The sequence below is a fragment of the Streptomyces sp. NPDC002602 genome (genome assembly GCF_042889445.1).
Classification (GTDB): Bacteria; Actinomycetota; Actinomycetes; order Streptomycetales; family Streptomycetaceae; genus Streptomyces.
The window spans coordinates 854,494-912,164 of the sequence record NZ_JBIAQX010000002.1 but is presented as its reverse complement, the minus strand read 5'-3'; the positions used below and the strand labels follow the sequence as shown (position 1 = coordinate 912,164).

Sequence of the window (57,671 nt, the reverse complement as noted above, 5' to 3'; positions counted from 1 at the left end):
GATGCCCCGGCGCGGCGGGATCGAGGCGTGCACGTCGATCAAGGAGGTCGCCCCTTCCGCGAAGATCATCATGCTGACGATCAGCGACGAGGAGGCCGACCTCTATGACGCGATCAAGGCGGGCGCCACGGGATACCTCCTCAAGGAGATCTCCACGGACGAAGTGGCCACGGCCATCCGGGCCGTGGCGGACGGCCAGTCGCAGATCAGCCCTTCGATGGCGTCGAAGCTGCTGACCGAGTTCAAGTCGATGATCCAGCGGACGGACGAGCGGCGGCTCGTGCCGGCGCCGAGGCTGACGGACCGGGAGCTGGAGGTCCTGAAGCTGGTCGCCACCGGGATGAACAACCGCGACATCGCGAAGGAACTGTTCATCTCGGAGAACACCGTGAAGAACCACGTGAGGAACATCCTGGAGAAGCTGCAACTGCACTCCAGGATGGAGGCCGTGGTGTACGCGATGCGAGAGAAGATCCTGGAGATTCGCTAGTGCTGTGGCCGGGCCCTCCGCGGGCGCGGCCTACAGGGCTGCCAGTTCCGCCGTGACGGCCGCCGCCTCGGCCGCGGTGCCCGCGCGCTCGACGCGCACCGAGTCGCAGCCGACCCAGGAGGCCGCCTCGCGCAGCGCCTCGGCCATGGGGCGGGCGGAGCCGAGGTCGGTCAGGGAGAGTTGCCGGGCCACCAGGGTGCCGCCCTCCCGGGCGGGGTCCACCCGGCCGCGGAGCTGCCCGCCGGTCAGCAGCGGCATGGCGAAGTACCCGTGTATCCGCTTGGGTTTGGGCACGTACGCCTCCAGGCGGTGCGTGAACCCGAAGATCCGCTCGGTGCGCGGCCGGTCCCAGACCAGGGAGTCGAACGGCGAGAGCAGCGTCGTGCGGTGCCGGCCCCGGGGCGGCGCCGCCAGCGCGGCCGGGTCGGCCCAGGCCGGCTTGGACCAGCCCGCCACCTCCACCGGGACCAGACCCGACTCCTCGACCACCGCGTCGAACTGGGCTCCCCCGAGCCGGTGGTAGTCCGCGATGTCCGCGCGGGTCCCGACGCCCAGCGACCGACCGGCCAGGGCCACCAGCCGGCGCAGGCACTCGTGGTCGTCCAGATCGTCGTGGAGCAGGGCGTCCGGGACGGCCCGCTCGGGCAGGTCGTACACGCGTTTCCAGCCACGACGCTCGGCGCAGACCACCTCGCCCGTGTCGAGCAGCCACTCCACCGCGATCTTGGTCTCGGACCACTCGAACCACTCGCCGCCGCTCTTGGCGCCGCCCAACTCGGTGGAGGTCAGCGGGCCCTCGGCCCGGAGCCGGTCCAAGACCGCCTTGGTCGAGCGCTCCTTGTCCTGCAGGACGTGCCAGCGGTGGCCGCGCGCCCGCCGGGCGCGACGGCGGAACGCGAAGTGCGGCCACTCCTCGATCGGCAGGATGCAGGCGGCGTGCGACCAGTACTCGAAGGCGTGCCGGTCCGACCAGTACGCCGCCTCGACGGCGGGCCGGCCGACCGCGCCCAGGCGCGCGTACGGAATCAGTTCGTGCGAGCGCGCCAGGACGGAGATCGTGTCCAGTTGCACCGCGCCCAGGTGGCGCAGGACGCCCCGGACACCGCCCCGGCGGTCGGGCGCGCCCAGGAAACCCTGCGCGCGCAGCGCGATCCGGCGGGCCTCGTCGGCGGAAAGGGACACGGTCGGCGGCGGCACGGTCGTCATGCCCGCACCCTAGGGGGTGCCTCTGACATCACGGCCCCGCGGCCCCGCCGCCCCCGCACCACGGGGCCCCCGCACCGCGGGTCGTCACGCCGAGGGCGACGGGAGGTAGGCGAGCGGCGACGGCAGGCCGAGGTCCCCGGGGAGCAGGGCGCCGATCCAGCAGTCCCGTGCGGTGCCGCCCTTGACCAGGCCGGCGCGCAGGAGGCCCTCGAAGCGGAAGCCGGCCTTCTCGGCGACGGCGCGCGATCCCGCGTTGCCGACCTCGGCCCGCCATTCCAGGCGGGGCGCACCCAGATCGGTGAAGGCCCAGCGGGCGACGGCGCCCAGGGCCTCGGTCATGTAGCCGTTGCCGCGGTGCTCCTTGGTCGCCCAGAAACCGATCTCATAGCCGTTCTCGCCGTCCACCACGCGCACGTGGACGCCGATGGCCGCGACGAGCGGGCCGTCCGCGCCGAGGCGCACGGCGAAGCTGTACCCGCTGCCCTCGCGCCAGCCCGTCGGGGAGATCTCGCCCACGAAGGTGTGGGCGTGCACCCGCTCGTAGGGCGAGGGGACGAGGGTCCACCGCTGGACGTCGGGGTCCTGGGCGGCCGCGAAGACCTCGTCGGCGTCGGCGGGGACGAAGGGGCGCAGGTGCAGACGCGCGGTGGTCAGTGTCGTGGGCTCCATGAACGGATTCTGGTACGGGCGCGGTCACCCGGCCAACAGTTTTCGTCGACACCGGCACCTTCGGTGCCCCCCGTACGTTCTCATTCCGGGCACCCGTGCCCCACGGATAGTGCGGACCTCCCGACGCGACCGTGTCCTCGCTTACGATGGCCGTTGCGGTGGGGCCCACCCTCCGTGCCCGCGCACGAACCAGTGCCAGGCCCGACCGGCAAGGAGACAAACCTCGGTGTCCGTCTTCAACAAGCTCATGCGTGCAGGCGAAGGCAAGATCCTGCGCAAACTGCACCGCATCGCGGACCAGGTCAACTCCATCGAAGAGGACTTCGTCAACCTCTCCGACGCCGAGTTGCGGGCCCTCACGGACGAGTACAAGCAGCGGTACCAGGACGGCGAGAGCCTGGACGACCTGCTGCCCGAGGCCTTCGCGACCACGCGCGAGGCCGCCAAGCGCGTCCTCGGTCAGCGGCACTACGACGTCCAGATCATGGGCGGCGCGGCGCTGCACCTCGGCTACGTCGCCGAGATGAAGACCGGTGAGGGCAAGACCCTGGTCGGCACCCTCCCCGCGTACCTGAACGCGCTGTCCGGCAAGGGCGTCCACCTGATCACGGTGAACGACTACCTCGCCGAGCGCGACTCGGAGCTCATGGGCCGGGTGCACAAGTTCCTCGGCCTCGACGTCGGCTGCATCCTGGCGAACATGTCGCCGGCCCAGCGCCGCGAGCAGTACAACTGCGACATCACCTACGGCACGAACAACGAGTTCGGCTTCGACTACCTGCGCGACAACATGGCGTGGTCGCAGGACGAGCTGGTCCAGCGCGGCCACAACTTCGCCGTGGTCGACGAGGTCGACTCGATCCTGGTCGACGAGGCTCGTACGCCGCTGATCATCTCCGGCCCGGCCGACCAGGCGACGAAGTGGTACGCCGACTTCGCGAAGCTCGTCACCCGCCTCACCAAGGGCGAGGCCGGTCAGCCCCTCAAGGGCATCGAGGAGACCGGCGACTACGAGGTCGACGAGAAGAAGCGCACCGTCGCCATCCACGAGGCCGGTGTCGCGAAGGTCGAGGACTGGCTCGGCATCGAGAACCTCTACGAGTCGGTGAACACCCCGCTCGTCGGCTACCTGAACAACGCCATCAAGGCCAAGGAACTCTTCAAGAACGACAAGGACTACGTCGTCATCGACGGCGAAGTCATGATCGTCGACGAGCACACCGGCCGCATCCTCGCCGGTCGCCGCTACAACGAGGGCATGCACCAGGCGATCGAGGCGAAGGAAGGGGTGGACATCAAGGACGAGAACCAGACCCTCGCCACGATCACCCTGCAGAACTTCTTCCGCCTCTACTCGAAGCTGTCGGGCATGACCGGTACGGCCATGACCGAGGCCGCCGAGTTCCACCAGATCTACAAGCTCGGTGTCGTCCCGATCCCGACCAACCGCGACATGGTCCGCAAGGACCAGGCGGACCTGATCTACCGCACCGAGGTCGCGAAGTTCGCCGCCGTCGTCGACGACATCGCGGAGAAGCACGAGAAGGGCCAGCCGATCCTCGTCGGCACGACGTCGGTCGAGAAGTCCGAGTACCTCTCGCAGCAGCTCTCCAAGCGCGGCATCCCGCACGAGGTGCTCAACGCCAAGCAGCACGAGCGCGAGGCCTCGATCGTCGCGCAGGCCGGTCGCCGCGGCGCCGTCACCGTCGCCACGAACATGGCCGGTCGCGGTACCGACATCAAGCTCGGCGGCAACCCGGACGACCTCGCCGAGGCCGAGCTGCGCCAGCGCGGGCTCGACCCGGAGGAGCACATCGAGGAGTGGGCGCACGCCCTGCCCGAGGCGCTGACCCGCGCGGAGGCGGCCGTGAAGGCCGAGTTCGAGGAGGTCAAGGACCTCGGCGGGCTGTACGTGCTGGGCACCGAGCGGCACGAGTCGCGCCGCATCGACAACCAGTTGCGCGGTCGTTCCGGTCGTCAGGGCGACCCGGGCGAGTCCCGTTTCTACCTGTCGCTGGGCGACGACCTGATGCGCCTGTTCAAGGCGCAGATGGTCGAGCGGGTCATGGCGATGGCCAACGTGCCGGACGACGTCCCGATCGAGAACAAGATGGTGACGCGCGCCATCGCGTCGGCCCAGTCGCAGGTCGAGACCCAGAACTTCGAGACGCGCAAGAACGTCCTGAAGTACGACGAGGTCCTCAACAGCCAGCGCGAGGTCATCTACAGCGAGCGCCGCCGCGTCCTCGAGGGCGAGGACCTGCAGGAGCAGGTGCGCTTCATGATGGACGACACCATCGACGCGTACATCGCGGCCGAGACGGTCGAGGGCTTCGCCGAGGAATGGGACCTGGACCGTCTGTGGGGCGCCTTCCGGCAGCTCTACCCGGTGAAGGTCACCGTCGAGGAGCTGGAGGAGGCCGCCGGCGACCGCGCCGGCATCACCGCCGAGTTCATCGCCGAGTCCGTCAAGGACGACATCCACGAGCAGTACGAGACGCGCGAGAAGACGCTCGGCTCCGACATCATGCGCGAGCTGGAGCGGCGCGTGGTGCTGTCCGTCCTGGACCGCAAGTGGCGTGAGCACCTGTACGAGATGGACTACCTGCAGGAGGGCATCGGCCTGCGCGCGATGGCCCAGAAGGACCCGCTGGTCGAGTACCAGCGCGAGGGCTTCGACATGTTCAACGCCATGCAGGAAGGCATCAAGGAAGAGTCCGTCGGCTACCTGTTCAACCTGGAGGTCCAGGTCGAGCAGCAGGTCGAGGAGCTTCCCGTGCAGGACGCCGGCCCGTCCCTGGCCAAGCCGGAGATCCGGGCCAAGGGCCTGGACGCGCCGCAGCGGCCGGACCGGCTGCACTTCTCCGCCCCGTCGGTGGACGGGGAGGGCGGGGTCGTCGAGGGCGACTTCGAGAGCGAGGGCGGCGGTGACGGTGACGGCATGACGCGGGCGGAGCGGCGCAAGGCGCAGAAGGCCGCCGGCGGTCGGCGGCGCAAGAAGTAGCCCCGCCGGGGCCGTGGCCGCCGGTTGGCCCGGCGGCCCGTCGGGATGAGTGACCTTGCCGGGGTCGGACACCGTTGTACGGGTGTCCGGCCCCGGCGGTGTTGTGTCGGGGCCAGGGCCGGGGCCAGGGCCGGGGCCGGGCGTCGTGCGGGGCCGTGCGGGGCCGTTGCGCGGGGCGGCCCCGGCTGCGCCGGGCTTTCGGGGCTCCGCCCCGGACCCCGCGCCTCAAACGCCGGCGAGGCTGGGATTGGCCGGGGTGTGGTGTCCGGGGCGGGACCCCGCGCCTCGAACGCCGGCGGGGCTGGGGTTGGCCGGGTCCGGGGCTGGGATTGGTCGGGTGTCCGGGGTCAGGGGCGGGGGCCCTGGATTTCGATCGCCGCGCAGCGCCAGCGGAGGTCCGGGCCCTGCTCCAGGCGGAAGGCCATGGCCGAGACGCGGTCGCCCGTGGCGATGCGGGCGAAGGCCTCGATGACCCCCGGGCCGGGGTGGAAGCGGCCGCAGTGGCGCAGGACCGGGAGGAGCCGGTCGCGGAGGGGGCCCGCGGGGGCCAGGGTGACGAGCTGCTCGTACGCGGGGCCGACGGTGTGGCCCAGCAGCGAGTGGACGGGGCGACGGCCGCTGAGGACCGCCAGGAGGCGTTCGGCGAACCAGTCGTGCGGGCCCCGCGCGGTGCGGGGGCGCCCGGGGTGGCGCTGGTCGTGGCGGCCGGGAGGGCGGGTGGTGGTCCTCGTCCTGGTCATGGTGGTCGTCCCCGGGGAGTGTGGGCCCGGCACCTGCGGTACCGGGCGGTAACTTGGTCGGGTCACTTGTACGGGCCGCCGAACACGCTCCGCAACGGGTCCGGGCGCTCGCCCCGGACCCCGGCCGGCTTCACCTATCCGGGTGGGGGACCCGGGGCCGCCGCCCCGCCTCCGGGCCTTCCGCGGGCACCGGGTGGACGCGTCGCGCGCCGCCCCCGCCACCCCGAAGGGGGACCGCCGCCGTCACCGGAGGTGGTGGCGCGACCGCCGGGAACACCCGTTGTGAGGGGGCATCGGTGAACGGGCGGTCCGGTCGTATCCTGAGGGCGTTCCCGACTACCGAAAGCAGCCGGCCATGCGCGTGTACGTCCCCCTGACCGTCCCCGGGCTCGCCGAGGTGCACAAGGCGGGCGAGCTGGGTCCCGCTCCGCTGCGCGCCTACGCGGTCACCCCCGGCCTGCGCGAGTGGTACGTGTCCGACGACATCGAGGAGCTGGAGTACGCGGCCCTCGGCCGCGCCGCCCTCGCCTCCCTGCGGATGATCGCCGCCGACGCGGACGCGCCGCGCAGGCGGGTCGTCGTGGCGTTCGACGTCGACGACCGGGCCGCCACCGTCGCGCCCGGGAACGACGAGGCCGCCCTCGGGCAGGTGTCGCTGGGGAGCTCCGTACGGCTCTCCGTGGCCGCGGCCGTGCACGTGGACGCCGATGACGCGTTGGAGGACGTCACGGCCGCCGTCGGGGCCGTCGAGGCGGCCGACGCGGGCGACGACGCCGCGCTGTCCCTGGTGGACGGCGCCGAGGACCACGAGCTGCTGTGGTTCGGGGTGCAGGAGATCCCGGGGTTGCTGAAGTGACGGACGCCATAGAACTGACGGAAGCCATCGAAGTGACGGATGCGAGCGCGGTGACCGACGTGACCGATGTGAGTCCGGCGGCGCGCCGTGGCCCGCACATCGTGTGGGACTGGAACGGGACGCTGCTCCACGACATCGACGCCGTCATCCTCGCGACCAACGCCTCCTTCGCGGAGTTCGGCTTCGCGCCGATCACCCTGGAGACGTACCGCGAGCTGTACGTGGTACCGGTTCCGAAGTTCTACGAGCGAATGATGGGCAGGATGCCCACCGAGGCGGAGTGGCTCGTCATGGACGAGACCTTCCACCGACACTACTGGTCCTCCGCCGAGACCGCCGGGCTCGCCGAGGGCGCCCTGGAACTGCTCCGGGGCTGGCAGGGTGACGGGTCTACGCAGTCCCTGCTGTCCCTCGCGCCCCACGACAAGCTGGTGCCGCTGGTCCGGACGCACGGCATCGACACGCACTTCCTCCGCGTCGACGGGCGCACGGGCCCCTCGCACACCACCAAGGCGAGCCATCTCGTACGTCATATGGCCGCCATGGAGGCGGCGGGTGTGACGGCCGACCGTACGGTCCTCATCGGAGACGCCGTGGACGACGCCCTCGCGGCCGCACACGTGGGTGCGCGGGCCGTGCTGTACACCGGGGGCTCGCACAGTCGCGGCAGCCTCGAATCAGCCGGCGTGCCCGTCGTGGACACGCTGGCCGAGGCCGTCGCCACAGCTCGCGAAATGGCCGAATAGGCACGTGACACGGGTATCGGGCGGCGGCGTGCACGTCTGGCCGGGCACGTCGCTGTCCAGAGTGTCAAAGTTCCACCCCCGGATTTGTACACATGCGGCTCATGACGAGCACGGGGTGGGTGGGGATAGCCTGGTACCCGTGATCAGCGCGATAGTCCTCGGGGGCACTGAAGCCCCCGGCACGCGCCCGGCGCACGAACGTGCCCGGGCCTTCGCCGATCCCCGCTGCCGGAACCACGTGCCGATCTTGGCCGATTCGCTTCCGGTGGCCTCTCTCGACGACATGGCGTCGATCCCGAACGGACATCCCGCCTCGCGGCCCGCGTCGCGCCGCCGCCATGTCATTCCTTCCTTCACCTACGTCACGCAATGGCGCGCGACAGGAGCCAGAGGACATGCAGACCAAGCTGGACGAAGCAAAGGCCGAGCTGCTTTCACGGGCGGCCCGGGTAGCTGAGAACAGCCCGGCCGGGGGGCTACTTCCGTCTGGGTCCGAGCAAGGGGAGCGGCCCGACCGGGGCACCACGCTGTCCTACCTCCAGCGCTACTACCTGCACACCGCGCCGGAGGACCTCGCCGACCGGGACCCGGTCGACGTGTTCGGCGCGGCGCTCTCGCACTACCGGCTCGCGGAGAAGCGCCCCCAGGGCACCGCGAACGTCCGCGTGCACACCCCCACGGTCGAGGAGAACGGCTGGACCTCCAGCCACTCGGTCGTCGAGGTGGTCACCGACGACATGCCGTTCCTCGTGGACAGCGTCACCAACGAGCTGTCCCGCCAGGGACGCGGCATCCACGTCGTGATCCACCCGCAGGTCGTCGTGCGGCGTGACGTCACCGGCAAGCTGATCGAGATCCTCGGCCCCGACTGCGACGCGCACGGGCCCAAGACCGACCGCCCCCACGACTCCCTCGTCGAGTCCTGGATCCACGTCGAGATCGACCGCGAGACCGACCGGGCCGACCTCAAGCAGATCACCGCCGACCTGCTGCGCGTCCTGTCCGACGTCCGCGAGTCCGTCGAGGACTGGGAGAAGATGCGCGACGCGGCCATGCGCATCGCCGAGGAACTCCCGAACGAGCCCACCGCGCCCGACCTGCGCGAATACGAGCTCGAAGAGGCCCGCGAGCTGCTGCGCTGGCTCGCCGACGACCACTTCACCTTCCTCGGCTACCGCGAGTACAACCTGGTCGACGGGGACTCCCTCTCCGCCGTGCCCGGCACCGGCCTCGGCATCCTGCGCTCCGACCCGCTGCACAGCGGCAAGGAGGACGGCCACCCCGTCTCGCCGTCCTTCAACCGGCTGCCGGCCGACGCGCGCGCCAAGGCCCGCGAGCACCGCCTGCTCGTCCTCACCAAGGCCAACAGCCGCTCCACCGTGCACCGCCCCTCGTACCTCGACTACGTCGGCGTGAAGAAGTTCGACGCCGACGGCAACGTCGTCGGCGAGCGCCGCTTCCTCGGCCTGTTCTCCTCCGCCGCGTACACCGAGTCGGTGCGCCGGGTCCCCGTCATCCGCCGCAAGGTCGTCGAGGTCCTCGACGCCGCCGGCTTCGCGCCGTCCAGCCACGACGGACGCGACCTGCTCCAGATCCTGGAGACCTACCCGCGCGACGAGCTGTTCCAGACGCCCGTCGACCAGCTCCGGGCCATCGTCACCTCCGTCCTGTACCTCCAGGAGCGCCGCCGGCTGCGGCTGTACCTGCGCCAGGACGAGTACGGGCGCTACTACTCCGCGCTCGTCTACCTGCCGCGCGACCGGTACACCACCGGCGTCCGGCTGCGCCTGATCGACATCCTCAAGGAGGAGCTCGACGGCACCAGCGTCGACTTCACCGCCTGGAACACCGAGTCGATCCTCTCCCGCATCCACTTCGTCGTCCGCGTCCCGCAGGGCAAGGAACTGCCCGTCCTGACCGACGCCGACGTGGACCGCATCGAGGCCCGCCTGGTCGAGGCGGCCCGCTCCTGGGCCGACGGCTTCGGCGAGGCGCTCATCGCGGAGACCGGCGAGGAGCGCGCCGCCGAACTGCTGCGCCGCTACGGGGGCTCCTTCCCCGAGGGCTACAAGGCCGACCACTCGCCGCGCTCCGCCGTCGCCGACCTGGTCCGGCTGGAGCGCCTGTCCGCCGGGGACAGCGACTTCGACCTCTCGCTGTACGAGCCCGTCGGCGCGGGCCCCGGCGAACGCCGCTTCAAGATCTACCGCCAGGGCGAGCAGGTCTCCCTGTCCGCGGTGCTGCCGGTCCTCCAGCGCCTCGGCGTCGAGGTCACCGACGAGCGGCCGTACGAGCTGCGGTGCAGCGACCGGACGAACGCGTGGATCTACGACTTCGGCCTGCGGATGCCCGTCGGCTCCGGGAACGGCGACGCCCACCTCGGCGACGACGCCCGCGAGCGCTTCCAGGACGCCTTCGCGGCGGTCTGGCAGGGCGAGGCGGAGAACGACAACTTCAACACCCTGGTGCTGAGCGCCGGGCTGACCTGGCGGCAGGCCGTGGTGCTGCGCGCGTACGCGAAGTACCTGCGTCAGGCCGTCTCGCCCTTCAGCCAGGACTACATGGAGGACACCCTCCGCAACAACGTCCACACCACCCGGCTGCTGGTCTCGCTGTTCGAGGCCCGGATGTCGCCCGGTCGACAGGCCGCGGGCACCGAGCTGATCGACGCGATGCTGGAGGAACTCGACGGGGCCCTGGACCAGGTCGCCTCCCTCGACGAGGACCGCATCCTGCGGTCGTTCCTCACCCTCATCAAGGCGACGCTGCGCACGAACTTCTTCCAGTTGAACGACGCGGGCGAGCAGCACGCCTACGTGTCGATGAAGTTCGACCCGCAGGCCATCCCGGACCTGCCGGCGCCCCGCCCGGCGTTCGAGATCTGGGTCTACTCCCCGCGCGTCGAGGGCGTCCACCTGCGCTTCGGCAAGGTCGCCCGAGGCGGCCTGCGCTGGTCCGACCGGCGTGAGGACTTCCGTACGGAGATCCTCGGCCTGGTCAAGGCGCAGATGGTCAAGAACACCGTGATCGTGCCGGTCGGCGCCAAGGGCGGCTTCGTCGCCAAGAACCTGCCCGACCCGTCGGTGGACCGCGACGCGTGGCTCGCCGAGGGCATCGCCTCGTACAAGATCTTCATCTCGGCGCTGCTCGACATCACCGACAACATGGTCGCCGGCGAGGTCGTGCCTCCGAAGGGCGTGGTCCGCCACGACGAGGACGACACCTACCTCGTCGTCGCCGCCGACAAGGGCACCGCGACCTTCTCCGACATCGCCAACGGGGTCGCCGAGGCCTACGGCTTCTGGCTGGGCGACGCCTTCGCCTCGGGCGGCTCGGCCGGCTACGACCACAAGGGCATGGGCATCACCGCCCGCGGCGCCTGGGAGTCCGTGAAGCGGCACTTCCGCGAGCTCGGGCACGACACCCAGACCCAGGACTTCACGGTCGTCGGCGTCGGTGACATGTCCGGCGACGTGTTCGGCAACGGGATGCTGCTCTCCGAGCACATCCGCCTGGTCGCCGCCTTCGACCACCGGCACATCTTCATCGACCCGAACCCGGACGCGGCCGTCTCCTACGCCGAGCGCCGGCGCCTGTTCGACCTGCCGCGCTCCTCGTGGGCCGACTACAAGACCGAGCTGCTGTCCGCGGGCGGTGGCATCCACCCCCGCACCGCCAAGGCCATCCCGGTCAACGCGCAGGTCCGCGCGGCCCTCGGCATCGAGGCGGGCATCACCAAGATGACCCCGGCCGACCTGATGCAGGCCATCCTCCAGGCCCCCGTGGACCTGCTGTGGAACGGCGGCATCGGCACGTACGTCAAGGCGACCGCCGAGACGCACGCCGACGTCGGCGACAAGGCCAACGACGCGATCCGCGTCAACGGTTCGGACGTCCGCGCCCAGGTCATCGGCGAGGGCGGCAACCTGGGTCTGACCCAGCTCGGCCGCATCGAGTTCGCCCGTACCGGCGCCGGCGGCGAGGGCGGCAGGATCAACACCGACGCCATCGACAACAGCGCCGGCGTGGACACCTCCGACCACGAGGTGAACATCAAGATCCTGCTGAACGCGGTCGTCGCGGACGGCGACATGACCGTCAAGCAGCGCAACAAGCTGCTGGCCGAGATGACCGACGAGGTCGGCCGCCTGGTGCTGCGCAACAACTACGCGCAGAACACCGCCCTGGCCAACGGCGCCGCCCAGGCGCCCAGCCTGCTCCACGCCCAGCAGCGCTTCATGCGCCGCCTGGAGCGGGACGGACTGCTCAACCGCGGGCTGGAGTTCCTGCCCACGGACCGGCAGATCCGCGAGCTGCTGAGCAACGGCAAGGGGCTGACCCAGCCGGAGCTGGCCGTCCTGTTCGCCTACACGAAGATCACGGTGGCGGACGAGCTGATCGCCACCGGGCTGCCGGACGACCCGTACCTGCGCCGTCTGCTCCACGCGTACTTCCCGGGCGCCCTGCTCGCGAAGTTCCCGGAGCAGATCGACGCGCACGCGCTGCGCCGGGAGATCATCACCACGCTCCTGGTCAACGACACCGTCAACACCGGTGGTACGACCTTCCTGCACCGTCTGCGGGAGGAGACCGGCGCGTCCACGGAGGAGATCGTCCGGGCGCAGTTGTCGGCCCGCGAGATCTTCGGCATGGCCGGGGTGTGGGACGACGTCGAGGCCCTCGACAACAAGGTCGCCGCAGACGTCCAGACCCGGGTGCGGCTGCACTCGCGGCGCCTGGTCGAGCGCGGTACCCGTTGGCTGCTGAACAACCGGCCGCAGCCGCTGGAGATCACCGAGACCATCGAGCTGTTCCGCGAGCGGGTGGCGCGGGTCTGGGGCGAGCTGCCGAAGCTGGTGCGCGGCGCGGACCTGGAGTGGTACCGGTCGATCATGGACGAGCTGGTCGGCGAGGGTGTGCCGGAGGAGCTGGCGGCGAAGGTGGCCGGCTTCTCGTCCGCCTTCCCGACGCTCGACATCGTCGCGATCGCGGACCGTACGGGCGTCGACCCGCTGGACGTCGCGGAGGTCTACTACGACCTCGCGGACCGGCTGGACATCACCCAGCTCATGGACCGGATCATCGAACTGCCGAGGTCGGACCGCTGGCAGTCGATGGCCCGCGCCTCCATCCGCGAGGACCTGTTCGCGGCGCACGCGGCCCTGACGGCCGACGTGTTGGCGGTGGGCAACGGCGAGTCGACTCCCGAGGAGCGCTTCAAGGCGTGGGAGGAGAAGAACGCGGCGATCATCGGGCGTGCGCGCACGACCCTGGAGGAGATCCGGGGTTCGGACGACTTCGACCTGGCGAACCTGTCCGTCGCGATGCGGACCATGCGCTCCCTGCTGCGGGCGCACGTCTAGACGAATGCGCGAGAGGGGCGCCCGGGCCGGTTCTCACCGGCCCGGGCGCCCCTTCGGCGTCGGTGGGCTCACTTCGTCCGGGTGAAGGCCTCGTACGCGTCGCAGACCTCGCCGGACGGGCCGTCCATGCGCAGCACGCCCGACTCCAACCAGATGGCCCGGTCGCAGGTGGCGCGGATCGTGCCGATGCCGTGACTGACGAGGAAGACGGTGCCCGCCCGCTCGCGCAGTTCCTCGATGCGGGCCTGGCTGCGGCGCTGGAACCCGGCGTCCCCGGTGGCCAGGGCCTCGTCGATCATCAGCACGTCGTGGTCCTTGGCGGCGGCGATGGAGAACCGCAGCCTGGCGCCCATGCCGGAGGAGTAGGTGCGCATCGGCAGGGAGATGAAGTCCTGCCGTTCGTTGATCCCGGAGAAGTCGACGATGTCCTGGTAGCGCTCGCGGATCCGCCGGCGGGTCATGCCCATCGCGAGGCCGCCGAGGACCACGTTCCGCTCGCCGGTCAGGTCGTTCATCATGGCGGCGTTCACCCCGAGCAGGGAGGGCTGCCCGTGCGAGTAGACGGCGCCGCTCGTCACCGGCTGGAGGCCGGCGATCGCCTTGAGCAGGGTGGACTTTCCCGAGCCGTTGGTGCCGATCAGACCGATGGCCTCGCCCCGGTACGCGGTGAGGCTGACGCCCCGGACGGCGTGCACCTCTCGGACGGCGGGGACGGCCCGGCGGGAGAGGATCCGGCCGAGGGCGGCGACCGCGCCGCCCTTGGGGCCGGCGGCGCCGTGGACCTTGTAGACCACGTGGACCTCGTCCGCGATGACGGTCGGGACGCGGGTGTCGGGAGCCGGGGCCCCCGGGGTGGGCGTGGTGCGGGTCGGGATCGAGAGGTCAGCCACGGCCGTACTCCTCCTCTGCCTTCCAGAAGTAGACGAACCCGCCGACGCCGGCGAGCAGGGCCCAGCCGATCGCGAGCGGCCAGACGTGGTGCGGGAGCGATGCCGCCTTGAAGCCGTCGATCAGGGCGAAGCGCACGAGGTCGATGTAGAGGGCGGCGGGGTTGAGTTTCAGGGCCGTCTCGACCCAGTGCGGCAGGTGGTCCTTGCCGAGCATCTGGTCGATGGACCACATCACGCCCGAGGAGTACATCCACGTGCGCAGGACGAACGGCATGAGCTGGCTGACGTCCGGATTCTTGGCGCCGACGCGGGCCATGACCAGGGCGCAGCCGGTGCAGAAGACGGCCATCAGGACCAGGGCGGGCACGGCCAGGAGCCAGGCCGGGCCGGGGGTCTGCCCGAAGGCCAGGAGCAGCACGACCAGCGCGCCCATGGTGACGAGGAGTTGCTGGAAGAGCTGGACGACGGTCGAGACGGGCAGGCTCGCGCGCGGGAAGTGCAGGGCGCGGACCAGGCCGAGGTTGCCGTGTACGGCGCGGGTGCCGGCGTTGACGGAGCTGCCGATGAAGTCCCAGACGAAGACGCCGGTGAGCAGGAACGGCACATAGTCGGGCACGCCGTGGCGGGCCTTCATCACGATGCCGAAGACGAGGTAGTAGACGGCCGCGTTCAGCAGGGGGGTCACGAGGTGCCAGACCTGCCCGAGCCGGGCCGTGCTGTACGTGGCGTGCATCCGGGCGGTGGCGAGGGCCGTCACGAAGTGGCGCCGACCCCAGAGCTCCGCGACGTAGCGGGGGAGGGAGGGCCGGGCGCCGCTCACGGTCAGGCCGTGGGCCGCCGCCGACTCCGCCGGCGAGGGGGCGTGGTGGATCACGGGGGTCGCGGTCACGGGGGTCGCTTTCGACGGGGCGCGCTGTTCACGGGGCGCGCTTTCGAAGGGTTCGGACTCGGGCGACGACGGAACGGGACCGTATCGTCGCTACGGCGAGGCTAGAGCGCGGGACGTCGGAACGCAACCGTATCGTCGTGACGTGCGGGTGGCGGCGTGCGCGGCTATGCTCTGGGCATGACCACCGAGCCCGCCCCCGCCCCCGCCCGCCGGGCCCCCGCCGGGGCCGCCGTACTGCGCGAGGACGTCACCGAGGCGATCCGGGCGGCCGTGCTGGAGGAACTCGCGGCGGTCGGCTTCGCCCGGATGTCCATCGAGGCCGTCGCCCGCCGGGCCGGCGTCGGCAAGACCGCCGTCTACCGGCGGTGGAAGTCCAAACTGCACCTGGTCCTGGACCTCGTGGCCGCCTTCGCCGTGGACGGGCTGCCCGCGCCCGCGACGGGCTCCCTGTACGGCGACGTACGAGCCCTGCTGGAGGTCATGTCCCACCTGCTGAGCCATCAGGTCGCCTCCGCCGTGATCCCCGACCTGCTCGTCGAGGCGGCGCGGAACCCGGAGCTCGCGGACGCCGTGCGCGGAGCCCTCCTGGAAGGGGAGCGGCGGATGGCGGAGGGGATCGTCTCCGAGGCCGTCGCGCGGGGCGAACTGGCCGCCGGGACCGACCCGTCGAGGGCCCTCGACCTGGCGATCGGGCCGCTGTACTGGCGGCAGGTCGTGGTACGCGAACCCGTGGCGGGGCCCTACCTCGACGAGCTGGCCCGCTCGGTCGTCGCGGGCCTCACGGCCTAGTGCTGTGACCGGAAAGGTCCGGCAAACCTTTCCGGCCACAGCACTGGCCCCCGTCGCCCCTGCGGCCACAGGCCCGCCCCGACGCCCTGCCGCCCCGACCACTCACGCCGGCCGGTGCTCGTGGACCGGCCCCGTGATCACGGTCCGGCCCGGTGGTCACGGGCCGGCCCCGTGATCACGGTCCGGTCATTTGATCGCCCCGGCCATCACCCCCGAGACGAACTGCCGTTGGAAGGCGAAGAAGACCACCAGCGGTACCAGCATCGACAGGAACGCGCCGGGCGCCAGCACGTCGATGTTGTTCCCGAACTGGCGCACCTGCTGCTGGAGCGCCACCGTGATCGGCGGGTTCGCCGAGTCCGCGAAGACCAGCGCCACCAGCATGTCGTTCCACACCCACAGGAACTGGAAGATGCCGAGCGAGGCGATCGCCGGACCGCCGAGCGGCAGCACCACCCGCGCGAACAGGCGCAGTTCACCCGCCCCGTCGAGACGGGCCGCCTCCAACAGCTCGCGCGGGATCTCCGCGAAGAAGTTCCGCAACAGGAACACCGCGAACGGCAGCCCGAAGGCCGTGTGGAACAGCACCACCCCGGCCGTGGTCTCGAACAGGCCGATGGCGCCGAAGAGTTCCGACACCGGGATCAGGGCCACCTGGACGGGGACCACCAGCAGCCCCACCACGATCAGGAACAGCCAGTCCCGGCCCGGGAACTCCAACCAGGCGAAGGCGTACCCGGCGAACGCCCCCAACACCAGGACGAGCAGGGTCGCCGGAACGGCGATCGCGACGGTGCTCAGCAGCGAGCCGGTGATCGTGTCGTCGGCCAGCAGACGTGCGTAGTTGTCGGCCGTCAGCCGTGACGGCGCGCTCAGCGCCTGCCACCAGCCGCCCTCGTTGAGGCCGGTCGGGGAGAGGAAGGAGGAGATCAACAGCCCGAGGGTGGGCACCAGCCAGAACAGGCCGGCGAGGATCAGGAAGACCCGCAGCACCCCGCCGGCCGCCCGGGAGGCGAGGGACCGTGCGTTCATCGGCGGGCCTCCCGGCGCATCCGGCGAATGTTGTAGAGCATCACGGGCACCACCAGCACCAACAGCAGCACGGCGATGGCGCTGCCCAGCCCCGGGTCGGCGTTCGTGCCGAAGGACGTGCGGTACAGCTGGAACGCGAGCACGTTCGCGTCGTCCTGGACCGCGCCCGGCGCGATCACGAAGACCAGGTCGAAGACCTTCATCACGTTGATGACCAGCGTGACCAGGACCACCGCCAGGACGGGCGCCAACAGCGGGACGGTGATCCGCCGGAACACCTGCCACTCGCTCGCCCCGTCCACCCGCGCCGCCTCCAACAGCTCACGCGGTACGGCCGCCAACCCGGCCCCGATCAACACCATCGCGAAACCGGCCCACATCCACACGTACGCGCCGATGATCGCCGGGGTCACCAGCGTCGGACCCAGCCACTGGACCCCCGCGTAGGCCTCCCGGAAGTTCGAGGCGGGCAGCCGCAGCAGCGCCCCGTCGGCCCGCTCGGACAGGGTGAACGTGCCGTCGGCGCGGGCCGACGCCGAGTCGACCACCGCGCCGTCCCTCACCGCCTCGATCCGCATCCCGGCGAACGCCGACTCGGTCGGGTCCACGGTGTTCGTCCGACCGCCCCCGCCCCGGGTGAAGTCCTGCCAGGCGGTCCCGGTGACCTTGCCGGGCTCGGCGGCGGCGGGCCGCGCGGTGCGGGTTCCCTCGGGCAGTGCCTCCGGGGCCACCCCGACCAGCGGGAGCAGCGCAGGCACGCCCGCCCGTACGGGATCGCGCGTCACGTACCCGCCCCCCTCGGCCGGCGCCAGCGGCGAGTCCCGGCCCGGGCGGGCCTTCGGGAACGCCGAGGCCTCCGCGAAGGTGTCGTGCACCCCCACCCACACCGCGTTGGCCACGCCCCGGTCGGGGTCGTGGTCGTACACGAGCCGGAAGATGATGCCCGCCGCCAGCATGGAGATCGCCATCGGCATGAACACGAGCAGCTTGAACGCCGTCCCCCAACGGACCCGCTCGGTGAGCACCGCGAAGATCAACCCGAGGGCGGTGGCCGTCGTGGGGGCCAGCACCACCCAGATCGCGGTGTTCCTCAGCGCGGTGCGGATCGTGTCGTCGGCCAGGATCTCCCGGTAGTTGCCGCCGCCCACGAAGCTGTCGCCGGAGCGGTCGAAGAAGCTGCGGTAGACCGAGTAGCCGATCGGGTGAACGACGAGCGCGCCGAGCAGCAGCAGGGCCGGCAGGAGGAACGCCGCCGCGATCAGCCGGCGGCGCCGGGCCTCCGCGGAACCCCCGCGCCCGGCGCCGCCCGTCGCACCGACGACCTCGGCCCCCGTGGCGACTTTGGTGGCCACCGGTCAGTTCCCGTACGCCTTGGCCGCGTCACTCTCCAGTTTCGCCTGGGTGCCCGCCACGTCCGACGGGTTCGCCAGGAAGTCCTGGAGGTGCTTCCACTCGCCCGCGCCCGGGGTCCCACCGAAGGCCGCCGGAGCCTGGTCCGACAGGTCGAAGCGGAAGTCGTCGCCGGCCGCGATCAAGGCCTTCGCGATGTCGCGCTGGATGGCGTTCGGGTAGGCCGCCGGGTTCACCGACTTGTTCGGGGAGACGAAACCGCCCTCGCGGGCCTGGATCTCCGCGGCGTCCGCCGACGCCAGGAACGTCAGCAGCGCCTGCGCGCCCTTCGAGGGCTTCAGCGCGACCGCCACGTCACCGCCCGAGACCACCGGGGCCTTGTCGCCGACCGCCGGGAAGGGGAACACCAGGGCCTCCTCGCCGACCTTCGCCCCGGTCTGCGCGATGTTCACCGCCACGAAGTCGCCCTCGAAGACCATCGCCGCCGCCGGCCGGTCGCCACCGGTGAAGGTCTGCGTCACCGACTTCGGGAACTCCGTGGACAGGGCCCCGCTCGGCCCGCCCGCCAGGAAGTCCTTGCGGCCGAACAGCTCGCCCAGGGTCGTCAGCGCCCGCTTGACGCTGTCGTCCGTCCACTTGATCTCGTGCTTCGCCAGCTTGTCGTACAGCTCCGGGCCGGCCTGGGAGAGGTAGACGTTCTCGAACCAGTCCGTCAACGTCCAGCCGTCCGCGCCGGCCACCGACACCGCCGGGGTGCCGGAGGCGGACAGCGTGTCGGCCGCCGTCAACAGGTCCTTCCACGTCTTCGGGGGCTGCACGCCCGCCGCCTCGAAGGCCTTGGCGTTGTACCAGATCAGCGACTTGTTGGCCGCCTTGTAGTACACGCCGTACTGGGCGCCGTCGACCGCTCCGAGCTTCTTCCACCCGTCCGAGTAGTTCTTGTCGAGCTGGGCCTTGGCCTCCGGCCCCACCGGCTGCGCCCACTTCTTCTCCACCGCGGACACCAGCGCCCCGACCTGGGGGAGCAGGGCCACGTCCGGCGGGGCGCCACCCGCGATCTTCGTACCGAGGAAGGTGACGATCGGATCCTGCGCCGGGACGAACGTCACGGTGGCGCCGGTCCGCTTCTCGAACTCCTTCAACACCTTCGTGAAATTGGCTTGTTCCGGACCCGTCCAGACCGCCGCGACCTCGAGCTTCTCCCCGGCCAGACGGGGTAATTCCACCCGGGGCCCGGTCGGCGCCTCGCCGGAGGACGGGGTCCCGTCCTTCTTGTCCCCGCCGCCGCACCCGGTGAGCGCGAGCGCGCCCGCCGCGATCAACGCGGCCCACGCGCGGCTCCTCGTACGGCTTCTGAGGTGCTTCCTGCGGCTCTTCGTACGGCTGGTTCCCCGCTGACTGCGCATGGTTGTGCCCCCGATGCCCGTCCGGCCTTGATGGTGTGTCCCGTGCCACAAGGTCTACGCCGACCCGCGCACCCCCGCAATACCGCGTCGGGGCGTGCGGGAGCGGGGAAACGGCGTGCGCGGGCGGCCCGGGGGACCCGCCGCGCGCGGTGCCGGCGGGGCGGGCGGGTGTCTACGGGGCGGCCGGGAACCGTACCGGCGTCGCCGAGACCAGGCGCGACGCCCGTTCCAGGGCGCTGGCCAACAGCGCCAGGTCGGTGGGCCCGTTGCCCAGCTCACGGACCGGGCGGCGGGCCGGAGGATCACCCATCCGCTCCCACTCCACCGGGACCACGGTCGGCCTCGACGTCGCCGTCCGCGGGATCCGACCGGTGACCCGGCCGCCCTGGAACGGAACCGCCCGACCGTCCGCGTACCGGAGCGCACCGCGTCCGGGTCCGGGCTGGTCAGGGGCGTCCAGCTCGACCCGCAGCCGGGCGAGGCGGGACAGTTCGGTGTCGGCCGTGCGGTCCGGGCGGGCGGTGGTGGCGACCAGGTGCACCCCGAGCCGGGCACCCTCGCGGGCCGCCCCCTCCAGGATCCGGACCACCGAACCGGCGGCGGGACGGCCCGTGCTGCCGAGGCCCGGCGCGACCAGCGCGTCGAAGTCGTCCACCAGCAGCACCAGTCGGGGCAGCGGACCCGGACCGGGCGCGGGATCGGTGCGGGCGGCGGCGGAACGCAGCCGCAGGGTCCCCGAACGCTGCGGGTCGAGATCGCCGCTCAGCTCGCCGGGAGCGGGCCGGCGGGGCGCGACCATCCGGTCGGACACCTCCCGCCGGGCGTGCCACTCGCTGAACGGCACCCCGTCCAACAGCTCGTGCCGGCGCTTGAGTTCGGTGCCCAGCGCCTGCGCGAACTCCCGCATCCGCACCGGGTCCGAGGCCACGAGGTGTGCCGAGACGTGCGGCAACTCGGTACAGGGCAGCAACCCGTCGCCCCGCTCGCCGCCGGCGCCGTCGAGCAGCAGGAGCCCCAGCCTGTCGGGGCGGGCCGCGGCGGCCAGCGAGGCGGCCACCGAGCGCAGCAGCTCGGTCCGGCCGCTGCCGGCGGGCCCCTCGATCAACAGGTGGGGGCCGTCGTGGACCAGCTCGGCCCCGACAGCCCCGCGCCGGCCGGTACCCAGCACCACCTCGGCGAGCCCGCCGACACCCTGGCCCTGTTCCGTGCCCGCCGCCCAACGGGCCATCAGCGACGCCGGGGTGGCCCGCGCCAGACCCAACTCGTCCAGGAGCCGCGCCGTCTGCGGCAGCGAGGCGGTCGCCGGCCGCTGGGCCTCGGCGCCGGTGGACTCCGCGCGCAGCGGGGCGAGGGCGCGGGCGAACCGCTCCGCCCACGCCGCGGACACGGCGTCGGCCACGGCGGTCGTCCCGGGCGGGACGGGTCTGCCGCCGACGACCGCGAAGGTCCGTACGGCGGTGGCGACGTCACCGCTGAGCAGGGCGACCGTCCCGCAGTCCCGGAACGCGGGGGAGCCCGAGCAGGCCGTCTCGTACGTGTCGGAGACCGGGCTCGCCGGCGTCGCGGCCGGCGCCTCCGCGAGGGCCAGGACATGGATGCCGGCGGCGGGCCCGTGCGAGGCCAACCGTCCGGTGACATCGCGCAGCTGCCCCGTGCCCGGGTCACCGTCGAGGACGAGGAGCGTGTACGGGCCCTCGTACGCGCTCGCGGCCCGTCGCACCGCCTCCGGCCCGGCGGACGCCCAACCGGCGCCGAGCGGGCCCTCGTCGAGCCGGCGGGTCAGCTCACCGGTGCGGGCGGCGGCCTGGTCGCGGTCGAACGCGAGGAGCAGCCGGCAGTCCTGGCCGTGCGCGGGCCGCACGTGCGGCAGCCAGCCGAGCCAGCCCCAGTCGGCGCGCCGCTCCTGGAGGCCACGACCGCGACCTGCGCAGACCAGCACGATCTCCAGCCGGCCCGGCGCGTGCAGTCCGGCGAGTTGGGCGATCACGGACCGGGCCACGCCGGTGAGGCGGGCCCGCGGACCGGCGATTCCCAGTGCCCCGGCCTCGCGGAGCTCGACCCGGCTGCCGGCGCCGAGCCCGACGTCGAGGGCGCCCGGGGGACGGGACCAGAGCCGCCCGGTGGGCCCGAGGGCGGCGAGGAGCAGGGTGGCGGGGTCGTCGGCGGCGGGGCGCGCGGTCGGGGCGGGCTCGTCCTCGGCGGCCGGCTCGGCGATGTCCTCGCCCCGTACCCACTTGCGCGCCCACGCCCCGATGCCGCGCCGTCGGGGTTCGAACGCGGGGGCCGCGCCCTGCCCGCCGCCGGTCGCGTCGGAGCCGGAGCCGGAGTCGGGGAGATCGTGTGCGAGGCCGGCGCCGGGGGACGGGGCGGGGTGGTGGGCCGGCTGGTGGGTGGGCGTCCGCGCCCCCGCGTGGGGCGCGTTCGCACCGTCCGGGCCCGCGCCGTCGGTGCCGGAGTCGACGCCGGCGCCGGCGCCGGCGCCGGGAGCGCCCGGGACGGCGGCGGTGCCCGGCAGGGACAGGTGTCCCTCCAGGTCCGGCACCACGGGCAGCGTCGGCGCCGCGCCCCGGGCCGCCAGCCGCAGGGTCGATTCGCCGATCCGCAGCAGTGCCCCCGGTGTCAGCGGCACCGTCCGCGCTCCGACGGGGACGCCGTCCAGGGTCGTGCCGTTCGTGGAGCCGAGGTCGGCCACCGCCACCCGCCCGTCCGACATCACCGTCACCGCGCAGTGCAGCCGTGACACGTCGGGGTCGTCCAGCGGCACGTCCGCGTCGGCCGAGCGTCCGATCCGTACCGCCCCGGGGTGCAGCAGGTGCACCCCGCCCGCGTCCGGACCGGCGACCACGTGGAGCTGGGGCGCGGCCGGCCCGTCCTCGGGCAGCGCGGGCAGTCCGTCCGGGGCGGGCGCGTGCAGGGCCAGGACGGCCCCGTCCACCAGGGGCGGCTCGCCCAGGATCCGCCGCTGGAGGTCGAGCCGTTCCGTACCGGCGTACAGCACGACGGTGCCCCCGGTGTCGGGTCCGCCCACGGTCGCCGCGAGCCCGGACGCGACGGCGGCGAGCGCGGTCCCGACGGGCGCGGTGACGAGCACGTCGCAGCCGACGGGCGCGCCGGAGGTCTGGTGGCCGCTGCGCGACCCGAGGACGGTCAGCCGGATCTGCATCGCCGTCAGCGGTCCCTTCTGCGCGGTGCGCAGTGCACGTGCGTGCGCCGGGCAGGGGAACGGCGGGACGTGCCGGCCCGATGACCCCCCACCCGGCACGGACGCGTCGTCCGGTCAGGTCTGCCGGAAGGAGGGGCTCCCGTCCCCGCCGTTCCGTACGGGTGCATCCTCGCACCTGTCGCGGACAACACGCCCGGCACCCGGCAACAAATGATCTTGATCGATCGTGACCCGAACCACTCGTCGCTCACATACGGACAACCGGGTCGACGAAAGCCAAGGAAAATCGCCTCCGGCATACCCGGTAAAACTCACTCTTCGTACATATGTACGGCAACCAACCTTCGATGCCCGGCGTCTTCATCCGGGACACCCCCTAGAGTGGGCCGGAAAACCCACGGCGGAAACAGCCGAAACCAGACGACAGTCAGACGACAGCAGGGGAGCGCGAGACGTGCGGCCAGTCGGCAGCAAATACCTGCTCGAGGAGCCGCTCGGGCGCGGCGCCACGGGCACCGTCTGGCGTGCCCGCCAGCGGGAGACCGCCGGTGCGGAGGCCGCCGTCGCCGGCCAGCCCGGCGAGACCGTGGCCATCAAGGTCCTCAAGGAGGAACTGGCCCAGGACCCGGACATCGTGATGCGCTTCCTTCGGGAACGCTCCGTCCTGCTGCGCCTGACCCACCCCAACATCGTCCGCACGCGCGACCTCGTCGTCGAGGGCGACCTGCTGGCCCTGGTCATGGACCTGATCGACGGCCCGGACCTGCACCGCTACATCCGCGAGAACGGTCCCTTCAGCCCCGTCGCCGCGAGCCTGCTGACCGCCCAGATCGCGGACGCGCTCGCCGCCAGCCACGCCGACGGCGTGGTCCACCGGGATCTGAAGCCCGCCAACGTCCTGCTGGACGAACGCGGCGGCCAGATGAAGCCGATGCTCACCGACTTCGGCATCGCGCGCCTCGCCGACTCCCCGGGCCTGACCCGCACCCACGAGTTCGTCGGCACCCCCTCCTACGTGGCCCCCGAGTCCGCCGAGGGCCGCCCCCAGACCTCCGCCGTCGACATCTACGGCGCCGGCATCCTGCTCTACGAGCTGGTCACCGGCCGCCCGCCGTTCGCCGGCGGCACCGCGCTCGAAGTGCTCCACCGCCACCTCAGCGAGGACCCGCAGCGCCCCGCGAACCTGCCCGAGCCGCTCTGGACGGTCATAGAGCGCTGCCTGCGCAAGGAGCCCGGCGAGCGCCCGAGCGCCCAGAGCCTGGCGCGCGGCCTGCGCGTGGTCGCCTCCGGCATCGGAGTGCACTCCTCGCCCGCCGAGGTGGAGGCCGCGCTCGGCGTCGCCGCGCTGCTCGCCCCCGACCCCTCGCCCGCCCCGGTCCCCGCGACCCCCGGCGTCGCGGACGCGGGCCAGGCGCTCCCCGGCGGCGCCGGCTCCCCGATGGGCGCCTACGACCCGAACGGCATGACCAGCGTCCTGCCGCCGGTCGGCGCGGCCGACGCCACCTCCGTGCTGCCCGCCACCGGGGCGGGCGGTGCGGACCCGACGTCCGTCATGCCGCCCGTACAGGACGGGGTGCACCCCTGGCAGTCGCAGATGCGGGCCGCCCGCGACCGCAACGAGCAGACGCAGATGCAGTACCTCGACCCGAGCGAGGACCCGCTGCGCCGCCGCCCGCAGCGCCAGGCGCCCCCGCCGCCCCAGCAGCGACCCCAGCAGCAGCCGTACCGCCAGGGTCCGCCGCCGCAGCAGTACCAGCAGCCGCCCGCGCATCAGCCCCAGTACCAGCAGCCGCCGCAGCAGCCGTACCGCCAGGGCCCGCCGCCCCAGCAGTACCAGCAGCCGCAGCAGCACCAGCCGGTCCACCAGCCGCAGTACCAGCAGCCGCCTCAGCAGCAGCCGCAGTACCAGCAGCCCACCCGGCCCCAGGGTCCGCCGCCCCGACAGCAGGCCCCGCGCGAGCAGCGCGAGCCGCGCGAACCGCGTCGCCGCAGTGCCAACCCGGTCCGGATCCCCGGCCTGGGCTGCCTCAAGGGCTGTGTGGTCATGATCCTGCTGTTCTTCGTGGCGGGCTGGCTGGTCTGGGAGCTCACCCCGCTCCAGGAGTGGGTCGGCACCGGACGCGGCTGGTGGGACCAGGTGTGGACGTGGGGCTCGGACGCGGTCGACTGGGTCACCGCCATCGGCGACTCCGCAGGCGGCTCCGGCGGGGGATCCACCCCCTGACGGCCGGCTGACGGTCCACCAGGAGACGCTCGGGACACCCCCGTGGCGCCGACTTCGTGGATTTGTCGACTTCTGGGACGTGATTTCGCCCGCAGAAGTGAAGGTCGCCGCGATGCGGGGCGTTCAACCCCCACCCGGCCGCGTAGCTTTGGTGCGTACGCCAGCCGCTGAGGGAGCAGTCGTGGCACGGAAGATCGGCAGCCGGTACACCGCGCACCAGATCCTTGGGCGCGGCAGCGCGGGCACGGTGTGGCTGGGCGAGGGGCCGGAAGGCCCCGTCGCCGTCAAACTGCTGCGCGAGGACCTCGCGTCCGACCAGGAGCTGGTCGGACGGTTCGTCCAGGAACGCAGCGCGCTGCTCGGCCTGGAACACCCCCACGTCGTGTCCGTCCGCGACCTCGTCGTCGACGGCAACGACCTCGCCCTCGTCATGGACCTCGTCCGCGGCACGGACCTGCGGACGCGGCTCGACCGCGAACGACGGCTCGCCCCCGAGGCGGCCGTGGCCATCGTCGCCGACGTCGCCGACGCGCTGGCCGCCGCGCACGCGGCGGGCGTCGTGCACCGCGACGTCAAGCCGGAGAACGTCCTGCTCGACATGCAGGGCCCGCTCGGCCCCGGCGGCGCCCACCCGGCCCTGCTGACCGACTTCGGCGTCGCGAAGCTGATCGACTCGCCGCGCCGCAGCACCGGAGGCCGGACCTCGGCGCCCACCACCCGGATCATCGGCACGCCCGACTACCTGGCCCCCGAGATCGTGGAGGGCCTGCCGCCGCGCGCGGCCGTCGACATCTACGCGCTGGCCACGGTGCTGTACGAGCTGCTCGCGGGATTCACGCCGTTCGGCGGCGGGCACCCCGGGGCGGTGCTGCGCCGGCACGTGACCGAGACCGTCGTACCGCTGCCGGGCATCCCCGAGGAGCTGTGGCAGCTCATGGTGCAGTGCCTCGCCAAGGCGCCGGCGTCGCGGTTGCGGGCCTCGGAACTGTCGACCCGACTGCGGGACCTGCTGCCGATGCTGGCCGGGATCCCGCCCCTGGACGTGGACGAGCCGGACGAGACCGACGCGGAACCGGAACAGGCCGAGGAGAAGTCCGCGGATCCGGTACGGCGGCGCGGCGTGGTGCCGCTGGTGCCCGGCTCGGCGACGGACTCCAACCGGGACACGCACACCTCGATGCGGGTACCCGGCCCGGACGAACTGGCCGGGGGCGCGCTGGGCACCGCCCGGGTACCGCGCCCCGCGGGCGGTCACCGGCCCGGCTCGGCCCGACACCGGGCCGAGACGGTCCGCAAGCGCCGCCTCGTGCTGTCCGCGTCGGCGGTGGCGCTGGTGGCGGCGGTCGGGGTGGGCACCTGGTTCGCGGTGTCCGACGGGGACGCCGCCCCCGCCCCGCAGGACAGCAAGCAGTCGGGCACGGCCGTCCCGTAGCCGGGCGCCGGCCGCGGGTCGCGCCCCGGACGCGGGCGGGCCGGGTCGGCGTACGCCCGCCCCGGCCGCACCGCGGCCCGCGCACGGCCTACGCCGAGACCAGCTCCGGGTGCCAGCGCCGGGCCACGGTCGGGTGGGCCCGTACCCACCCCTTCAGCTCGTTGCGGCCGTACTCGGCGTGCAGCGGGTTCGACGCGTCGTGAGCCACGCCCGGCGCCTCGCTCAGGTACGCGCCGGGGACGGTCTCCACCACCGCGTCCAGCCGCGGGTTGTAGAAGAACGGCACCGAGAAGCGCTCCTGCGCCCCCGGCGGGCTCACCACCCGGTGGTCGGTGGCCCGCAGGTAGCCCTCCGTCGCTATCTCCAGCAGCTCGCCCAGGTTGACCACGAAGGCCCCCGGGAGCGGCGGGATGTCGACGTAGCGCCCGTCCCGCACGACCTGGAGCCCGCCCACCGAGTCCTGGAGCAGCAGCGTCAGGAAGCCGTAGTCCTTGTGCGCGCCCACGCCCTGGTCCGCTCCGGTCGGGGCGGACCCGGGGTAGCGGATCAGCTTCGTGTGCAGGTGGGGGCGGTCCGCGAAGGCCTCGTCGAAGAAGTCCGCGGGGGCGCCGATCGAGGTCAGCAGCTCCCGCAGCAGGCGGTGCGCCACCGCGGCGAGGCGGGACTGCCACTCCAGGACGACCGTGCGGAGCTCCGGCAGGGCCGCCGGCCACAGGTTGGGGCCCTCCAGCCACAGGAACGCCGGGTCGTCCGGGCCGACCACCGGCGCCGGCCGCTCGGCGCCCACGTCCAACTGGTCCCGCCAGTCGGAGGCGCCGCCGGTCAGCTCGTGCCCGATCCGGGTGTAGCCGCGGAAGTGAGGGGAGTTGAGGTTGCTCACGGCCAGCCGATCGGCCTCCGGGAGCGCGAAGAAGGCTCTGGTCAGGTCGAGGATGCGGGCGGTTTCCGACGCGCTGATCCCGTGCCCGGTCAGATACAGGAAACCGGTGTCCCGGGCGGCCGCGTGCAACTGCCGCAGGAAGTCCTCGCGCTCGGCGGGGTCGTCGGCCCGGGAGAGGTCGATGACGGCGAGGGAGGTCGCGAGGGAGGTGGTGCCAGAGTCGGCACGGGAGGAGGAGGAAGGGTGCGCGGACGGCATGACGGCTCCGTTTCGGATGTCACGGGGTCCTGTTCCCCAGAGATGGCGGGGCAGCGGGTGAGGACAGGCCGTCGGCAGGGATGGTGCCGGGGCCGCGTGTCCGCGTACAGGACCGAAGTCGGATCGGGGTGGATCAGGCTCGTGCGAGGTCCGGCGGCAGACAGCTCGTGGTGGTGACACGCATGTGGTCCACATGGCGGCGCTTCACGAGGAGGACAGTCATATGCTGAGCGTACGCCCGTGCGAGCGCATGTCCGTACGGGCCCGGCCGGCCTGGCCGGAGAGTGCCGTCCCGCGACCGGCTACGCTGGACCCGTGGCAGTCGTCGATGTTTCCGAAGAGCTGAAGTCCCTCTCCTCGACCATGGGGTCGATCGAGGCCGTCCTGGACCTCGACAAGCTGAGGGCAGATATCGCCGTGCTCGAGGAGCAGGCCGCCGCGCCGTCCCTGTGGGACGACCCGGAGGCCGCCCAGAAGATCACGAGCAAGCTTTCGCACCTCCAGGCCGAGGTCCGCAAGACCGAGACCCTCCGGGGTCGCATCGACGACCTCTCCGTGCTCTTCGAGCTCGCCCAGGAGATGGACGACGCGGACACCCTCGCGGAGGCGGAGACCGAGCTGGTCTCCGTGCGCAAGGCGCTGGACGAGATGGAGGTCCGGACCCTGCTCTCCGGCGAGTACGCCGAGCGCGAGGCCCTGGTCAACATCCGCGCCGAGGCCGGCGGCGTCGACGCCTCCGACTTCGCCGAGCGCCTCCAGCGCATGTACCTGCGCTGGGCCGAGCGCCACGGCTACCCGACCGAGATCTACGAGACCTCCTACGCGGAGGAGGCCGGCATCAAGTCGACCACCTTCGTCGTCAAGGCCCCGTACGCCTACGGCACCCTCTCCGTCGAGCAGGGCACCCACCGCCTCGTCCGGATCTCGCCCTTCGACAACCAGGGCCGCCGCCAGACCTCCTTCGCGGGCGTCGAGGTGCTGCCGGTCGTCGAGACCAGCGACCACGTCGAGATCGACGAGGCCGAGCTGCGCGTCGACGTGTACCGCGCCTCCGGCCCCGGCGGCCAGGGCGTCAACACGACCGACTCGGCCGTGCGCATCACGCACCTCCCGACCGGCATCGTCGTCTCCTGCCAGAACGAGCGCTCGCAGATCCAGAACAAGGCCAGCGCGATGAACGTGCTCCAGGCCAAGCTGCTGGAGCGGCGCCGCCAGGAGGAGAAGGACAAGATGGACGCCCTCAAGGACGGCGGAAGCTCCTGGGGCAACCAGATGCGCTCCTACGTCCTGCACCCGTACCAGATGGTCAAGGACCTGCGGACGGAGTTCGAGGTCGGCAACCCGCAGGCGGTGCTCGACGGCGAGATCGACGGCTTCCTGGAGGCCGGGATCCGCTGGCGCAAGCAGCAGGAGCAGACCGCTTAAGAGCGCGCCCGAGAGCGCCGGACCGCTCGACGGCGGGTGGGCGTGAACGTGGAAGGGCCCGGGCACCCCAGGTGTCCGGGCCCTTCCGCGTGCGTGCGATCGGGACGCGGCGGAAGAACTACGCGGTCTGGGCCACCAGCGCCAGAGCTGCCACCAGCACCACCAGAAGCGCGATGAGCGCCATGGGGTTCAGGCCGGCGAAGGGGCTCTCCTGCTGGAGGCGCTCCCGGTTCGCCCGGCACACGGGGCAGCGGCCCTGGTTGACGGGCGCGGCGCAGTTCGCGCACACGAGCCGGTCATATGTCATGCGCTCCTCCTCTCGTCCCCTGGTACAACGGCAAGGGGGACGGGTCCGTTCCCCCTACCACTGTGCCGGCTTCCGCGACATTCGGCGCGGCCCGTCCGGGCAATCGCGATCGGGCCGCCCCGGGACGCGGGACATATCGGTCAAGTCCGGATGCCGGGTCCACACCCCGCGCCCGTTCGCGTATGGTCACGCTCACCTACTCCCGGCGACCGTGGTGCACCCGTGATCCGATTCGACAGTGTCTCCAAGTCCTACCCGAAGCAGAGCCGCCCCGCACTCAGAGATGTCTCGCTGGACATCGCGAAGGGCGAGTTCGTCTTCCTGGTCGGCTCCTCCGGCTCCGGCAAGTCCACGTTCCTGCGGCTGGTGCTGCGCGAGGAGCGGGCGAGCCACGGCCAGGTCCACGTCCTGGGCAAGGACCTCGCCAAGCTCTCCAACTGGAAGGTCCCGCACATGCGGCGCCAGCTGGGGACCGTCTTCCAGGACTTCCGGCTCCTCCCCAACAAGACGGTGGCCGAGAACGTCGCCTTCGCGCAGGAGGTCATCGGCAAGCCGCGCGGCGAGATCCGCAAGGCCGTTCCGCAGGTCCTGGAACTGGTGGGACTGGGGGGCAAGGAGAGCCGGATGCCCGGCGAGCTCTCCGGCGGCGAGCAGCAGCGCGTGGCCATCGCCCGCGCCTTCGTCAACCGGCCCGCCCTGCTGATCGCGGACGAGCCGACCGGCAACCTCGACCCGCAGACCTCCGTCGGCATCATGAAGCTGCTGGACCGGATCAACCGGACCGGCACCACCGTGATCATGGCGACGCACGACCAGCAGATCGTGGACCAGATGCGCAAGCGCGTCATCGAACTCGAACAGGGCCGTCTCGTGCGCGACCAGTCGCGCGGCGTCTACGGCTACCAGCACTGAAAGGACGCCATGCGCGCCCAGTTCGTCATGTCGGAGATCGGCGTCGGTCTCCGTCGCAATCTCACCATGACCTTCGCGGTCATCATCTCCGTGGCCCTGTCGCTGGCCCTGTTCGGTGGCTCCCTGCTCATGCGCGACCAGGTCAGCGCGATGAAGGGGTACTGGTACGGCAAGGTCAACGTCACGGTCTACCTCTGCAACAAGAGCGACGCCAAGGACGCCACCGACGCCGCCAAGGCCGCCGAGACGCCCGCCGCGGACCCGGCGAAGCCCGATGCGAACAAGCCCGATCCCGCCAAGGGCAACGCCGGGCCGGAGCGGGTCAAGCAGCCCTGTGAGAAGGGCGCGGTCACCGATGCGCAGAAGAAGCAGATCGAGACCGATCTGAAGAAGATCGACCTCGTCCAGAACGTCGTGTACGAGTCCTCCGACGAGGCGTTCAAGCACTACAAGGAGCGGTACGGGGACACCGCGCTGGCCTCGGTCGTCACCCCGGACCAGATGCCCGACTCCTTCCGGGTCAAGCTGAAGAACCCGGAGCAGTACGGGGTCATCACCAGCGCCTTCTCGGGGCGTGAGGGCGTCCAGTCGGTCCAGGACCAGAACCGCGAGGTCGAGAGCCTCTTCAGCCTGCTCGGCTCCCTCAACTGGGCCGCGCTCGGCATCATGTTGATCATGCTGATCGTGGCGTTGCTGCTGATCGTCAACACGGTGCGCGTCTCCGCGTTCAGCCGTCGGCGGGAAACCGGCATCATGCGGCTGGTGGGCGCGTCCAGCTTCTACATCCAGGTGCCGTTCATCATGGAGGCGGCCGTCGCCGGCCTCATCGGCGCGGTGCTCGCCTGCGGGATGCTCGGCGCCGGCCAGTACTTCGTGATCGACCACGGCGTGACGCTGCGCGACAAGCTGGAGTTGATCAACTTCATCGGCTGGGACTCCGTCCTCACCAAGCTGCCGCTGGTGCTCGCCATCGGGCTGCTCATGCCCTCCTTGGCGGCCTTCATCGCGTTGCGCAAGTACCTGAAGGTGTGACAAGCGCCCCGTGTGCGGTCCGGTCAACCCACCGTGCCGCCGCGGGGCTTGTCCTAGACTCGGCGCCATGCCGGGCCCACCCCCTCTCTGTCGCCGGCCCCGTGACCTGCGTCGCGGGGCCGCTTTGACGTTGGCTTTCCTCGCGGCCGTCGGTACCGCCGCGGGCACCGGCTGCTGGGACCGTGCCGACGCCGTGGACACGGCGGGGGTCCTGGTGGCCCGTACGCACGACAAGGCGGCGGGCGCGCCCGCCGCGGGCACCGCCGACCGGGACGCCGTCGCGCGCGCCGCCGCCGAGGCCGCGGCCGCGGGCAAGTCCGGCAAGAAGGCCGCCCAGGACGTCGTCAGCCGCAGCGGCGACCGCTGGGGCATGGTCTACGACCAGAACGAGTACGCGGCCTTCGCCGAGGACCTGGACGGCCGCTGGACCGGCGTCGGGCTCTGGGCCGAGCGCCGCGCCGACGGCCGGATCGAGGTGGACCGGGTGCAGCCCGGCAGCCCCGCCTCCCGGGCCGGGCTGCGGGCCGGCGACCGGCTGCTGAGCGTGGACGGCAAGGGCGTCACGGGCCGGTCGGTCGCCGACGTGGTGGCCCTCCTGCGCGGCGAGGCCGGTACCCCGGTGGTGCTGGGCCTCGGCCGGGCCGGCGCCGATTTCACCGAGACCGTCCGCCGGCAGCAACTGCGCGCCGAGCCGGTGACGGTACGCCGCCTCGCGGACGGTGTCACCGTCATCAAGGTCGCCTCGTTCACGCGGGGTTCGGGGGAGCGGGTGCGGGACGCCGTCCGCGCCGTCCCGCCGGGCGCCGGCCTGATGCTGGACCTGCGCGGGAACCCGGGCGGCCTGGTCACCGAGGCGGTGACCGCGGCCTCCGCGTTCCTCGACGGCGGTCTGGTGGCGACGTACGACGTACGGGGCTCCGAGCGGGCCCTGTACGCGGAGCCGGGCGGGGACACCGCACGGCCGCTGGTGGCGCTGGTCGACGGCGGCACGATGAGCGCCGCCGAACTGGTCGCCGGCGCCCTCCAGGACCGGGGTCGCGCGGTGACGGTCGGCAGCCGCACCTTCGGCAAGGGCTCGGTGCAGATGCCGACGGAACTCCCGGACGGTTCGGTGGCCGAGCTGACGGTCGGCACGTACCGCACGCCGGCGGGCCGCAGCCTCGACGGCAGGGGCATCGACCCGGACCTCACGGCGGCCGAGGGGACCGAGGAGCGGGCCCGCAAGGTATTGGGTGGCCTTCGGGTGGGTCCGTAGTGCGAAAATGACCGCACTATGGCTAAGGAAAAAGGGCGCAAGCTGATCGCCCAGAACAAGAAGGCGCGGCACGACTACACGATCCTCGACACCTACGAGTGCGGTCTCGTGCTCACGGGCACCGAGGTCAAGTCCCTGCGTCAGGGTCGGGCGTCGCTGGTGGACGGCTTCGTGTCGATGGAGGGCAACGAGGCCTGGCTGTACAACGTGCACGTGCCGGAGTACAGCCAGGGCACGTGGACCAACCACAGCTCGCGGCGCAAGCGCAAGCTCCTGATGCACCGGGAGGAGATCGACAAGCTGGACTCGAAGTCGTCGGAGTCGGGTCACACGATCGTGCCCCTGTCCCTGTACTTCAAGGACGGCCGCGCGAAGGTCGAGATCGCGCTGGCCAAGGGCAAGAAGGAGTACGACAAGCGACAGACCCTGCGGGAGAAGCAGGACACCCGCGAGACGAACCGCGCCGTGGCGGCCGTCCGACGCAAGCAGCGGGGCACGGTGTAATCACCTGGCATCCCGAGGTCCACTTCGCGTACGATGGCGTCAGCGCCTCCCGCTCGCGGGTGGGGTCACTTGATAAAAAAACATGGGGATGATCGGTTTCGACAGCGGATGTCGATGTAGGGGAAGCGAGCCGAGGAAGCGGCAATGATCTCGTAAACCATATGTCGCAAACAATAATCGCCAACTCCAAGAGCGATAACTCCCGCTTCACCCTCGCTGCCTAATAACAGTGAGCTGAAGCCTCTGTGAGGAGCGTCAGCCCGGAAGTGGTCCCGGTCCGGATCCTGGCGTCAACTAGGGATCTAAACCTCTAGCCCCGGTCACGGGGGTTTGAGGGAAATCAAACAGTGACTGAGCCCGTCGGAGACTTGTCCGTGTGATCTCCGGGGCTGAGAAAAGCGCAGCGGAATGCGCTCGGAGAAGCCCTGCTTCTGCACCGTTGGACGCGGGTTCGATTCCCGCCATCTCCACTCATCCCATGTGGGCAAAGGCCCCGCGGCTCCGGCTGCGGGGCCTTTGTCATGCCCGGGGGCGGGGGCACAGCCCCAAACCCCTTGCCGGTCGGTGGTGTATCCGTCGGGCGGGGCTTCATCGTTCCCGGATCGAATGATCAAAGGTGCTCAGCGACGCAGCGGAAGCCGGTGTCCTCGTCGCTCATGCTGGTGGACGCGTCGTTGAAGGCGGAAGGCGTGGCGCGCACGAAGGGGCTGGTGAAGGCGCTCCCCTTCAGCTCTCGGCGGCCGGGTGAGGATTCGGTGACACACCATTCCCACGCGTTGCCGCACAGGTCGTAGGCACCGAAGGGGCTGGCACCGCTCTGGTAGCGGCTGACAGGGGTGGTGTGTCCGATACCGGAGTCGGAGACGTTGCACTTCGCTGCGGTGGGGCTGTTGCCCCAGGGGTAGATGTTGCCTTTTGTCCCCCGAGCGGCCTTCTCCCACTGGTCCGATGTCGGCAAGGCCTTCCCTGCCCATGCGGCGTAGGCGGCAGCGTCACGCCACGTCACCCACACCACCGGGTGATCAAAGAGGCTGTTCGGATGGCGGGGCCCGTCCCAGTGCTGCGGGGGCGGGTGCCCGGTCGCAGAGACGAAGCGGAAGTAGTCCGCGTTCGTGGTGGGGAACACGTCGATGTGGAAGGAGGGGAGCCATGTCGTCTCACCGGCATCACCGCCCAGGTAGATCCCCTCCGGAACCGCCGCCATCAGCTTCGCGTCCACTGGGTGCCGCACGAACTGGAGCGGGTCGGCGGCAAGCAGTATTTCCGTGCGCTGGTCCTCAGCTGCTGCGGCCTGCTCCGTGATCAGGACCGCGAACCGTTCCTGCACCTCCGTGCCCGCGACGGACAACGAGGTGTCGAGCGCCGATTGGTTGGAAGGGCGCGGGACGATCCCGACCCCGCCTCGCTCCCAGTGAGACACCATGCGGTCGCTGACCCCGATATGGACGGCGAACTTGCGAACGGTCATCCGCAGGGCCATGCGTAAGGCCCGCGTCTCCCGCCCCGTCCATCGCACTACCCCCATGCCCGGCCTCCTGCTAGACGAGGTCGCCAGGAGCGGCCAGGTAGGCGTCACGTAGGGCGGCCAGCGCCGGGTGCTCCGTCGGGAACTGGGTGGAGTCGATCGCGCTGATGGCCCGCACACCGATGCTCGTGTTGGTGGCGAACGCGGCCCGCATCCCGTACGCGGCCTCCTGTGTGACGTGTGTGACCACGTGCGGGTGCTGCTGGAGGAGCGCCATCGTGACCCCGGGCAGGACTTCGGCCTTGGGCCAGATCACGGTCCCGTCGTTGTCGATGAAGCCCACGTTCCAGGTGCCACCCTCACTGATCAGCTCATCCGGTCCGTAGAACAGGGCGTCATCGAACCCGTCCAACTGCGCGGCACGGCGCGCGTGGAGGGCGCCGAAGAGGCCGAGGTGCTTGACCGCAGGGACATCGCGCACATAGGGAACGGCCTTGACCCGCATCGGCGGCATCGGAAGCTGTCCCGTCGGACGGCTGGTCACCAGGACATGCGGGGTGGCCGGCGCAGAAGGGTGCCCCATGTCGAGGGCCGGATCGAAGATGCTGACACGGACGACAAACGATCCGTCCTGGCCGATGACCACCCGGCGGACGTACTCGCGGACACGGTCCATATCGAGTTCGGCGGCGAAAACCGTACGGCAATCACGCTGCAAGCGCTTCAGGTGCAAGGCCAGGCCCCGCACACGCTGGTCATCCACCCGCATCGACGTGAAGTGCCCGTAGTTGACCAACGCGAGCGCCTTCACGGCTTCGGGGTCGGCTGGGGCTCCGTTGAGTTCCATCATGCCGGCCAGTCTGGCGGTTGACTCCGATCGGGTGGCCGAGAGCCGTCAATCCGAGCCCGGTAACTTCAGCAAAACTTCCTTCCCGCGCCGGCGTCGGCGGCGTTGTCTGGATACCAGCAGCGGCGCGCCGAAGACTCCCCACGGCCGGCGTCCCGCTGCCCCCAGTCCATGCCGCAGGACCCTGGAGGAGCGCGCCATGACCGAGCCCTGGGGGCGTCGAAGGCGAGGGCGTCCCAGACGGAGTCGAGGCGCTCCATGAGGACGGCGAGGGTCGGCGGGCGTGCGGCCCGAGGCGACCTCGTCGGTCGCCACCCGGCGGCTACCACGAACGACGACCGAGAGGACTCACATCATGCGAGGTCACGTCCCTTCCAATGAGATCACCGCCGAGGGCTACGCGCCGATCTACCACCAGACCAAGCAGCGCATGGCAGACGTCTTCGGGGCCCGCACCGACCAGTACTGGCCCTCCGGTGAAGAGACCTGCTCCGACTGCTACAGCGTCACGCCGCCGGTCGTGTCCGCCGCGTAGCAGGAATCTCACGTCACAAGTCGAACTGAGACCGGGTGTCTCACGGCACCCGGTCTCTGACGAAAGCAGGCAGTACATGGACAAGATCAAGCTCGTGGCCGAACCGGGGGCCATCCTGGACAAGTGTCTTGTCGCTTTCCCGGACATGGACGATGACCTTCGCAAGCGGCTGGGCATGCTGGAGGAGTACGACATGGGGTTCCTGCTGCTGGGCATGAGTCCGCGCAGGCTCCTCCGCGACGGCCGCCTGTTCGACAACGAGCAGGTTCTCCCGCTGCTGCTGTGGTTCGGGCAGTGGGACAACCACTGTCGTCACTGGGCCGCCGAGGTCATGAAGCAGTGGCTCGTGTTCAACCGCTCCAAGGGCGAATGGGAAGGGGTCCCGGACGAGAAGGCCGTCGAGTTCCGCGACTACTTCTTCGCGAAGTACGCCATCCCGCTGATCGAGGAGTTCCGCCAGTACATCGCGCTGACGATGCTCTACCCGAAGGAGCACAACGCGCCCTCCGGCCCCGTCGACATGGTCTGGCACTCGTTCATCCTCAACACCGAGCCCTACCAGGACTTCGGCCGGCGCATCTGGGTGGGCGCCGAGCACATGGCCCCGGAGGTCCCGGAAGAGGACTACGCCGACATCCCCGCAGTGGACACCCCGTAGCCGTGAACGGACCGCACGACCTCGCGGACATCTCCGCCGCGTTCCACCGGAACGGATTCGCCGTCCTGCCGTCCGTCATCCCCGCGAACGCCGCCGACCACCTGCGGATCCTCACAGAGCAGCGCTACCAGGATCCGCAGGTGCACGCCGCCCCACCGGAACTCGACCTTCTGCGCGGCGACGTAAGCCTGATGCGCATGTTCCAGTACGACCGGGCGTTCCGCGGCATGATCGACCTGGAACCCATCGTCAGTCTGGTCGAAATGATCCTCGGCCCCGACTGCCACGTGATCGCACAGAACGCGCTGCGCATCCCGCCCGGCAAGGGAATCGTCAACTGGCACATCGACGACGCGCTGTTCTTCCCGTTCCTGAGCGACATCCCGACCGGTACAACCGGCGACAGCGCCATCCCCTGCTTCGCCCTGAACGTGATGGTCGCACTCACCGATATCGAGCACGACCTGCACGGTCCGACGCAGGTGATCTCCGGGAGTCACCTGTCCGGCCGACGCCCGCCCTACAACCCCAACCTGCCAGGAACGCCTACGTCACTGCTCGCCCGAGCCGGAGACGCCTACCTGATCAACAGCCAGACCTGGCATCGGGGTGCACCGAACCAGTCCGATCGCACCCGGTACCTGCTGACTACCGCCTACGGTCGGCGGTTCATCAGCCAGCGCTTCTATCCCTTCATTGGCTACCGGCTTCCAACCGGCGTGCTCGAAGGGGCCTCCGACCAGCTCGCCCGACTCCTCGGCCGGCACGGCAAAGGCCCTTACGGCTAAACCGATCACACCCACCCGGTCCGGTGCCGCAGCCACACGCGTGTGGCTGCGGCGGCCCGGACCTGGTGGGCACGGAGAAACGGAACACCTGGCGGATTCGGTCGGCGCGAAGACTTCTCCCAGTACCCGCCGATCCCGGCGGCGAAGGCGGTGAGGACATCGGGATCGTCAGGCTGCGGAAGATGGCTCACTGCGGCCTCGGCATCGGCGGGCGAGTGGCCATCCATGATCAGGTGAGGCACCAGCACCGCCGGGTCGATCCAGGCCGCACCCTGGTTCTGATAGGACCAGTCGATGATGACGACCGACCCGTCTTCGCGACGGAGCATGTTGTCCGGCCGCAGATCCCAGTGCAGAAGTGTCTTCCCCGCCGCGTCCTGCTGCCATTTCTCCTCGATCCCGGCAAGGGCGCTGAGATGACCGGCCGCCCAAGGGTCGAGATCATCCGGATTCTGCGCGGCCAGAGTTGACCAACCGGTAAGCCACCGGCCGACCAGCTCGGTGATGGGACGTGCGCTGTCCAACGGCGAGGGGGTGAGGAGTTTCCCGGCCTGCTCGACGGCGGCCAGCGCCATCACCGTATCCGCCGAATCCGGGGACAGCACAGGCACTGTTCCGGGGATGTCCTCAAGGCAGAGCCACCACCATCCGTCGCTGTCCTCTGGCATGGCCCACCACAGGACACGTGGCCCCACACCGTCCGGGAGGACCGAGGTCACGGCGATCTCGTCCGCATACTGCGGGGCGAACGGGTGATCACTGCTCATACCCTTGAGGAAAACGTGCCGCCCGTCGGCCAGAAGCAGCCGGGACGCCACACCCGGCGTGAACCCGCCCGTGCAGTCAACCGCCGCAGTGACCGGGGACCCCAACCGTCGTTCCACGTACGCACGTGCGTCAGTAGGAAGAGACGCCCACTTGGGCCGGACAGAAGTGGCGGCCATGCAGAACCCCCTGGGTCATGCGCCGGGCAACTGATACCCCGGCAGGCTAGCGGTCTGAGGGTGCGCGACGTAGCTGGTTTGACGGTGTCGCGCACGCCCCCGCTCAGGCCTCCGGCCCACGTTCGCCCAGCACTGAGAGATGCCCGGCCCGCCGAGGCCCGGGGTCATACCGGGGTCGGACCCGGACCCGGACACGGGGCCGTTGGCGATCCGGTCAGGCCTGTGCGGTGGGGCGGATGACGATCTCGCCGATGTCGACGCCGTCGGGCTGCTCGATCGCGTAGCCGATGGCGGAGGCGACGGCCGAGGGCGGCATGGCGATCTCGTCGCGCCGGCGGATCATCGCGGCCGCGACCTCGGGGTCGGCTCCCTTGCCCACGCCCTCGGTGTGGGTGAAGCCGGGCGAGACCAGGGTCACCCGCAGGTCGGGGCCCGCTTCCTGGCGCAGTCCCTCGGTGAGCACCTTCACCGCCGTCTTGGTGGCCGCGTAGACCGTCTGGGGCGACTTGACGACGTGCGCCGCGGTGGAGCCGACGTTGACGAACTGGCCGGAGCGCTGTCGGCGGAAGACGGGCAGGGCCGCCCCGATGCCGTTGAGCAGGCCCGTGATGTGGGTGGAGACCATGGCGTCCCAGTCGTCCTGGCGCAGGTCGTCGAAGGGCGAGACGGCCATCGTGCCCGCGTTGGAGACGAGGACGTCGAGCCGGCCGAACCGGTCGACGGCCGTGTCCGTCAGGCGTCGGAGGTCCTCGCGGCGGGTGACGTCGACGACCACGCCGACGGCGCTGCCGCCGTTGGCGGTGATGCCCTCCACGACCGCGTTCAGTCGATCCTGCCTGCGGCCGCCGAGCACGAGCCGGGCGCCCCTTTCGGCGAGGTGGATCGCGGTCGCCTCGCCGATGCCGCTGCCGGCGCCCGTGATCGCGACGACCTTGCCTCGAATACCCGACATGATCAGCTTCCTAACGTGGGCGCGCGCCGATGCAGGTGGTGACCTACAGTGAAGTGGGGAGTTCCCCACTTCCTTCAAGCTAAGTGGGGAACTCCCCACTTGGCAAGTCGAGGGGCGCCCGCGAAGAGCGCCCGAGAGGGGATGGCGAGCGCTGATGACCGAGGGAGCGGACCGACCGCCGCAGGCCGACGCGCGACCGTTGCGGGCCGACGCGCGGCGCAACAGGGAGCGGATCCTCGCCGCCGCCGTGCACGTGTTCACCACGCAGGGGCTGGACGCGCGGATGGAACACATCGCCAAGGAGGCGGGCGTGGGCAGCGCGACGCTGTACCGCAACTTCCCCACCCGGGAGGTCCTGGTCGAGGCGGTCTACCGCAACGAGGTGGCCCAACTGTGCGACGCGGCCCCCGCGCTGCTCGCGCGGGAGTCGCCCGCCGAGGCCCTGCGTGCGTGGACCCGGCTCTTCCTGGACTACGTCACCGCCAAGTACGGGATGATCGACGCCCTGCGCGCCATCGCCGCGACCGGGGGCAACCCCTACGGCCACAGCCGGGAGATGATCCAGGGCGCCGTCGCCGTGCTCCTGGACGCGTGTGTGGCCGCCGGAGTGATCCGTACCGACATCGGGCCCGTCGACGTCGCCGCCGCCCTCGAAGGCATCGCCCTCACCTCGGCGGGCGCCGAGCACCGCGAGCAGGCCGAGCGGCTGCTCGACCTGACCCTGGACGGCCTCGCGGTCCGCCGCTGAGGCCGCGTCAGCCGGTACGGGCGCCGGGCGCGCGGGAGGTGAGGCCGAGCAGGAGCGCGGCCAGGGCCGCCGCGGCCGGCAGGGCGTAGGCGGAAGTGGTGCCGAGGTGTTCGACGACGGCGCCGGCAGCGGCGGAGCCCACGGCGATGCCCGCGAGGATCGCGGTGACGGCGAGGGTCATGCCCTCGTTGAGGCGTCCCTCGGGCGTGCGGCGGTGGACCTCGGACATCGCCGTCACCATCGTCGGGGCCGTCGCCGCGCCCGCCAGGAGCAGGGCCAGGGCCAGCGGGACGAGCGAACCGCCGGCCGCCGCCGCCCAGGGCAGGGCCATCGCCGCGCACAGGGCGACCAGGCAGACGCGCAGGCCGCGCGGGCGCCGGGTGCCGTAGAGCAGGCCGGCGGCGCAGGAGCCGGCGGCCTGGAGGGCGAGGACCGGGCCCGCGGCGGCGCCGAGGCCGTGGGCGTCGAGGTGGGCGATCGAGGTGACCTCCATCGAGCCGAAGATCGCACCGGTGGCGGCGAAGAGACCGAGGAGCGGCAGCAGGGCGGGCAGCGGAGACGAGGAAGGGGCGGGCCGGACCCCGGTGGGCGGCGGCTCGGTGCCGCGCTGAGCGGTGAAGACCAGCATGCCGACGAGGAGCAGCGACGCGGCGACGAGGGTCCCGGCCTCCGGGAACACGAGCGTGCACAGCGACGCGGCGGCGACCGGGCCGAGCAGGTAGCAGAGTTCGTCGGCGGCCTGCTCGAAGGACATCGCCGTGTGGTGGTCGGCCGGAACGTCGCGCAACAGCAGGGTCCAGCGGGCCCGGGACATGCCGCCGATGTTGGGGGTGGTGGCCGTCGCCGCGTACGAGGCGAACAGGGTCCAGGTCGGAGCCTGCGTACGGACGCACGCGATCAGGCAGAGCGAGCCGAGGACCGCGATCAGGGTGGCGGGGACGGCGATCCGGGCCTGCCCGAAGCGGTCGACGAGTCGGGCCGTCCACGGTGCGACGAGCGCGGTGGCGGCCAGGCCGGTGGCGGTGACCGCGCCGGCGAGGGCGTACGAGCCGCGCTGGCCGGCGATCATCATCACCGCGCTGATCCCGAACATGCCCATGGGCAGCCGGGCGATGAGGTTCCCGGCGGTGAAGGCGCGGGTGCCGGGTCGGGCGAAGAGCCGGCGGTAGGGGCCGCGGCGGGGCGCGCGGGGGCGCGGACGCGGGGGCGGCGGCGGGCCGGTCAGGACGAGGGTGGAACCGGTGACGGTCATCAGGGTCGGGGCGGGCATGACCCAAGGCTGCGGGCCGGTCCCCGGCCGGGTCCAACACCTGTTCACGACCCATTCACCGGTTTCCGTTGTTAGTGTCCGGGGGTGAACTCCCGTGATGTGGACCCCCGCCTGCTGCGCGGGTTCGTGGCCGTGGCCGAGGAACTGCACTTCTCCCGCGCCGCCGCCCGGCTGTACGTCGCCCAGCAGGCCCTCAGCAGGGACGTCCGCCGGCTGGAGGAGGCGCTGGGCGCGGCGCTGTTCACCCGCACGACCCGGGCCGTGGAACTGACCGCCGACGGGCAGCGGCTGCTGCCGCTCGCGCACAAGGTGCTGGCCGCCCACACCGAACTGGCCGCCGCCTTCGCCGAACCCGGGCCGCTGCTCGTCGACCTGAACAGCGACGGCCCGAGTTCCGCGCGCAGCGTGCTGGACCGGGCCCGCGCGCTCGCCCCGGGCTGCGAACTGATGGCCCGCTTCGAGAGCGGGCTGACCCATGCCGCGGCGGAGATCGCGGCGGGCCGCCTCGACGTGTCCTTCGGCTACGCGCACGGCCTGGAGCCCGCGCCGCGCGCCCGCCTCGCCCACACCCTGGTCCGGTACGAGCCGCTCGCCGTGCTGCTGCCCGACGGGCACCCGCTGGCGGCGTTGGACCGGGTGCCGCTGGCGGCCCTGGCCGGGGAGACCGTGTACGCGGGGGCCGGCAACCCGAGGACCCTGGAGTGGACCCGGTTGGCGCGGGAGCTGTTCGCCGGGCGGGGGATCGCGCCGGCGCCGCCCGCTCCGGTGGCCGTGGGCAAGGAGGAGTTCGGGCGGGTGATGGCCAAGACCCGCACCCCGGTCCTCGTCACCGTGGACTTCACCGACCTGCCCGGCTGCGCGAAACGCCCCCTGGTCGCACCCGTGCCGCTGTCCCCGCTGTCGATGGTGTGGCGCAAGGGGCTGCGTCACCCGGGCCTGGACGCCCTCCTGCGGGCGGCCGCCGAACTGGCCGCCGAACGCGGATGGCTGGAGGTGCCGGCCGGGAGCCTGCTGCCCGCGGCGCTCACAGGCGGTCCCGACACCGGGTGAGTGCACGGTATCCCCCCGGTCATCGGACGGGGACCCGGGCCGAAACGCGCGCTTCCTACGGTCGTCACCACGGACGCGACAGCTGTGGAGGCGTGTGATGACCGGAACGACCGCACCGCGCAAGGGGGGCCGCTGGATCGAGCGGTGGGATCCGGAGGACGAGGTCTTCTGGCGGGAGACCGGGGAACGGGTCGCCCGGCGCAACCTCCTCTACTCGGTGCTCTCCGAGCACATCGGGTTCTCCGTCTGGTCCCTGTGGTCCGTGATGGTGCTCTTCATGGGCCCCGCGTACGGCATCGACCCGGCCGGGAAGTTCTTCCTCATCGCCACCGCCACGGCCGTCGGCGCCCTCGTCCGGATCCCCTACACCTTCGCCGTCGCCCGCTTCGGCGGGCGCAACTGGACCGTGGTCAGCGCCCTGCTGCTGCTCGCGCCGACCGTGGCCGCGCTGGTCGTCATGGAGCCCGGCACCTCCTACGGCACCTTCCTCGCCGTCGCCGCCCTGACCGGCGTGGGCGGGGGCAACTTCGCCTCCTCCATGACCAACATCAACGCGTTCTTCCCGCTGCGGAAGAAGGGCTGGGCGCTCGGACTGAACGCGGGCGGCGGCAACATCGGCGTGCCCGTCGTGCAGCTCGCGGCCCTGCTCGTCATCGGGACCGCCGGCGCCGGCCACCCCCGGCTGCTGCTCGCGGTCTACGTCCCGCTGATCGTGACCGCCGCCGCGCTGGCCCTCGTACGCATGGACAACCTGGCGCCGGTGCGCGGCGACGTGGGCGCGGTCCGGGACGCCGCCCGGGAGCCGCACACCTGGATCATGGCCTTCCTGTACATCGGCACCTTCGGCTCCTTCATCGGCTACGGCTTCGCCTTCGGGCTGGTGCTCCAGACCCAGTTCGGGCGCACCCCGCTCCAGGCCGCCTCGCTGACCTTCATCGGGCCGCTGCTCGGCTCCCTGGCGCGACCGGTGGGCGGTGCGCTCGCCGACCGGCTCGGCGGCGCCCGCATCACCCTGGCCGCGTTCGTGGCGATGGCGCTCGCGACCTCGGTGGTGATCCTGGCCTCCGTACGGGAATCGCTCCCGGTGTTCCTGGTGGGCTTCGTGGCGCTGTTCGCGCTGAGCGGCCTCGGCAACGGCTCCACGTACAAGATGATCCCCGGCATCTTCCAGGCGAAGGCCCTGGCACAGGGCCTGGGCGCCGAGGAGGCCGCCGCCCGCGGGCGGCGACTGTCCGGGGCCGCGATGGGGCTGATCGGCGCCGTGGGGGCCCTCGGCGGCCTCGGCATCAACCTGGTGTTCCGGGAGGCGTTCGCCCGCTCCGGGTCCGGCACGGCCGCCTTCGTGACCTTCCTCGGCTTCTACGCGGTGTGCTGCGCGGTGACCTGGGCGGTATACCTTCGCCGCCCGACCGCCACACCCGTCACCGGACCGCAGGCTCCCGCGAAACCGCAGCTCACCTCGGTGTAACGCCGGTTAACGGCGACGAAATACGACGGAACCGAGCCCGACACGGCGACTTGGCAGGCTCGGCCCCGTTACGCGCGCACCTCTCGGGCAAGGCAGGACACCACATGGACGCTCCGGACACCGGCCCGCTCGCCGGCTTCACCGTCGGGGTCACCGCCGCCCGGCGGGCCGACGACCTGATCGCCCTGCTGCGCCGGCGCGGGGCCTCCGTGCTGCACGCGCCCGCCCTGCGGATCGTTCCGCTCGCCGACGACGGCGAACTCCTCGCCGCCACCAAGGAACTGATCCACCGCACACCCGACGCCGTGGTGGCCACCACCGCCATCGGATTCCGCGGCTGGATCGAGGCCGCCGACGGATGGGGGATCGGCGAGGAACTCCTCGACCGGCTGCGCTCCACCGAACTGCTCGCGCGCGGGCCGAAGGTGAAGGGCGCCGTACGGGCCGCCGGGCTGGTGGAGGCCTGGTCGCCCGCCTCCGAGTCCCTCGCCGAGGTACTGGACCGGCTGCTCGCCCAAGGGGTGGCGGGACGCCGCATCGCCCTCCAACTGCACGGCGAACCGCTGCCCGGCTTCGTCGAATCCCTGCGGGCGGGCGGCGCCGAGGTCGTGGTGGTGCCCGTCTACCGCTGGATGCCGCCCCAGGACCCGGCGCCGCTCGACCGGCTGCTCGACGCGGTGGCTTGCGGCGGCCTGGACGCCGTCGCCTTCACCTCGGCGCCGGCCGTCGTCTCGATGCTGTCCCGCGCCGACCACCTGGGGATGCGGGAGGCGGTCCTCGCGGGGCTGCGCGGGGACGTGCTCTCGGCGTGCGTGGGGCCGGTGACCGCGCTCCCGCTCCAGGCCGAGGGGGTGGTCACGGTGCAACCGGAACGCTTCCGGCTGGGGCCGCTGGTCCAACTGCTCTGCCAGGAACTGCCGGCGCGGGCCCGGGTGCTGCCGGTCGCCGGACACCGGCTGGAGATCCGCGGCCACGCGGTGCTGGTCGACGCCGAACTGCGGCCGGTGCCGCCGGCCGGTATGGCCCTCCTCGGGGCGCTGGTCCGACGGCCGGGGTGGGTCGTGGGCCGCGCGGACCTGCTGCGGGCGCTGCCGGGCGCCGGGCGGGACGAACACGCCGTGGAGACGGCCATGGCCCGGCTGCGGGTGGCGTTGGGGGCGCCGAGGCTGATCCAGACGGTGGTCAAGCGGGGGTACCGGCTGTCCGTGGACGCGGGCGCGGCCGGCGACTGCGGGGTGCCCCCGACGGGATGAGGGATTCCGGTCCGGGGGGTGTCGGGGGCGGGACGGTCCGGGTTAGCGTGCCGTCGTGATCATTGACGGGGTGGAGATGCGGGGCGTCCGGATCGAGGACGCCGCAGGCCTGGCCGACGTACTGCGGCGCAACCGCGCCCACATGGCGCCCTTCGAGCCCTACCGGGAAGAGCGGTTCTACACCGAGGCCGGCCAGCGCGACCGGATCGCGGGCCTGCTCGCGGAGCGGGACGGCGGGCGCACCCTGCCGTTCGTCCTCGTCGCCGACGACGTTCCCGTCGGCGGGATCAACCTCGGCGCCATCGCCCTCGGACCGCTGCGCAGCGGCGGCGTCGGCTACTGGATCGACCGGGCCTGGGCCGGGAAGGGACTGGCCACCGCCGCCGTCGAGGAGGTCTGCCGGATCGCCCGCGACGAGCTGGGCCTGCACCGGGTCGAGGCGGGCACGCTGGTCGACAACCTGGCCTCGCAGCGGGTGTTGGCGAAGGCCGGCTTCGAGCAGTACGGCCTCGCACCCCGGTTCCTCCACATCAATGGCGCCTGGCGCGACCACCGCCTCTTCCAACGGATCCTGCACGACGACCCGCCCGCCCTCTAGCCGCTTCGTCGGCGGGCGGGCACTCTGGGGAGGCGGCCCACGGCAACCGAGGCGGTGACCGGTATGTGGTTCGACTCCGGGAGGGTCTGCCTGGACCTGCTGGCCACCTTCGACGCCCATCGGCACGCCGAGGGCATCCTCGACGGCGACGAGCTGCGCCTGTGGCTCGTCGGGGCCGGGCTGGTGCCCGACCGGACGCCGCTGAGCCGGCTGGGGCCCGACTGGGTGGCGGCCTTCCGGGCGCTGCGCGCCGACGTGGAGAGCCTCGTACGGGCCGAACTGGCCGGCGCCGGGCCCGACGAGGGCGCGCTCGCCCGGGTCAACGCGGCGGCCGCCGGTCCACCCCCGGGACTGTGTGCCGTTCGGGACCAGGAGGGCCGGCTCGTACGGGAGTTGTGCGGGGGAGTGGAGTGCCCGGGGCTGCTCGCGGCGGTGGCCCGCGACGCCGTCGAACTGCTGACCGACCCCGGCGACCGGGCGTTGCTGCGGGCCTGCGAGGGCGAGGGCTGCGCCCGGGTCTACCTCGACACCTCGCGGGGCCACCGGCGCCGCTGGTGTTCCAGCGAGTTGTGCGGGAACCGCGAACGCGTCGCCCGGCACCGGAGGCGGGTGCTCGCCGCCGGATCCGCCTGAGCGGGCCGCCCGCCGCCGGCCCCCACCGCCCCCGGACGCGGCCGTTCGTGTGATCCGCGGACGGTCCCGGAACGGGCGTGCGGACAAGGCCCTGGTTCGCGTACGGTTGACGGTCGCCCATGCACGTCAGAAGGGGGCCTTGGTGGCCGCGCAGAATGCCGCTGTCGACAGCACGGCGGATTCCGTCCGCGATCGGGAGATCGCGGTCGAGCAGACGCATCTCGATCACGTGTACCGACGCCTTGAGGAGAAGATCCACGAGGCGGAGTTCCTGATGAACGACGCCGCCAAACGCGGGCAGGTCGGCACGCCCGGCGCGCTCGCCGAGCGCGACGCGCAGGTCTTTCGCGCCGGGATCCACCTCAACCGCCTCAACAACGAGTTCGAGGACTTCCTCTTCGGCCGGATCGACCTCGTCCTCGGCAAGGACGGGGAACGCGGCCCGGACGGCGCGTACACCTCCGTCGAGCCGGCCGACGACGCGATTCGCGCCGATCTCACCGCCGACATCGCGGAGACCCTGCACATCGGGCGGATCGGCGTCCTCGACTCCGACTACGCGCCGCTCGTCATCGACTGGCGGGCGCCGGCGGCCGCGCCGTTCTACCGTTCGACGCCGAAGGAACCCGGCCGTGTCGTGCGCCGCCGGGTGATCCGCTCCAAGGGCCGCAAGGTGCTCGGGGTCGAGGACGACCTGATGCGTCCCGAGGTCACCGCCTCGCTCGACGGCGAGGAACTGCCCGCCATCGGCGACGGCGCCCTGATGGCGGCGCTCGGACGGGCCCGTACGCACTCCATGCGGGACATCGTCTCGTCCATCCAGGCGGAGCAGGACCTGGTCATCCGGGCTCCCGCCGCCTCCGTCGCGGAGGTCGCCGGCGGCCCCGGCACCGGGAAGACGGCCGTGGCCCTGCACCGGGCCGCCTACCTGCTCTACCAGGACCGGCGGCGCTACTCCGGCGGCATCCTGATCGTCTCCCCGACCCCGCTGCTCGTCGCCTACACCGAGGGCGTGCTGCCCTCGCTCGGCGAGGAGGGTCAGGTCGCCATCAGGGCACTCGGCTCGCTCGTCGACGGGGCCGAGGCGGCCACGTACGACGACCCGGCCGTGGCCCGCGTCAAGGGCTCCTCCCGGATGCTCAAGGTGCTCCGCAAGGCCGTACGGGGCGCCCTCGAACTCGGCGACGCCCCGGAGCGGCTGCGCGTGGTGGCCTTCGGCCGGCGCCAGGAGCTGGAGGCCGACGAACTGGAGCGGATCCGGCAGAACGCGCTCGGCGGCACCGCGCCGGTCAACCTGCTGCGCCCGCGCGCCCGCAAGCTGCTGCTCGACGCCCTGTACGCGAAGTCCGGCGCGAACGGCCGGCACAGCGACCCGGAACTCGCCGCCGAGCTGCGGTCCGCCTTCGACGAGGACATCTCGACGGAGGACGCCTTCATCGACTTCCTGAACGCCTGGTGGCCCGAGCTCACCCCGCGCGGGGTGCTTGCCTCGATGGCCGACGAACGCAGGCTCGGCCGCTGGTCGCGCCGGGACCTCAACCCCCGTGAGGCGCGCCGGCTGGCCCGCTCGCTGCGCCGGGTCGGCCCGGACGGCAAGGGCCCGCTGTCGGTGCACGACGTCGCGCTGCTCGACGAGCTCCAGCAACTGCTCGGGGCGCCCGCCCGGCCCAAGCGCAAGCGCGAGCTCAATCCGCTGGACCAGCTGAGCGGGCTGGAGGAGCTGATGCCGACCCGCGAGGAGACCCAGTGGGAGCGGGCCGAGCGGCTCGCGGCGGAGCGCACCGAGTACGCGCACGTCATCGTCGACGAGGCGCAGGACCTGACGCCGATGCAGTGGCGGATGGTGGGCCGCCGGGGTCGGCACGGCACCTGGACGGTCGTCGGCGACCCGGCGCAGTCCTCATGGACGGACCCGCAGGAGGCGGCGGCGGCCCGCGACGAGGCCCTGGGGTCCCGGCCGCGCCGACGCTTCACGCTGACCGTGAACTACCGCAACCCCGCCGAGGTCGCCGAGGTCGCCGCCCGGGTGCTGAAACTGGCCATGCCGGGAATGGAGCCGCCGACCGCGGTGCGCTCCACGGGGCTGGAGCCCCGCTTCACGGCCGCCGAGGGCGATCTGGGCGAGAGCGTCCGGGAGGAGACCCGACGGCTGCTGGAACAGGTGGACGGCACGGTGGGCGTGGTCGTGGCCATGGACCGACGGGCGGAGGCGGCCGGATGGCTGGCCGACCTGGGCGAACGCGCGGTCGCGCTGGGCAGCCTGGAGGCGAAGGGGCTGGAGTACGACGCCACCGTGGTGGTGTCCCCGGCGGAGATCGCGGACGAGTCCGAGGCGGGTCTGAGGGTGCTGTACGTGGCCCTGACGCGCGCCACGCAGCAGTTGACGGTGGTCTCGGCCGAGCGCGACACCCCCGACGGGGAGGGCGTCCCGACGCTCCTGCGTCCGTAGGCCCCGTCGGACCGGGCCCCGGAGGACGTGTCCGCCGGGGCGATGGGCCGATTGGCCCGCGACCAGGGGTGTGGTCCAAGAGTCAAGTGCCTGGAGGGGGCTCGCTTCCGGCGATCCTTTGTTAGCCTGGGTACGGCACCGACTCGATCCAAGCCCCCGGGCCCAACCTTCGTCGCTCAGAGCGACCACTTGCCGCGAGGCGAGCATGGCGGGTCGGTGTCATCTACGTGAAGAACAGGTCTGCCCCGGCACTTCGGTGCCGGGGCAGACCTGTTTTGCGTGGCCGAAACCCTTCCAGGAGCCCCGCATATCTCGTATGGTGGAAGTGTCTTTCCGAAATTTGTAGCTGGTTACCTTTTACCGGCTGGTAGGTGGGACGATCGGACAAGAGGTCCCGCCGCACCCGCCGTGCGCCGGGGCCCTGTGTACAGAAAAACCAGGGACAGAAGAGGAACACGGCCATGGCAACGGCGCCCAGCGTCTCGTACTCGATGACGGTCCGCCTGGAAGTGCCCGCGAGCGGTACCGCGGTCTCCCAGCTGACCACCGCCGTGGAGTCTTCCGGAGGATCCGTCACCGGCCTCGACGTGACCGCATCGGGTCACGAGAAGCTCCGCATCGACGTCACCATCGCCGCGACCTCCACCGCGCACGCCGACGAGATCGTCGAGAAGCTGCGCGGAATCGAGGGCGTCAGCCTGGGCAAGGTCTCCGACCGAACCTTCCTGATGCACCTCGGCGGCAAGATCGAGATGGCGTCCAAGCACCCCATCCGCAACCGTGACGACCTCTCGATGATCTACACCCCGGGCGTGGCCCGCGTGTGCATGGCGATCGCCGAGAACCCCGAGGACGCGCGGCGCCTCACCATCAAGCGCAACTCCGTCGCAGTCGTGACGGACGGCTCCGCCGTACTGGGCCTCGGCAACATCGGCCCCATGGCCGCGCTGCCCGTCATGGAGGGCAAGGCGGCCCTCTTCAAGCGGTTCGCCGGCATCGACGCGTGGCCGATCTGCCTCGACACCCAGGACACCGACGCGATCGTCGAGATCGTCAAGGCGATCGCCCCCGGCTTCGCGGGCATCAACCTGGAGGACATCTCCGCGCCCCGCTGCTTCGAGATCGAGGCCCGCCTGCGCGAGGCCCTCGACATCCCCGTCTTCCACGACGACCAGCACGGCACCGCCATCGTCGTCCTGGCCGCCCTCACCAACGCACTGCGCGTGGTGGGCAAGGCAGTTGGCGACGTCAAGGTCGTCATGTCGGGCGCCGGCGCGGCCGGTACGGCCATCCTCAAGCTGCTCCTCGCGGCGGGCGTGAAGAACGCCGTCAGCGCCGACATCCACGGTGTCGTGCACGCGGGGCGCCCCGACCTCGTCGACGCGGCGGCCGACTCCCCGCTGCGCTGGATCGCGGACAACACCAACCCCGAGGGCTACACGGGCACCCTCAAGGAGGCCGTGGTCGGAGCCGACGTCTTCATCGGCGTCTCCGCCCCGAACGTCCTGAACGGCGACGACGTGGCGGCCATGGCGGAAGGCGCCATCGTGTTCGCGCTCGCGAACCCGGACCCCGAGGTCGACCCCGCCGTCGCCCGTCAGACGGCCGCCGTCGTGGCCACCGGACGGTCCGACTTCCCCAACCAGATCAACAACGTCCTGGTCTTCCCGGGCGTCTTCCGAGGCCTGCTGGACGCCCAGTCCCGCACCGTGAACACGGACATGATGCTGGCCGCCGCGAGCGCGCTCGCGGACGTGGTCGGCGAGGACGAGCTGAACGCGAACTACATCATCCCGTCCGTCTTCAACGACAAGGTGGCGGGTGCGGTCGCCGGAGCCGTCCGCAAGGCCGCCTCCGGGGCGTGAACCTCGCTGTGACGGCCCTCACGGCCCCTGATCCCGGCGCGTCGCGAGATGCGGGCCCGCCCGGCCACCTCTAGGGTTGCGGGGATGCCGGCGTGGCCCGCGGTCCGCATCCACCGGAACCATCGGATGCGGACGGAGCGTCACCGCGGCGTGACAGTGGCGCTTTTCGTGTGACCCTGGCGGGTGCCGGATTGGCTTTCCCGCCGCTGGTGGGGGCAGGATGCGTAACCGGGCGAGAGGGTCTGACGTTCAGACCCGGGTCCGGGGACTGTCCTAGGGCCCTGGCAGCATCGGCTTCGATCTCACGCCTCTAAGGCACGTTGAACACGGGAGTACAACATGAACCGCAGTGAGCTGGTGGCCGCTCTGTCCGAGCGCGCCGAGGTGACCCGCAAGGACGCCGACGCCGTTCTGGCCGCGCTCGCCGAGACCGTCGGCGAGATCGTCGCCAAGGGCGACGAGAAGGTCACCATCCCCGGCTTCCTGACCTTCGAGCGCACCCACCGTGCCGCTCGCACCGCGCGCAACCCGCAGACCGGCGACCCCATCCAGATCCCGGCCGGCTACAGCGTGAAGGTCTCAGCGGGCTCCAAGCTCAAGGAAGCCGCCAAGGGCAAGTAGTACCGCCCTTGTGCCGAGGGCCGCAGGGCCCTCGGGACGGCAGCAGTACACACGAAAGCCGAAGGGCGGCCACCCCACCGGGGTGGCCGCCCTTCGGCCTGTCCAGGGCCCCCTGAGGGGCCCTGGGGCGCTTTCGTCAGACGAGGTCGCCGTTGGGGAGCTCGACCTTGGCGCCCAGCTCCATGAGCTTCTCCATGAAGTTCTCGTAGCCGCGGTTGATCAGGTCGATGCCGTGGACGCGCGAGGTGCCCTCGGCGGCCAGCGCCGCGATCAGGTACGAGAACCCGCCGCGCAGGTCGGGGATGACCAGATCGGCGCCCTGCAGCTTCGTGGGGCCGGAGACGACCGCCGAGTGCAGGAAGTTGCGCTGACCGAAACGGCACGCCGAACCGCCCAGGCACTCGCGGTACAGCTGGATGTGAGCACCCATCTGGTTCAGCGCCGAGGTGAAACCGAGCCGGGACTCGTAGACCGTCTCGTGGACGATCGACAGGCCCGAGGCCTGCGTCAGGGCCACGACCAGAGGCTGCTGCCAGTCGGTCTGGAAGCCCGGGTGGACGTCCGTCTCCAGCGCGATGGCCTTCAGCGGGCCGCCCGGGTGCCAGAAGCGGATGCCCTCGTCGTCGATCTCGAAGGCACCGCCGACCCGCCGGAAGGTGTTCAGGAAGGTCATCATCGAGCGCTGCTGCGCTCCGCGGACGTAGATGTTGCCGCGGGTCGCCAGGGCCGCGGAAGCCCACGAGGCGGCCTCCAGGCGGTCCGGGAGCGCCTTGTGGTTGTAGCCGGTGAGCTCGTCCACACCGGTGATCCGGATGGTCCGGTCGGTGTCGACGGAGATGATCGCGCCCATCTTCTGCAGGACGCAGATGAGGTCTTCGATCTCGGGCTCGACGGCCGCGTTGCTCAGTTCGGTGACGCCCTCGGCGAGGACGGCCGTCAGCAGCACCTGTTCGGTCGAACCGACGGACGGGTACGGCAGCCGGATCTTGCAGCCGCGCAGCCGCTGCGGGGCCTCCAGGTACTGGCCGCCCTCGCGCTTCTCGATCGTCGCGCCGAACTGGCGGAGCACGTCGAAGTGGAAGTCGATCGGCCGGCCGCCGATGTCGCAGCCGCCGAGGCCGGGGATGAAGGCGTGGCCGAGACGGTGCAGCAGCGGACCGCAGAACAGGATCGGGATCCGGGAGGACCCCGCGTGGGCGTCGATGTCGGCGACGTTCGCGCTCTCGACGTACGTGGGGTCGAGGACCAGTTCGCCCGGCTCCTCGCCGGGGCGGACGGTCACGCCGTGGAGCTGGAGCAGACCGCGCACGACCCGGACGTCACGGATGTCGGGAACGTTGCGCAGCCGGCTGGGGGTGCTGCCGAGCAGAGCGGCCACCATGGCCTTCGGCACGAGGTTCTTCGCGCCGCGGACACGGATCTCGCCCTCGAGCGGGGTACCGCCGTGGACAAGCAGGACATCGTCAGTGCCGGTCATGGATCTCGCGTTCCGGAGTGGGGTGGGCGGGGGGCCAGTGAAAAGGGTAAGGGTCGCCACCCCCTTGTTCGCATGGCTGACGTGGCCGTAGGACTGTCATGAATTCGGCACAACACACTCTGTTGCCGCATCGTGGCGGAGTGTCGCGTTCCGGGCCCTTTCGGGAAGCGCGCTCCTTCCCGCCGCCGTGCGCCCTGAGCTGCGCGTGATCCGTTGAGTCCGCCGGCTCCCCCCGAAGGGCGAATGTGCGAGATCATGTCGGCATGACCGAGGTGTCCTCCCTCACAGGGCGGTTGCTCGTGGCCACCCCCGCCCTCGCGGACCCGAATTTCGACCGCGCGGTGGTGCTGCTGCTCGACCACGACGAGCAGGGTTCGCTCGGCGTCGTCCTCAACCGGCCCACGCCGGTGGGCGTCGTCGACATCCTGATGCCCTGGGCGCCGCTGGCCGGCGCCCCCGGGGTGGTGTTCCAGGGCGGGCCGGTGGGCCTGGACTCGGCCCTCGGCATCGCGGTGATCCCCGGCGAGGAGGGGCCGCTGGGGTGGCGTCGGGTGCACGGGGCGATCGGGCTGGTCGACCTGGAGGCGCCGCCCGAACTGTTGGCCGCCGCCCTCGGCGGCCTGCGCATCTTCGCGGGCTACTCCGGATGGGGCCCCGGCCAATTGGAGGACGAGCTGGGCGGCGGGGCCTGGTACGTGGTGGACTCCGAGCCGGGCGACATCTCCTTCCCGGACCCCGAACGGCTGTGGAGGGCGGTGCTCCGCCGCCAGCGCAGCGAGCTGGCGATGATCGCCACCTATCCGGACGACCCGTCGCTCAACTGAGCCGCGCGGGGGTCGGTACCCTGGCTTTCATGAGCACTCTTGAGCCCGAGCGCGGGACTGGTACGGGGACCCTCGTAGAGCCGACGCCGCAGGTGTCCCACGGCGACGGCGACCACGAGCGCTTCGCCCACTACGTCCAGAAGGACAAGATCATGGAGAGCGCGCTCGGCGGTACGCCCGTCGTCGCCCTCTGCGGCAAGGTCTGGGTCCCGGGACGGGATCCGAAGAAGTACCCCGTCTGTCCCATGTGCAAGGAGATCTACGAATCCATGGGCGCCGGCGGCGACAAGGACAAGGGCGGCAAGGACAAGTAGTCCGGGCCGTTCGTCCCGCACCACGCAGGACCGAGGTCCCCGGTCGCGCCACCGTGCGCCGGGGACCTTTTGCGCGCCCGGGAGGAGGGCTAGGGTCGGCCGGGTAAGCGACATGTGGAACGCGCGTTGCGCATGACGCAACGGCATGTCCGTGGAGGCCCCGCCCATGCCCGACCTGATCCCGGAGCCGCGGTACGCGAGCTTCCCGACCGACGACGTGTGCGAGCTGACCGACCCGGTGCTCGTGGCGGACCCCGGCACGCGGGGCGCCGCCCGCCGACTGCGCGCCGAACTCGGCGCGGCCACCGGCTGGGAGTTCCCCGCGCCGGTCGCGGGCGCGGCGCACGCCGGTCGCACGGTGATCCGGCTCGCGCTGCGCCCCGACATCGCCCGCGCCGGCGCCGAGTCGTACGAGGTGCACGTCACCCGTGACCTGGTCCTCCTCGAAGGCGGAGACCCGGCGGGCCTCTACTGGGCGGTGCAGACGCTGCGCCAGTTGCTCGGCCCCGACGCGTACCGGCGCGCGCCCGCGGCGCCCGGCCGCGTCTGGCGGCTGCCGGTCGGCGACCTGGCCGACGGCCCCCGCTTCGGCTGGCGCGGCCTGATGCTCGATGTCGCCCGGCACTTCATGCCCAAGGACGGGGTGCTGCGCTACATCGACCTGCTCGCCGCCCACAAGCTGAACGTGCTGCACCTGCACCTGACGGACGACCAGGGCTGGCGCGTCGAGATCGAGCGGTACCCCCGGCTCACCGAGGTCGGCGCCTGGCGGCCGCGCAGCCGCTGGGGGCACCGGGCGTCACCGCTGTGGAACGAGACCCCGCACGGCGGCTTCTACACCCGGGACGACATCCGCGAGATCGTCGCGTACGCCGCCGAGCGGCACGTGCGGGTCGTGCCCGAGATCGACGTGCCGGGCCATTCGCAGGCCGCCATCGCCGCCTACCCCGAACTGGGGAACACCGACGTCGTGGACACCGCGGCGCTCGGGGTCTGGGACGACTGGGGGATCTGCGAGAACGTGCTGGCCCCCACCGAGGCCGTACTGCGGTTCTACGAGGGCGTCTTCGAGGAACTGCTGGAACTGTTCCCGGCGGAGGTCTCGCCCTTCGTGCACGTGGGCGGCGACGAGTGCCCCAAGGCGCAGTGGCGCGCCTCCCGGGCCGCGCAGGCGAGGATCCGGGAACTGGGAGTGGACGGGGAGGACGGGCTCCAGGCCTGGTTCATCCGGCACTTCGACGGCTGGCTCGCCGAGCGCGGCCGACGGCTGATCGGCTGGGACGAGATCCTGGAGGGCGGACTGGCGCCGGGTGCGGCGGTGTCCTCCTGGCGCGGGTACGCGGGCGGCGTCGCCGCCGCCGAGGCGGGCCACGACGTGGTGATGTGCCCCGAGCAGCAGGTGTACCTGGACCACCGTCAGGCGCCGGGCGAGGACGAGCCGATGCCGATCGGGTACGTCCGCTCGCTCGCCGACGTGTACCGGTTCGAGCCGGTACCGCCGAAGTTGTCGCCGGAGGCGGCCGCCCACGTGCTGGGCGCGCAGGCCAACGTGTGGACCGAGGTGACGGAGAACCAGAGCCGGGTCGACTACCAGGTGTTCCCGCGCCTGGCCGCCTTCGCCGAGGTGGTCTGGTCACGCCTTCCCGAGCCCGCGGAACGGGACTGGGCGGGCTTCGAGGAGCGCATGGCGACGCACTACGCGCGGCTGGACGCCCTCGGGGTGGACTACCGGCCGCCCGGCGGCCCGTTGCCCCGGCAGCGCCGCCCCGGGGTGCTCGGGCGCCCGATCGACGGCGAGCCCCCGATCGTGTGACTCAGGCAACCGACGCAGCGTTTGAAGTCCTTTGGAACTCTTTCCCGATTTAGGTCGATACGGTCGCAAGTGCGCGGCGTCGGCGGGCCGGACCCCGACGTCGCGCGTCCGGCCGACCCTCGCGCCGGGCGGCGCGGAAGATGTGCCAGAGTTGCCACGTCCCGGCGGTGAGGACGTACCGTACGGCGGACAGGCGTGAGCGCCGGGACCGGGACATCGGGAAGGGGCAGCCGGGTTGACCACGCACGCACCGCACTCACCGCATTCATCTCAGGGGCCTCAGGGCCCTCGGGCGGCGCAGTCCGTGACGCTGCCGACCTCGCTCGACGAGGCCGTGGCGGCGCTCACCGCCATGCCCGCGGCCGTACCCGTCGCCGGCGGCACCGACCTGATGGCGGCCGTCAACGCCGGACTGCTGCGGCCCGCCGCGCTGGTCGGCCTCGGCCGGATCAACGAGATCCGCGGCTGGCAGTACCAGGACGGTCACGCCCTGCTCGGCGCCGGCCTCACCCACGCCCGGATGGGCCGGCCGGACTTCGCCGCCCTGATCCCCGCGCTGGCCGCCGCCGCCCGCGCCGCCGGACCGCCGCAGATCCGCAACGCGGGCACCCTCGGCGGGAACATCGCCACGGCCGCCCCCACGGGCGACGCCCTGCCCGTCCTGGCGGCGCTGGAGGCGGTGCTGATCATCGTCGGCCCGCCCGCGCTCGGCGACTCCGGGGTGTCCCGGCGGGAGATCCCGGTCTCCCACCTGTTGGCCGGCCGCGAGATGCTCCGCCCGGGCGAACTGATCGGTTTCGTACGGGTTCCCCTGCTGCACGCGCCGCAGGTGTTCCTGAAGGCCACGGGCCGTACGGGCCCCGGGCGCGCGGTCGCCTCCGCGGGGCTCGTGCTGGACCCCGCGCGCCGCGGAGTGCGCTGCGCCATCGGCGCGGTCGCCCCGATGCCCCTGCGGCCGCTGGAGGCCGAACAGTGGGTGGCCTCGTTGATCGACTGGGACGGGGACCGCAGCCTGGCCCCCGAGGCGCTGGAGGCCTTCGGCGAGTACGTCGCCGCGGCTTGCGTGCCCGACCAGGGAGAACCGGTGGCTGCCGGAGTGCTGCACCTGCGGCGGACGGTGGCCGTGCTGGCACGGAGGGCCCTGGGGAGGGCACTGAGCACATGAGTGAGAACGAGAACGTGAGCGGAACGACCGGGAGCACCGGCCACGCGAATGCCGGCTGGGGCTGGGAACCGGTGCCGCACGGCGGCGAAATGGACTCCGAAGCCACGGCCTTCGTGAAGCTGCCGCAGGAGATGCTGGACGCGCTCGACAACCGGGAGCCGTTGGCGGCCCCCGGGCACGGGTACGTGCCACCGCCGATGATCGTGCCCTTGGGCTCCGGCTCCGCCGACCCCTCGGCCACCGGGACCTGGACGATGCCGGTCCAGTGGCCCGAGGCGGGAACGGGCGCGACGGGCCAGGACGGTTCCGTGCCCGGTTCCGCGCCGGGTTCCGCGGCCGGCCAGGCGCCCGCGCGGGGGCCGATCCCGGCCTCGATCCCGCTGCCCGCGTCCGTGGCCGCCGTCTTCGGCGCGACCGGCCAGGACCAGACGCAGGCGGACCCGGCCGAGACGCCCGGCAACCCCGACCCCGCCGACACCGCCGAATGGCGGTTCCCCGACGCGACGCGGTCCGACGACGGCCGGGACACCGGCCAGTGGACGCTGCCCGGCGGCGCGCCCGCCGCCGACTGGAGCCAGGCCCCGGCGACCCTGCCGGGCGGCGCGGCCGCCCCCTGGGCGACGCCCGTGTACGACGCCTCGCTGAGCTCGGGGGTGCTCCCGGGCACGTTCCAGGGCGACGACGGCGGAGCCGCACGGCACGGCGGCGGCCCGGTCGGCGGCCCTCCCGGGCGCGGCCCCAGGGTGCTGGGCGGCCCCGGCGTGGGCACCCCGCTCCCCGACCCGGAGTCGGTGACCCACCCGGCCCCGGACATCGACGCCGCCCACGGCCCGGCGCAGACGCCGGTCGAGGGCGAACGACCGCGCCCGGCGGGCACGGAGGCCGGCCCGGGCGACGGACACGGATTCACCCGAGCCGACCGGGCCGCCACCGGGCCGGAGCCGACGGACGGGCGCGGGTTCGAGGCGGACGGGCGCGGTTTCGCCGTGGACGACCGCGAGGGCTTCGCCACCGACGGGCGCGGGTTCGTCGTGGACGCGGGTGGTTACGCCACGGACGGGCGCGGGTTCGCGGTGGACGACCGCGACGGGTTCGCGGTGGACGATCGCGAC

Annotated in this window: 46 protein-coding genes, 1 other RNA gene and 1 pseudogene (1 of these 48 running past the window's edge); 31 read left to right on the top strand and 17 right to left on the bottom strand. The window is 71.9% G+C overall.

The window, feature by feature from the left end; all coding sequences use genetic code 11:
* Positions 1-490: the 3' portion of a response regulator transcription factor gene (locus ACFYW3_RS09460; RefSeq protein ID WP_351377177.1), read on the top strand. 287 nt of this gene lie to the left of the window's left edge; only the last 490 of its 777 coding nucleotides appear in the window; its start codon lies beyond the left edge, outside the window; the stop codon is at positions 488-490.
* A 30-nt stretch (positions 491-520) separates the two neighbouring features.
* On the opposite strand, the gene ACFYW3_RS09455 is transcribed toward ACFYW3_RS09460, so the two are convergent.
* Positions 521-1,696 carry a winged helix-turn-helix domain-containing protein gene (locus tag ACFYW3_RS09455; protein ID WP_389385958.1) on the bottom strand — a complete coding sequence of 392 codons (1,176 nt, stop codon included), beginning with the start codon at positions 1,694-1,696 and terminating at the stop codon, positions 521-523.
* A gap of 84 nt (positions 1,697-1,780) precedes the next feature.
* On the bottom strand, positions 1,781-2,365 hold the full coding sequence (locus ACFYW3_RS09450; protein WP_351754075.1) for a GNAT family N-acetyltransferase: 585 nt from the start codon (positions 2,363-2,365) through the stop codon (positions 1,781-1,783).
* Between the two features lie 226 nt (positions 2,366-2,591).
* Between ACFYW3_RS09450 and secA the strand changes: the two genes are divergently transcribed.
* On the top strand, positions 2,592-5,369 hold the full coding sequence (gene secA / locus ACFYW3_RS09445; RefSeq protein ID WP_351754073.1) for a preprotein translocase subunit SecA: 2,778 nt from the start codon (positions 2,592-2,594) through the stop codon (positions 5,367-5,369).
* A 347-nt stretch (positions 5,370-5,716) separates the two neighbouring features.
* Here secA and ACFYW3_RS09440 read toward each other — a convergent pair whose 3' ends face one another.
* The gene (locus ACFYW3_RS09440; protein WP_053679423.1) at positions 5,717-6,109 is read right to left on the bottom strand and encodes an Rv3235 family protein; all 393 of its coding nucleotides are present in this window, start codon (positions 6,107-6,109) and stop codon (positions 5,717-5,719) included.
* A 355-nt stretch (positions 6,110-6,464) separates the two neighbouring features.
* On the opposite strand from ACFYW3_RS09440, the gene ACFYW3_RS09435 reads away from it, so the two are divergent.
* The 3 genes from ACFYW3_RS09435 (at position 6,465) to ACFYW3_RS09425 (ending at position 13,074) form a co-directional block, all read left to right on the top strand.
* Positions 6,465-6,965: a DUF6912 family protein gene (locus ACFYW3_RS09435; protein WP_389385957.1), complete on the top strand. Its 501-nt coding sequence runs from the start codon at positions 6,465-6,467 to the stop codon at positions 6,963-6,965.
* Between the two features lie 68 nt (positions 6,966-7,033).
* The gene (locus ACFYW3_RS09430) at positions 7,034-7,711 is read left to right on the top strand and encodes an HAD family hydrolase (protein ID WP_389385989.1); all 678 of its coding nucleotides are present in this window, start codon (positions 7,034-7,036) and stop codon (positions 7,709-7,711) included.
* 395 nt (positions 7,712-8,106) lie between these two features.
* Positions 8,107-13,074 carry an NAD-glutamate dehydrogenase gene (locus ACFYW3_RS09425; protein WP_351754068.1) on the top strand — a complete coding sequence of 1,656 codons (4,968 nt, stop codon included), beginning with the start codon at positions 8,107-8,109 and terminating at the stop codon, positions 13,072-13,074.
* Positions 13,075-13,142: 68 nt separating this feature from the next.
* Here ACFYW3_RS09425 and ACFYW3_RS09420 read toward each other — a convergent pair whose 3' ends face one another.
* Both ACFYW3_RS09420 and ACFYW3_RS09415 read right to left on the bottom strand, forming a co-directional pair.
* Entirely contained in the window at positions 13,143-13,949 is an 807-nt protein-coding gene (locus ACFYW3_RS09420) for an ABC transporter ATP-binding protein (protein WP_351754113.1), read from the bottom strand.
* Positions 13,950-13,956: 7 nt separating this feature from the next.
* Positions 13,957-14,853 (bottom strand): ABC transporter permease, encoded by an 897-nt coding sequence (locus tag ACFYW3_RS09415; protein WP_351754066.1) that lies wholly within the window; start codon positions 14,851-14,853, stop codon positions 13,957-13,959.
* Between the two features lie 177 nt (positions 14,854-15,030).
* Here ACFYW3_RS09415 and ACFYW3_RS09410 point away from each other — a divergent pair, with 177 nt between their 5' ends.
* A complete protein-coding gene (locus ACFYW3_RS09410) occupies positions 15,031-15,642 on the top strand; it encodes a TetR/AcrR family transcriptional regulator (RefSeq protein WP_389385956.1) in 612 nt (203 codons plus the stop codon).
* Positions 15,643-15,828: 186 nt separating this feature from the next.
* Here ACFYW3_RS09410 and ACFYW3_RS09405 read toward each other — a convergent pair whose 3' ends face one another.
* The 4 genes from ACFYW3_RS09405 to ACFYW3_RS09390 form a co-directional block, all read right to left on the bottom strand.
* The gene (locus tag ACFYW3_RS09405; protein WP_351754061.1) at positions 15,829-16,674 is read right to left on the bottom strand and encodes a carbohydrate ABC transporter permease; all 846 of its coding nucleotides are present in this window, start codon (positions 16,672-16,674) and stop codon (positions 15,829-15,831) included.
* Positions 16,671-17,936 (bottom strand): ABC transporter permease subunit, encoded by a 1,266-nt coding sequence (locus ACFYW3_RS09400; protein ID WP_389385988.1) that lies wholly within the window; start codon positions 17,934-17,936, stop codon positions 16,671-16,673. The genes ACFYW3_RS09405 and ACFYW3_RS09400 overlap by 4 nt, the downstream gene beginning before the upstream one ends.
* A gap of 93 nt (positions 17,937-18,029) precedes the next feature.
* On the bottom strand, positions 18,030-19,430 hold the full coding sequence (locus ACFYW3_RS09395) for an ABC transporter substrate-binding protein (protein ID WP_389385955.1): 1,401 nt from the start codon (positions 19,428-19,430) through the stop codon (positions 18,030-18,032).
* Between the two features lie 172 nt (positions 19,431-19,602).
* Entirely contained in the window at positions 19,603-22,593 is a 2,991-nt protein-coding gene (locus ACFYW3_RS09390) for an FHA domain-containing protein (protein ID WP_389385954.1), read from the bottom strand.
* A 454-nt stretch (positions 22,594-23,047) separates the two neighbouring features.
* On the opposite strand from ACFYW3_RS09390, the gene ACFYW3_RS09385 reads away from it, so the two are divergent.
* Together ACFYW3_RS09385 and ACFYW3_RS09380 are read left to right on the top strand one after the other, a co-directional pair.
* The gene (locus ACFYW3_RS09385; RefSeq protein WP_389385953.1) at positions 23,048-24,817 is read left to right on the top strand and encodes a serine/threonine-protein kinase; all 1,770 of its coding nucleotides are present in this window, start codon (positions 23,048-23,050) and stop codon (positions 24,815-24,817) included.
* Positions 24,818-24,998: 181 nt separating this feature from the next.
* A complete protein-coding gene (locus tag ACFYW3_RS09380; protein ID WP_351754051.1) occupies positions 24,999-26,249 on the top strand; it encodes a serine/threonine-protein kinase in 1,251 nt (416 codons plus the stop codon).
* An 88-nt stretch (positions 26,250-26,337) separates the two neighbouring features.
* Here ACFYW3_RS09380 and ACFYW3_RS09375 read toward each other — a convergent pair whose 3' ends face one another.
* Positions 26,338-27,387 (bottom strand): 2-oxoglutarate and iron-dependent oxygenase domain-containing protein, encoded by a 1,050-nt coding sequence (locus ACFYW3_RS09375; protein ID WP_351754049.1) that lies wholly within the window; start codon positions 27,385-27,387, stop codon positions 26,338-26,340.
* Between the two features lie 315 nt (positions 27,388-27,702).
* Between ACFYW3_RS09375 and prfB the strand changes: the two genes are divergently transcribed.
* Positions 27,703-28,812: a peptide chain release factor 2 gene (gene prfB, locus ACFYW3_RS09370; RefSeq protein ID WP_329444863.1), complete on the top strand. Its 1,110-nt coding sequence runs from the start codon at positions 27,703-27,705 to the stop codon at positions 28,810-28,812.
* A 118-nt stretch (positions 28,813-28,930) separates the two neighbouring features.
* Here prfB and ACFYW3_RS09365 read toward each other — a convergent pair whose 3' ends face one another.
* Positions 28,931-29,119 carry a hypothetical protein gene (locus ACFYW3_RS09365; RefSeq protein WP_053679400.1) on the bottom strand — a complete coding sequence of 63 codons (189 nt, stop codon included), beginning with the start codon at positions 29,117-29,119 and terminating at the stop codon, positions 28,931-28,933.
* Between the two features lie 222 nt (positions 29,120-29,341).
* Between ACFYW3_RS09365 and ftsE the strand changes: the two genes are divergently transcribed.
* From ftsE to ssrA, 5 genes are all read left to right on the top strand, one after another.
* On the top strand, positions 29,342-30,031 hold the full coding sequence (gene ftsE / locus ACFYW3_RS09360; RefSeq protein WP_053679398.1) for a cell division ATP-binding protein FtsE: 690 nt from the start codon (positions 29,342-29,344) through the stop codon (positions 30,029-30,031).
* Positions 30,032-30,040: 9 nt separating this feature from the next.
* Complete coding sequence (gene ftsX, locus ACFYW3_RS09355; RefSeq protein WP_389385952.1) at positions 30,041-31,063, top strand: permease-like cell division protein FtsX; 1,023 nt, start codon at positions 30,041-30,043, stop codon at positions 31,061-31,063.
* Positions 31,064-31,130: 67 nt separating this feature from the next.
* A complete protein-coding gene (locus ACFYW3_RS09350; protein WP_351754044.1) occupies positions 31,131-32,318 on the top strand; it encodes a S41 family peptidase in 1,188 nt (395 codons plus the stop codon).
* Between the two features lie 18 nt (positions 32,319-32,336).
* Positions 32,337-32,822: an SsrA-binding protein SmpB gene (gene smpB, locus ACFYW3_RS09345; protein WP_053679392.1), complete on the top strand. Its 486-nt coding sequence runs from the start codon at positions 32,337-32,339 to the stop codon at positions 32,820-32,822.
* 84 nt (positions 32,823-32,906) lie between these two features.
* Positions 32,907-33,295, top strand: a transfer-messenger RNA (tmRNA) gene (gene ssrA, locus ACFYW3_RS09340).
* 137 nt (positions 33,296-33,432) lie between these two features.
* Here the strand turns inward: ssrA and ACFYW3_RS09335 are convergent.
* Entirely contained in the window at positions 33,433-34,290 is an 858-nt protein-coding gene (locus tag ACFYW3_RS09335; protein WP_389385951.1) for an SUMF1/EgtB/PvdO family nonheme iron enzyme, read from the bottom strand.
* Positions 34,291-34,360: 70 nt separating this feature from the next.
* A complete protein-coding gene (locus tag ACFYW3_RS09330; protein WP_389385950.1) occupies positions 34,361-35,137 on the bottom strand; it encodes an aminotransferase class IV family protein in 777 nt (258 codons plus the stop codon).
* A 352-nt stretch (positions 35,138-35,489) separates the two neighbouring features.
* Here ACFYW3_RS09330 and ACFYW3_RS09325 point away from each other — a divergent pair, with 352 nt between their 5' ends.
* From ACFYW3_RS09325 to ACFYW3_RS09315, 3 genes are all read left to right on the top strand, one after another.
* Complete coding sequence (locus ACFYW3_RS09325) at positions 35,490-35,669, top strand: hypothetical protein (RefSeq protein ID WP_389385949.1); 180 nt, start codon at positions 35,490-35,492, stop codon at positions 35,667-35,669.
* 76 nt (positions 35,670-35,745) lie between these two features.
* Positions 35,746-36,327 carry a hypothetical protein gene (locus tag ACFYW3_RS09320; RefSeq protein WP_389385948.1) on the top strand — a complete coding sequence of 194 codons (582 nt, stop codon included), beginning with the start codon at positions 35,746-35,748 and terminating at the stop codon, positions 36,325-36,327.
* Between the two features lie 2 nt (positions 36,328-36,329).
* Positions 36,330-37,115 (top strand): phytanoyl-CoA dioxygenase family protein, encoded by a 786-nt coding sequence (locus ACFYW3_RS09315; protein WP_389385947.1) that lies wholly within the window; start codon positions 36,330-36,332, stop codon positions 37,113-37,115.
* Positions 37,116-37,120: 5 nt separating this feature from the next.
* On the opposite strand, the gene ACFYW3_RS09310 is transcribed toward ACFYW3_RS09315, so the two are convergent.
* On the bottom strand, positions 37,121-38,059 hold the full coding sequence (locus ACFYW3_RS09310) for a phosphotransferase family protein (protein WP_389385946.1): 939 nt from the start codon (positions 38,057-38,059) through the stop codon (positions 37,121-37,123).
* 214 nt (positions 38,060-38,273) lie between these two features.
* Positions 38,274-39,011 carry an SDR family oxidoreductase gene (locus ACFYW3_RS09305; protein ID WP_389385945.1) on the bottom strand — a complete coding sequence of 246 codons (738 nt, stop codon included), beginning with the start codon at positions 39,009-39,011 and terminating at the stop codon, positions 38,274-38,276.
* 154 nt (positions 39,012-39,165) lie between these two features.
* Here ACFYW3_RS09305 and ACFYW3_RS09300 point away from each other — a divergent pair, with 154 nt between their 5' ends.
* Positions 39,166-39,759, top strand: coding sequence for a TetR/AcrR family transcriptional regulator (locus ACFYW3_RS09300; RefSeq protein WP_351754039.1), 594 nt, complete (start codon positions 39,166-39,168; stop codon positions 39,757-39,759).
* 7 nt (positions 39,760-39,766) lie between these two features.
* On the opposite strand, the gene ACFYW3_RS09295 is transcribed toward ACFYW3_RS09300, so the two are convergent.
* Positions 39,767-41,029 (bottom strand): MFS transporter, encoded by a 1,263-nt coding sequence (locus ACFYW3_RS09295; RefSeq protein WP_389385944.1) that lies wholly within the window; start codon positions 41,027-41,029, stop codon positions 39,767-39,769.
* Between the two features lie 84 nt (positions 41,030-41,113).
* Here ACFYW3_RS09295 and ACFYW3_RS09290 point away from each other — a divergent pair, with 84 nt between their 5' ends.
* From ACFYW3_RS09290 to ACFYW3_RS09255, 8 genes are all read left to right on the top strand, one after another.
* Positions 41,114-42,079, top strand: a complete 966-nt coding sequence (locus tag ACFYW3_RS09290) for a LysR family transcriptional regulator (RefSeq protein ID WP_351754036.1) — start codon at positions 41,114-41,116, stop codon at positions 42,077-42,079.
* A 97-nt stretch (positions 42,080-42,176) separates the two neighbouring features.
* Positions 42,177-43,547, top strand: a complete 1,371-nt coding sequence (locus ACFYW3_RS09285; RefSeq protein WP_351754033.1) for a nitrate/nitrite transporter — start codon at positions 42,177-42,179, stop codon at positions 43,545-43,547.
* Positions 43,548-43,651: 104 nt separating this feature from the next.
* Positions 43,652-44,800, top strand: a complete 1,149-nt coding sequence (locus tag ACFYW3_RS09280; protein ID WP_351754031.1) for a uroporphyrinogen-III synthase — start codon at positions 43,652-43,654, stop codon at positions 44,798-44,800.
* Positions 44,801-44,876: 76 nt separating this feature from the next.
* Positions 44,877-45,398, top strand: coding sequence for a GNAT family protein (locus ACFYW3_RS09275; protein WP_351754105.1), 522 nt, complete (start codon positions 44,877-44,879; stop codon positions 45,396-45,398).
* A 63-nt stretch (positions 45,399-45,461) separates the two neighbouring features.
* Positions 45,462-46,031, top strand: coding sequence for a CGNR zinc finger domain-containing protein (locus tag ACFYW3_RS09270; protein WP_389385943.1), 570 nt, complete (start codon positions 45,462-45,464; stop codon positions 46,029-46,031).
* Between the two features lie 142 nt (positions 46,032-46,173).
* Positions 46,174-48,480: a HelD family protein gene (locus ACFYW3_RS09265; RefSeq protein ID WP_389385942.1), complete on the top strand. Its 2,307-nt coding sequence runs from the start codon at positions 46,174-46,176 to the stop codon at positions 48,478-48,480.
* A 461-nt stretch (positions 48,481-48,941) separates the two neighbouring features.
* Entirely contained in the window at positions 48,942-50,345 is a 1,404-nt protein-coding gene (locus ACFYW3_RS09260; RefSeq protein ID WP_053679378.1) for an NAD-dependent malic enzyme, read from the top strand.
* Positions 50,346-50,684: 339 nt separating this feature from the next.
* Entirely contained in the window at positions 50,685-50,966 is a 282-nt protein-coding gene (locus ACFYW3_RS09255) for an HU family DNA-binding protein (RefSeq protein WP_007264399.1), read from the top strand.
* A gap of 136 nt (positions 50,967-51,102) precedes the next feature.
* Here the strand turns inward: ACFYW3_RS09255 and murA are convergent, their stop codons facing one another.
* Positions 51,103-52,443 carry a UDP-N-acetylglucosamine 1-carboxyvinyltransferase gene (murA, locus tag ACFYW3_RS09250; protein ID WP_053679376.1) on the bottom strand — a complete coding sequence of 447 codons (1,341 nt, stop codon included), beginning with the start codon at positions 52,441-52,443 and terminating at the stop codon, positions 51,103-51,105.
* A gap of 263 nt (positions 52,444-52,706) precedes the next feature.
* On the opposite strand from murA, the gene ACFYW3_RS09245 reads away from it, so the two are divergent.
* From ACFYW3_RS09245 to ACFYW3_RS09225, 5 genes and pseudogenes are all read left to right on the top strand, one after another.
* A complete protein-coding gene (locus ACFYW3_RS09245) occupies positions 52,707-53,267 on the top strand; it encodes a YqgE/AlgH family protein (protein WP_267802598.1) in 561 nt (186 codons plus the stop codon).
* Between the two features lie 29 nt (positions 53,268-53,296).
* Positions 53,297-53,581 carry a DUF3039 domain-containing protein gene (locus ACFYW3_RS09240; protein WP_053679372.1) on the top strand — a complete coding sequence of 95 codons (285 nt, stop codon included), beginning with the start codon at positions 53,297-53,299 and terminating at the stop codon, positions 53,579-53,581.
* Positions 53,582-53,747: 166 nt separating this feature from the next.
* Positions 53,748-55,394 (top strand): beta-N-acetylhexosaminidase, encoded by a 1,647-nt coding sequence (locus tag ACFYW3_RS09235; RefSeq protein ID WP_389385941.1) that lies wholly within the window; start codon positions 53,748-53,750, stop codon positions 55,392-55,394.
* Positions 55,395-55,629: 235 nt separating this feature from the next.
* Positions 55,630-56,559, top strand: coding sequence for a xanthine dehydrogenase family protein subunit M (locus ACFYW3_RS09230; RefSeq protein ID WP_053679371.1), 930 nt, complete (start codon positions 55,630-55,632; stop codon positions 56,557-56,559).
* Positions 56,556-57,671: pseudogene (locus ACFYW3_RS09225) on the top strand (hypothetical protein); the annotation flags it as partial. The gene ACFYW3_RS09230 and the pseudogene ACFYW3_RS09225, both read left to right, overlap by 4 nt.

Coding starts and splice junctions, on each gene's coding strand:
- ACFYW3_RS09410 (WP_389385956.1), top strand. CDS start 15,031: ATGACCACCGAGCCCGCCCCCGCCCCCGCCCGCCGGGCCCCCGCCGGG.
- ACFYW3_RS09365 (WP_053679400.1), bottom strand. CDS start 29,119: ATGACATATGACCGGCTCGTGTGCGCGAACTGCGCCGCGCCCGTCAAC.
- ACFYW3_RS09245 (WP_267802598.1), top strand. CDS start 52,707: ATGACCGAGGTGTCCTCCCTCACAGGGCGGTTGCTCGTGGCCACCCCC.
- ACFYW3_RS09335 (WP_389385951.1), bottom strand. CDS start 34,290: ATGACCGTTCGCAAGTTCGCCGTCCATATCGGGGTCAGCGACCGCATG.
- ACFYW3_RS09435 (WP_389385957.1), top strand. CDS start 6,465: ATGCGCGTGTACGTCCCCCTGACCGTCCCCGGGCTCGCCGAGGTGCAC.
- ACFYW3_RS09240 (WP_053679372.1), top strand. CDS start 53,297: ATGAGCACTCTTGAGCCCGAGCGCGGGACTGGTACGGGGACCCTCGTA.
- ACFYW3_RS09395 (WP_389385955.1), bottom strand. CDS start 19,430: ATGCGCAGTCAGCGGGGAACCAGCCGTACGAAGAGCCGCAGGAAGCAC.
- ACFYW3_RS09425 (WP_351754068.1), top strand. CDS start 8,107: ATGCAGACCAAGCTGGACGAAGCAAAGGCCGAGCTGCTTTCACGGGCG.
- smpB (WP_053679392.1), top strand. CDS start 32,337: ATGGCTAAGGAAAAAGGGCGCAAGCTGATCGCCCAGAACAAGAAGGCG.
- ACFYW3_RS09390 (WP_389385954.1), bottom strand. CDS start 22,593: ATGCAGATCCGGCTGACCGTCCTCGGGTCGCGCAGCGGCCACCAGACC.
- ACFYW3_RS09235 (WP_389385941.1), top strand. CDS start 53,748: ATGCCCGACCTGATCCCGGAGCCGCGGTACGCGAGCTTCCCGACCGAC.
- ACFYW3_RS09310 (WP_389385946.1), bottom strand. CDS start 38,059: ATGGCCGCCACTTCTGTCCGGCCCAAGTGGGCGTCTCTTCCTACTGAC.
- ACFYW3_RS09285 (WP_351754033.1), top strand. CDS start 42,177: ATGACCGGAACGACCGCACCGCGCAAGGGGGGCCGCTGGATCGAGCGG.
- ACFYW3_RS09375 (WP_351754049.1), bottom strand. CDS start 27,387: ATGCCGTCCGCGCACCCTTCCTCCTCCTCCCGTGCCGACTCTGGCACC.
- ftsX (WP_389385952.1), top strand. CDS start 30,041: ATGCGCGCCCAGTTCGTCATGTCGGAGATCGGCGTCGGTCTCCGTCGC.
- ACFYW3_RS09260 (WP_053679378.1), top strand. CDS start 48,942: ATGGCAACGGCGCCCAGCGTCTCGTACTCGATGACGGTCCGCCTGGAA.
- ACFYW3_RS09455 (WP_389385958.1), bottom strand. CDS start 1,696: ATGACGACCGTGCCGCCGCCGACCGTGTCCCTTTCCGCCGACGAGGCC.
- ACFYW3_RS09300 (WP_351754039.1), top strand. CDS start 39,166: ATGACCGAGGGAGCGGACCGACCGCCGCAGGCCGACGCGCGACCGTTG.
- ACFYW3_RS09305 (WP_389385945.1), bottom strand. CDS start 39,011: ATGTCGGGTATTCGAGGCAAGGTCGTCGCGATCACGGGCGCCGGCAGC.
- murA (WP_053679376.1), bottom strand. CDS start 52,443: ATGACCGGCACTGACGATGTCCTGCTTGTCCACGGCGGTACCCCGCTC.
- ACFYW3_RS09450 (WP_351754075.1), bottom strand. CDS start 2,365: ATGGAGCCCACGACACTGACCACCGCGCGTCTGCACCTGCGCCCCTTC.
- ACFYW3_RS09275 (WP_351754105.1), top strand. CDS start 44,877: ATGCGGGGCGTCCGGATCGAGGACGCCGCAGGCCTGGCCGACGTACTG.
- ACFYW3_RS09255 (WP_007264399.1), top strand. CDS start 50,685: ATGAACCGCAGTGAGCTGGTGGCCGCTCTGTCCGAGCGCGCCGAGGTG.
- ACFYW3_RS09320 (WP_389385948.1), top strand. CDS start 35,746: ATGGACAAGATCAAGCTCGTGGCCGAACCGGGGGCCATCCTGGACAAG.
- ACFYW3_RS09440 (WP_053679423.1), bottom strand. CDS start 6,109: ATGACCAGGACGAGGACCACCACCCGCCCTCCCGGCCGCCACGACCAG.
- ACFYW3_RS09325 (WP_389385949.1), top strand. CDS start 35,490: ATGCGAGGTCACGTCCCTTCCAATGAGATCACCGCCGAGGGCTACGCG.
- ACFYW3_RS09405 (WP_351754061.1), bottom strand. CDS start 16,674: ATGAACGCACGGTCCCTCGCCTCCCGGGCGGCCGGCGGGGTGCTGCGG.
- ACFYW3_RS09295 (WP_389385944.1), bottom strand. CDS start 41,029: ATGCCCGCCCCGACCCTGATGACCGTCACCGGTTCCACCCTCGTCCTG.
- ACFYW3_RS09270 (WP_389385943.1), top strand. CDS start 45,462: ATGTGGTTCGACTCCGGGAGGGTCTGCCTGGACCTGCTGGCCACCTTC.
- ACFYW3_RS09280 (WP_351754031.1), top strand. CDS start 43,652: ATGGACGCTCCGGACACCGGCCCGCTCGCCGGCTTCACCGTCGGGGTC.
- ACFYW3_RS09350 (WP_351754044.1), top strand. CDS start 31,131: ATGCCGGGCCCACCCCCTCTCTGTCGCCGGCCCCGTGACCTGCGTCGC.
- ACFYW3_RS09330 (WP_389385950.1), bottom strand. CDS start 35,137: ATGATGGAACTCAACGGAGCCCCAGCCGACCCCGAAGCCGTGAAGGCG.